Genomic DNA, 48,383 nt, shown 5'->3' on the forward strand with positions numbered 1-48,383 from the left:
AATGGCAGGGGCGGCTGGATTCGAACCAACGCATGACGGGATCAAAACCCGCTGCCTTACCGCTTGGCTACGCCCCTACTAAAACTTGTGTGCAACCACTTAAGAGTGGTGCGGAAGGAGAGACTCGAACTCTCACGCCTCGCGGCGCTGGAACCTAAATCCAGTGCGTCTACCAATTTCGCCACTTCCGCATGCAAGGTAAGGTTAGTTAAGTGGTGGCTACAGCGGGAATCGAACCTGCGACCCCAGCATTATGAGTGCTGTGCTCTAACCAGCTGAGCTATGTAGCCACTAACTACTTGACCTAAGCAAGTGGCGCGTATTATCCAGAACTGACCCCATAGCGTCAACCGTTTTTTTGCATTAAAAAACTAACTTTGGTTCGTTTGCCGCTTTTATATGCAAAATGCTGGTTTAGCAGACAATAAAAAAGCCGTTATTAGTAAATAACGGCTTTTTTGGCAGAGCAATAATTTAAACGTTAAAGCGGAAATGCATTACGTCGCCATCTTTTACAATATAATCTTTACCTTCTAAGCGCCACTTACCTGCTTCTTTGGCACCGGCTTCACCGTTGTACTGCACAAAGTCATCATAACCAACGACTTCTGCACGAATAAAACCTTTTTCAAAGTCGGTATGAATAACGCCAGCAGCTTGTGGTGCCGTAGCACCAATAGCCACAGTCCAAGCCCGCACTTCTTTCACGCCAGCGGTAAAATAGGTATGTAAACTTAATAATGAGTAACCACCGCGGATAACGCGGTTTAAACCTGGCTCTTCTAAGCCCATGTCGGCCATAAACTCGGCACGCTCATCGTCATCTAATTCCGCAATTTCTGACTCAATAGCCGCGCATACCGGCACAACAATAGCGCCTTCTTTGTCTGCAATAGCCTGCACAATATCTAAATAAGGGTTATTTTCAAAACCATCTTCGGCTACGTTAGCGATATACATCGTAGGCTTGATGGTTAGGAAGTTCATATAGGCAATTAACGCCAGTTCATCTTTGTCTAATTCAAGCTGACGTAAGGTTTCGCCTTTTTCTAAATGCGCTTTTACTTTCTCTAATACCAAGGTTTCAGCTTTAGCGTCTTTATCACCGCCTTTGGCTTTTTTACTCACGCGAAAAATAGCGCGTTCAGCACTGTCCATATCAGACAATACCAGTTCCATATTGATGGTATCTATATCGTCAGCTGGATCAATTTTATTGGCAACGTGAATAATATTATCGTCATCAAAACAACGTACTACATGGCCAATAGCATCAGTTTCGCGAATGTTAGCTAAAAACTTATTACCTAAACCTTCACCACGAGATGCGCCTTTAACTAAACCCGCAATATCAACAAACTCCATGGTTGTTGGTAGTACGCGTTGTGGTTTAACTATTTCAGCTAATTTATCTAAACGCAGATCTGGCACCGGCACCACACCGGTATTAGGTTCAATAGTACAGAACGGGAAGTTTGCAGCTTCAATGCCGGCCTTAGTTAAGGCATTAAACAGGGTAGATTTGCCTACGTTAGGTAAGCCGACGATGCCACATTTGAAACCCATAATTAGTATCCTTTACGTGCTGTAAATAACTGCGCCGAGCTATTTAGCTGGCTTTGAAACTGTGTAGTCGGTTTTGTGCTTTGATTAAGCCATCTTTAGCTAAGATATCAAAGCAAGATACCGCCTCTACAATAGTTTGTTCAATCAATTGTTGTTCACTGGCAGGGGCTTTGCCCAAAACATAGCCGGTAACTTTATCTTTATGACCAGGATGACCAATACCTAAACGCAAGCGATAAAAATTTTGATTATTACCTAGTCGAGAAATAATATCGCGTAAGCCGTTATGGCCTGCGTGTCCGCCGCCTAGTTTAAATTTAGCTATACCTGGGTCTAACGCCATTTCGTCATGGGCAACCAAAACTTGCTCAGGTGTCAGCTTATAAAACTGTGCCATTGCCAACACGGCTTTGCCGCTTAGATTCATAAAGGTTGAGGGAATAAGTAATTTGAATTCTTGTCCGGCACAAATGAACTTGCCGGTATAACCAAAAAATTTTGGTTCGTTTTTCAGGCTAGCATTAAAGGTATGGGCCAGCTGTTGAACAAACCAGACGCCGGCATTGTGCCGAGTCTGGCTGTATTCAGGGCCAGGATTACCTAGCCCTACAATCAACTGCACTGTTGACTGAGTTTTGTCAGACATTACTCAGCAGTTTCAGCATCTTCTTCAGCAACAGCTTTACCACCTGGCTTGTTCACAGAAACAACAGCAAGGTCATGACCTTCGCCTTTTGCTAACTGTGTAAAAGTAACACCTTTAGGTGCTTTTAAGTCAGATAAGTGAACAGTAGTACCAATAGCTATTTCGCTTACATCAACTTCGATAGCATCTGGTAAATCTTTAGGTAAGCAAGAAATTTCGATTTCGTTAGCGGCACGAACAACTACACCACCTTTCTTCACTGCTAAATCTTCATTGATTAAATGAACAGGAATAATCGATTTTAATTCATGGCCAGCTTCAACGCGTTGAAAGTCAACGTGCATGATTTTCGGCTTGAATGGGTGACGCTGCATAGCTTTAACAATAGCTTTAACACTTTCTTTGCCCACTTTAATGGTCAAAATGTGCGTGTAGAAAGCTTCGTCGCTTTGCGCTTTTAACAGCTTAGAGTGCTCTAAAGTGATAGAAACTGGTGCTTTGCTGCCACCGTAGATGATAGCTGGAACTTTGTCTTCGTGACGTAGGCGGCGGCTCGCACCTTTCCCCGCGTCAGTACGGACTTCTGCATTTAAGGTTAAATCAGACATGGTGTACTCCAAAAATTAGTGTGTCCCAAGACTTGCGACCAGTCTCAGGTTGAGTGCCCTATTTCAAGGGCGCAACATATTACCACCAGCCTAACATTGCTGCAAATGAAATAGCCGCCGACGTTAATAGCTCGTCGGAACTTATTGCAAAGTTGTAGGTAATATTTACTCTCGGTGTAGGTTGAATAGCTGAATGTTGCGGATGAATTATATTTATCTTGTTGATTGTATTTAACTTTTATTGATTGGTATAGGTCTTGCTGCTTATAGGTTGACCTGCAATGCTGGGATTTAATTTAGCATTGTATTTTCTAACTATTCTGAATTGGAGATATTTTATGAATAGCGATATTGCAGAAGGTAAGTGGAAACAAATGACGGGCTCTATTAAAGAAAAGTGGGGCAAACTAACCGACGACGACTTGCAAGAAGTAAGTGGCAGAGCTGAGAAGTTCTGCGGAAAAATGCAAGAGCGTTACGGTATGTCACGCGAGCAAGCAGAACAAGAGTTTAACCGCTTTAAAGGCTAGTTGTGCTTGGCAAAAAGCCCTCAGTTGAGGGCTTTTTTAATTTACAAAATAATTACTATCTAAATAGCCATTATTTTTGTTGTTTACGACGGCGTAAACCTAGGCCGAGTAAACCTAAACTGATTAAGGCAAAAGAAGCCGGAGCTGGCACCGTTTCTGGTGGCAAGCTACCAATGTCGACTAAACCATATTTAATTTGGCCGCCTATAACGAGATATTCACCTGAGCCATTACCCCAGAATTGTACTTTAGAGAACGATGCTGAGTCGTCAAACGCTGCAACAAAGATTTCGAATACGTCATAACCATTGGCACCTGGGAACATACCGTCGCTTTCTTGACCGGCTGATGCAACTAAGATCGGCGCGCCGTCATCAAACGAGATGTATAAGTCAGTCGTTGGACCAAAGCAACAGGTCGCCCAGTCGCCAACTTCAAAGCCAAAAGAGTTGATGGCCTCGTCAAACAAAAAGGTTACACCGCTAACAATAGTACCCGTAGAGCCATTACCATTATAATCTGGGCTAATATCAATAGTCTGTCCTGACATGCTGCCGTAACTGTTACCATAAATATAACCACCATTATTACGGGTGACGGTATAGCCAGGGCGTACTAAGGTAGTGCCGCTTGATATTGAAGTCCAAACGTCAGTGTACAGATCACCACCGGCTGCTTGCACAGTGTTATCAAACGATGCGCTGCCTGACGGGATGCTGTCAAACACGGTAATAATAGTCGCGTTAACGCTTGTGGTTAACAGTAAGCCAGCAGCTGCGGCTAATATTGCTAATTTCATAACTGAACTTTCCTTTTCATAGTTGTTTTTAACTGCAACGAAATAGCAAATGTCATGCCAAGCATGTAAGGCCTTTGTAAACAACTAGTTAGCTTGTATGTAATGCTGAAGAGGTGGGATGTTGTAATAAATGTTGACGGTGTGTGTTTTTTGTTTTTATTAGGTTTTTTAAATGCAAAAAGCGCCGTAAGGCGCCTTTTTGAAAATCAGTGTAATTTAATCAAACATCGATGAAATAGACTCTTCGTTGCTAATACGACGAATACACTCCGCCAGCATTTCGCTTAGCGTTAACTGGCGTACTTTGGGTATGGCTTTCATTTCTGCAGTTAACGGAATGGTGTCAGTAACAATGAGCTCATCGATTACGGAGTTCATAATGTTCTGCGCTGCATTACCTGAAAATACCGGGTGTGTAGCATAAGCAAATACGCGTTTTGCGCCTTGCTCTTTTAATGCTTCAGCCGCTTTACATAAGGTGCCGCCGGTATCGATCATGTCATCAACAATAATGCAATCGCGGTCTCTAACATCACCAATTATATGCATAACTTGGGCAATATTAGCTTTAGGACGGCGCTTATCAATGATGGCTAAATCAGCGTCGTTTAATAACTTAGCAATAGCACGGGCGCGCACTACACCGCCAATATCCGGTGATACTACTACAGGTGAAACAAAGCTTTTTTTGCGCATGTCATCTAATAATACTGGGCTGGCAAATACGTTATCAACCGGCACATCAAAGAAACCTTGAATTTGTTCTGCATGAAGGTCAACCGTTAATACACGGTCAACACCAACGCTAGATAAAAAATCAGCAACGACTTTGGCGGTAATAGGCACACGGGCAGAACGTACTCGACGGTCTTGACGGGCATAACCAAAATACGGCATTACGGCGGTAATACGGCCAGCTGAAGCGCGGCGAAGGGCGTCAACCATAACGATTAATTCCATTAGGTTGTCATTGGTTGGTGCGCAGGTAGATTGAATAATAAATACATCAGAACCACGTACATTTTCATTAATTTGTACGCTAACTTCGCCATCACTGAAACGGCCGACTTCGGCATCTCCAAGTTTAATGTACAAACGGCTGGCTATTTTACTTGCGAGTTCTGGTATTGCGTTACCAGCGAAAACCTTCATGTCAGGCACGGTGTGATCCTCAGGGCAGTGTTGAGTCCGGTTTATTCATAAACAGCAATATATTACTGCTGCAGTTACTTATTCGGTATCTGCCAACGCAGCCCACACAGGCGACTGGTTGACGCCCTTGGCAATAAAACCGCGGCATGAGGGCGGTAATTGCTTAAGGGCATGTTGAGCACTGGTCTGGTCCGGGAATGCGGCGAACACACTAGCGCCAGTACCCGTCATTTGACACGTTGCGTATTCTACCAACCACTGTAAGGTTATTGCAACAATCGGATACAGACGTTCGACCAAGGGTTGGCAGTCATTATGCCAGTTAGTCGTTAACACCTGCTGATAATTTATTTTTGTTGTATCTCTTATTAAATCAGGGTGTTGGAATATTTCTTGTGTGCTTATATGGCAGTCTGGTGTAACAATTAAGTAGGTTTTTTGCTCTAGTTCTATTGGCCGTAACTTTTCACCAACACCTTCGGCAAAAGCAGTATAACCCCTAACAAACAAGGGGATATCGGCACCTAAGCTAAGACCCAGCTCGGCTAAGGTATCTATTGATAAATTAAGTTGCCATAATTTATTTAGCCCCAACAGAGTAGTCGCAGCGTCAGACGAGCCGCCACCTAAACCACCACCCATCGGCAATTGCTTATCTAAATAAATATCACAGCCTTGTAAGCAGTTGCTGTGGGCTTGAAGTAAACGTGCGGCCCGTAATACTAAATTCTGTTCGTTCACTAAGTCGGGGTTATTACAGGCTAAGTGAATTTGCTTGTCGTCACGTAAACGAAAACTAAGTGTATCGCCGGTATCCAGTAGCTGAAATAGCGTTTGTAAATTGTGATAACCGTCAGGCCGTCGGCCAGTAATATGTAAAAATAAATTTAATTTCGCTACGGCTGGTAAAATCAGTGTTGTCATTGCCAGTTCCTGATCACAATTTTAATTTGGTTATCGCTGCTGGTTAATATCAAACGTTTGGGCAGTGATAGGCTATCAGGAAAAAAACTCTGGTATTCTAACTGCCAGACAATGCCTGTGCTGTCAGTTAACGAGAATGAGGTTGTTCGGCCAAATTGGTCTTTGGTAATATTCGTGCTGTTGTTACCTGGTAAACCTCGCAGCCACAGCGGCATATCATATAACGGCATCGACCAACCAGATAGTTGTAGTAGCAGACTACTGGTATCAACGGCGTGATAGGTTTCGCCTTTTAATTGAATTTCACTACCCGTTTCGCTTTGACTGAGTTCAAATAGGCTGATGCCTAAAAAATTACTTAACCTCGCCTGAAAGTGACGATTATTATATTGTTGCCAACGCAAGTTAGCGCTTGTTGAATCGGTTGGCGTTTTTATGCCAACGCTGGCTTGTAGTGTAAACTGCTGCATAGCCATGAGCTGTTGCTCGCGCAGGTTAGTATTAAGTGGCCGTTCGCTTGGCGTTTGCTGTGATAATATACTGCAAGCGCTTAACCAAATAACAAAGAAATGAACAAACATTAAGCGTAAAATGGAATAGACCACACTAAAGTCCTTTACTGTGCTTTTCTTAGTTAGGGCTTTTTCGTACAATTCGCCCCTGATAATTTTGATCATACAGGTGATAGCCATTTTCGCACTAGGCATTAATCATAAAACGGCACCGGTTGCCCTGCGCGAACAAGTTGCGTTCTCGCCTGAACAGTTGCCTGAAGCCCTGCGCGAACTGACAACGTTAACCAGTATCTCAGATGCCGTTATCTTATCTACTTGTAATCGTACCGAGTTGTATTTTAGCGGTAGTACTGCGCAAGCGGAACAAGTAATTGCTTGGTTGGCGCAATTTCATAATGTTAATGGCAACGAGCTGCAACCTCACCTGTATTTGCATCAAGACAATGCCGCCGCCGAGCATTTAATGCAAGTGGCAGCCGGCCTTGATTCATTAGTACTGGGCGAGCCGCAAATTTTTGGTCAAGTTAAGCAAGCTTATAGCCAAGCGCGTAATGCAGGCACAGTTAACCCGCTGTTTGAGCGTTTATTTCAAAAAACCTTTGCGGTAGCAAAACAAGTCCGCACCGATACTGAAATTGGTGCCAATGCGGTTTCTGTCGCCTTTGCTGCGGTCAGTTTAGCTAAGCAAATATTTGGTAACCTAAGCAAAGTGCGCGTGCTGCTAATTGGCGCCGGTGAAACCATTGAGCTAGTTGCCAAACACTTGCAAGAGCAAGGTGCCGGTAGCTTAGTGGTGGCCAATCGCACTTATGAGCGGGCGGTGCTGTTAGCACAGCAGTTTAATGCTGCAGCTATTACCTTAGCTCAGGTGCCCTTTCAGCTGGCTGAAGCCGATATTGTTATTAGTTCAACCGCCAGCACCTTGCCGATAGTGGGCAAGGGTATGGTAGAGCAGGCATTAAAGCAGCGTAAGCATAAGCCGATGTTTTTAGTCGATTTAGCCGTACCACGCGATATTGAACAGCAGGTTGCAGAGTTAGAAGATGCTTATTTATATACGGTAGATGATTTGCAATCTATTGTTGAACAAAATATGAGTAATCGCCAGCAAGCGGCGGAGCAAGCCCGTTCAATAATAACGGTAGGCGTCGCTGAATTTTCTCAATGGTTAACGTTACAAGGCAGTGTCGATTGGGTACGCGATTATCGTCAGCGCTGTGAACAGGTGCGGGCAGAACTGCTAGCTAAAGCGTTAAACCAGTTATCAGCAGGGCAAGATGCAGAAAAAGTACTAACCGAATTGTCGACCAAACTAAGTAATCGGTTAATACACAGCCCAACTAAAGCCATCCGGCAGTTATGTCAGGATGATGAACTAAGTAAACCAACCATGATCGACACTTTGTTAGATCTGTAATTGAGCACATAAAACACCATGAAAGAATCGGTATACAGCAAGCTCGAAGGATTATCTGAACGTTACGAAGAGGTGCAGGCGTTATTAAGTGACTCTGGCGTAATTAGTGATCAAAATCGATTTCGTGAACTGTCCAAAGAATACAGTCAACTAGAAGATATTAGTAAGTCATTCGCCGACTATCAGCAAGCAGAGAGAGATTTAAAATCTGCTGAAGACATGCAAAAAGACACTGATCCTGAAATGCGTGAAATGGCGCAAGAAGAGTACAAAGCTGCTAAAGAGCGCATTGAACAACTGGATCAAGAACTACAAATTTTGTTATTGCCAAAAGATCCCAATGACAATAACAGCTGCTTTTTAGAAATTCGCGCCGGTGCCGGTGGTGATGAAGCTGCTATTTTTGCTGGCGACGTGTTTCGTATGTATAGCCGTTTCGCCGAAAAAAATCGCTGGAAGCTAGAAGTAGTTAGCGCTAACGAGGGTGAACACGGCGGCTATAAAGAAATTATTGCCAGCGTACAAGGCGAAGGCGCTTACGGTACATTAAAGTTTGAATCAGGTGGGCATCGGGTACAGCGCGTGCCGGCTACTGAATCTCAAGGCAGAGTGCACACTTCAGCTTGTACTGTGGCGATTATGCCAGAAATACCAGAAAACGAAGCGATAGAAATTAACCCCGCCGATTTAAAAGTGGATACCTATCGTGCCTCTGGTGCCGGTGGTCAGCACGTTAACCGAACCGATTCAGCCATTCGTATTACTCACTTACCAACCGGTATCGTTGTTGAATGTCAGGACGAACGGTCGCAACATAAAAACCGTGCTCGGGCCATGAGTGTCTTGCAGTCCCGTATTCAAGCGGCTGAAGATGAAAAACGCCGTTTGGTTGAAGAGTCAACCCGTCGCTCATTAGTTGGTAGTGGCGATCGCTCTGAGCGTATTCGTACTTATAACTTCCCACAAGGCCGGTTAACTGATCACCGAATTAACCTGACTATTTACCGCTTAAATGACGTAATGGAAGGGGATTTAGATCAGGTACTCGAGCCGTTAAAACATGAGCACCAAGCGGACTTATTAGCTGCACTGGCAGACGAAAACCGCTAGTGTCAGCAACGCCACAACAACCATTAGCATTAGCGCAATGGCTTAGGCAACAGCAACACGCCCTAAGCCATGTTAGCCCAACGCCTGACATTGAAGCACGGTTATGCCTTTGTCACGTGCTGGGCGTAACCAATAGCTATTTATATAGCCATCCAGAACAAATGCTAACTGCGGCACAAAGTGCACAGCTAAATGCGCTGCTTGATAAGCGCTTATTGGGAGAGCCGCTGGCCTATATATTGGGCTACTGGCACTTCTATGATCTGCGCTTAGAGGTTGCAGCTGCAACGTTAATTCCACGGCCTGATACCGAAATTTTAGTTGAACAAGCGCTAGCTCTTGGCTTACCAGAGCAGGCATGCGTGCTCGATTTGGGAACTGGTACGGGTGCCATTGCGTTAGCGTTGGCACATAATCGGCCCCAATGGCAGCTTACCGCTGTCGACTATGTTGCAGCAGCTGTTACGTTAGCCAAGCGTAATAAAAAAGCGCTTAACATTAATAATTGCACTGTTATGCAAAGTGACTGGTTTAGTGATCTTGGCAACCAACAGTTTGATTTAATTGTTAGTAACCCACCTTATATTGAACCGCAAGATCCGCATTTAATCGCGTTGAAGTTTGAGCCATTAACCGCACTAATATCTGCAGATAACGGTATGGCTGATATTACAAAAATTGTTGCTCAAGCTAGCCGCTATCTTAATAGCGGTGGCTGGTTATGGTTAGAACATGGCTATGATCAAGCCTTGGCGGTGCAAGCATTATTCGTGCAAGCGGGCTTTCAGCAAGTTGAATCAAAACGAGACTATGGCGATAACTGGCGAATTACCGGTGGCAAAAAAGCTGATTAATTTCAGCTTTTTAGCAGTTTTCTTTGACCAAATTGTCGAACCAGCATATAACTTAACTATTACCTTAAAGCCCAACATGTATTAAGGAAAATAGATGAGTGATGATTTTTTATTTGCTGACGAGTCTGATTACGTTGAACCTCTGGTGCATGGTAGCTGGAAAATTCTGATTGTTGATGATGAACCAGAGGTGCATGCCGTTACTAAGCTCGCGTTAAATGATTTTATCTTTCAAGGTAAAAATCTTGAGTTTTATAGTGCTTATTCTGGCGCAGAAGCAAAAACCTTAATCCAACAACACCCCGATGCCGCTGTTATCCTACTAGATGTAGTAATGGAAACCGATGATGCCGGTTTACTGGTCGCCAGTTATATTCGCGAACAACTGCGTAACGAGCGGGTAAGAATTATTTTACGCACTGGACAACCTGGCCAAGCCCCCGAACGCCAAGTGATCATTAACTACGATATTAACGATTATAAATCTAAAACTGAGTTAACCGCACAGAAACTCTTTACCGTTATTATGTCTAGTTTACGCTCGTACCGCGATATTTTATCACTCGAGCAAAGTCGGCAGGGGTTAGAAAAAATTATTACCGCCTCAACCGACTTATTTACTGCGCATTCAATGGAGCAGTTTATTGATGGTGTGTTGCAGCAACTTACTTCAATATTAGGCTGTGATGAAAACGCGTTATTGGTTAGCTCATCATTAGTTGCCGGTAATATTGCCGGCGATGCGGCCGATCCGCGTAAACTTATCGTGTTTGCTGGGCAAGGCGAGTTTGAAAGTAAAGAAGGTCAACCGGTACAAGACGTATTAGCGCCAGAGTTGATGGAGGCCTTTGATAAGGCCTTACATTCAAAAGGTATTGTCTACCGTGATAACTATTTAGTTGCTTATTGCACCAGTAAGTTTACCCACGGCTCGCTGCTTTATATCTCGGGCTTGCCCGGTGTTGTTGGCGAAAACCAAAAGCGATTAATCGAGCTATTTTCACAAAACGTGCAAATAGCTTATGAAAATGTGCAGTTGCAGCACGAAATTGAAGATACACAACACGAAATTGTTTACCGTTTAAGCGAAGCGGTTGAGCATCGCTCAACTGAAACCGGGAATCATGTTAAACGGGTATCCTATATCTGTTATGATCTGGCCAAAGCCTATGGCTTAGCGGAAGACGAGGCTGAAAAACTGATGTTTGCCGCTCCGTTACATGATGTCGGTAAAGTGGGTATACCAGACCATATTTTAAATAAGCCGGCTAAGTTACAGGCTGACGAGTGGGAAGTAATGAAATCCCATGCCAATATCGGCTACGATATTTTAAAAGGGTCAAAACGCAGTATTATTCAGGCTGGCGCCATTATTGCGCGCGACCACCATGAAAAATGGGATGGTAGCGGGTACCCAGCGGGTAAAAAAGGCACAGATATTCATTTGTATGGCCGTATTGTGGCCTTAGCCGACGTTTACGATGCACTGCGGCATCGGCGTTGTTATAAAACCGCATGGCCATTAGCGCAAGTGTTAGCACTTATTGACTCAGAATCCGGTAAGCAATTTGAACCGAAACTGGTTGAAATATTTAAGCAACGAGTCGATAAGCTTGAGGCAATATTGCAAAAATACCCTGATACACAAAAGTAGTTTATTGCCAGCCTATGCTGGCTATTTTTATAATAAGGATAAAGTTGATGTACATGGCATTTAAACATTTTCATTTACTGATTGTAGCGATTAGTGTCAGTTTTTTATTATTACGTTTTGTTTTAAATTTAAAGCCCGCGGCTATTTTACAAACTAAGTTTTTTAAAATAGCCCCGCACGTTATAGATACAATTTTATTGTTAAGTGCCGTAATGTTGATGGTAACCCTGCAGCAGTATCCGTTTGTTACGCCTTGGTTAACAGAAAAGCTGCTAGCAGTATTAGCCTATATTGCCTTAGGTGTTATGGCGTTTAAAGGCCGAACTAAAGCTATTCGCTGGTTATGTTTTTTTGGCGCCTTAGGCTGGTTAGCCTTAGCTATACGAGTAGCAATAACCAAGCAGCCGGTATTTTTATCTGCTCTGTAATGAGATAATAAGTTAAACGCTTGCAACGGATTAGAGATAAGTTATGACTGTACAAAGTATTCAAGTTGGCGCTATTAATGTGGGTAACCATTTACCCTTTGTGTTGTTTGGTGGCATGAATGTGCTTGAATCCCGCGATCTGGCAATGCGCATTGCTGAACACTATGTTGAAGTAACCACTAAGCTGGGTATTCCTTATATTTTTAAGGCCTCTTTTGATAAGGCTAATCGCTCTTCTGTGCACTCTTATCGTGGCCCAGGTTTAGATGAAGGCTTAAAGATTTTTGAAGAAATAAAACGCACCTTTAATGTACCGCTAATTACTGACGTGCATGAGCCATATCAAGCCGCGCCAGTAGCTGAGGTAGTTGATGTTATTCAATTACCGGCGTTTTTAGCCCGGCAAACCGATTTAGTGGTGGCGATGGCAAAAACCGGTGCGGTAATTAACGTTAAAAAACCACAGTTTTTAGCAGCACATGAAATGCGCCATATTATTACTAAATTTAAAGAAGCGGGTAATGATAAGGTTATTTTGTGTGAGCGCGGTAGCAGCTTTGGCTATAACAATTTAGTGGTAGACATGCTGGGCATGGACGAAATGAAAAACTATGCGCCGGTGATCTTTGATGCGACTCACGCGCTACAAAAACCCGGTGGCCGTGAAAGCTCAGCTGATGGGCGTCGCGCCCAAGTGGCTCAGTTGTCACGCTCAGGCATGGCGCTGGGCTTAGCCGGTTTGTTTCTTGAAGCGCACCCAGAGCCAAACTTAGCAAAATGCGATGGCCCTTGTGCACTACCGCTGGCTAAGCTAGAACAGTATTTAATGCAAATGAAAGCCGTAGACGATTTAGTAAAGAGCTTTGCACCGTTAGATACGGCGGCAAACTAGGCTTTAGGTTTTGGCTAAACTAATCTTCTATTAAATTAAGGTGCGGCTTACCGACAATATAAGCGCGCCTAAACTCATTAAAGTACTGCTGTAATGCCGCTGCGGCGGCATTATCTTCAGCTAATGTTAATATTGCTATTGCCACTTCTGCGGTACACAACTGATGCAAGTGCGCGGCCTCGCGTAACTGATAAGTTGAGGCCTGCTCAGGCTGAATGCCTAACACCGGTAACTTAGCCAAATAGGCACTTTTAAACATCTTTTTCGCCTCGCGCCAGGTGCCATCAAGCATAACAAATAGCGGTGTTTTTCCGTCTCTAATGCTGTCTAATTCAAGCGGCGAGTTTATACAGCGCTCAGCGTCTGCATATTGCTGTGGAAATACCACAATTGGTGCATAGCGGCTATCGTTTAACAGCGCCAACATTGCGGCATTGGGGCAGGTTCTGTCCCAAACAAAGGCATGGTTGTCAGGTATAACATCGGCAATAATGCGGCCGGTATTGCTGGGTTTATAGCATTCGCCGGTGTACATAATAAAACAAAAGGCACTGTCACTTTTTACCTGTGGCTTGGCGGCACAAATGCAGTCGGTTAATGGTAATAAACATAATTCACAGCGTTTAACCTTACTACCACGAGCGTTAAATACGCGAGTGGCTTTGGCCAGCTGCTCTGAGCGTAAAGCTAAAACCGAATTAACGTGTAACATGCAATCTCCAAGCGCTGGCGCAACTGCAGCTACAACTAAGCTACCGCCTTTTATGGGCGGCTATTGTAACGACTTTTATGCTACACTGCGCGGCAATTTTATGATGGAAACCTACTGTGTCTATAGCGACAAACGCCTCAGAAATTACCCTGCCCGCGGTAAATAACGGTTGGCATAGCGTACTGCAGTTTCTGTGTAGCCAGTTTCCTTATATACCAGAGGCAGTTTGGCGAGCGCGCATAAACAGCGGCAAGGTGCATTGGTTTAATGGCGAGGCCATTACTGAGCACACGCCTTTTACGCCTAGCAAACGGTTATGTTACTACCGAGAAGTAATTACCGAACCGGTTATTCCGTTTGCGCATCATATTCTGTATCAAGATCAGCATATTTTAATTGTCGATAAACCGCACTTTTTGCCCGTTACCCCAGGTGGCGACTATGTTAATGAGTGCTTGCTTGCCAGGTTGCAACAGCAGTTGGGCTTAGCTGATCTGGTACCAGCGCATCGTTTAGACCGCGAAACCGCAGGCTTAGTCTTATTTTCGCTTAACATGGAAAGCCGAGCGGCTTACTGCCAGCTATTTAGTAACGGCCAAATATATAAGCAGTATCAGGCTACAGCCGCGCTAACTACACTAGCGCAACAAGCAGAGTTGCCGCTTAACTGGCATATTGAAAATCGTATTGAAAAAAGCCAACCGCGCTTTATTAATGCGATAGTACCAGGCAAGGTAAATGCGGTATCTGATATAGAGCTAATGGTTAAAAAGGGCGAGCTAGGTTTATTTCAACTTAACCCGCACACCGGTAAAACCCATCAATTACGTTTGCATATGCAAAGCCTTGGCATGCCCATTTTGTATGATAAATATTACCCAGTGCTGCAGCCTAAAACCGAATTGCAATTTGACCAGCCACTGCAGCTATTGGCAAAAACACTGAGTTTTATTGACCCAATATCAAATGCAAAGCAAAGCTTTAGCAGTAAGCAAGTGCTTACCTCTTGGTGTAGCTAGCCGGGCTTGTGTTGTTGCAGTAATTTATCTAATTGATTAGCAAAAGCTTGCCGATCGCTTTGGTTTAATGGCGGTGGCCCGCCGGTGTGTATGCCGCTGCCGCGCAGGGTGTCCATAAAGTCGCGCATGGTTAATTTTTGTTTAATGGTCTCAGTGCTGTATAGCTCGCCGCGCGGGTTTAACGCATGGCCACCTTTGGCGAGTACATCAGCGGCTAGTGGAATATCGGCGGTAATAACTAAGTCACCTACCTCACAGCGGCGAACAATTTCGTTATCGGCCTCATCAAAGCCATGTGATACTTGTAGCGCAGAAATAAAGCGCGAAGGTGGCACTTTAATAAGCTGATTAGCCACTAAAATGGTTTGAATTTGTTTGCGCTCGGCGGCACGAAACATAATGTCTTTAATTACGACAGGGCAAGCATCCGCATCGACGTAAATTTTCATAGTTAACCTTGTGTTTCGTTGTAATGATGATAAAAGCGGATCTTGTCGGGATAAGGAAAAATGTCTTCTACCACACCGCTGCGAATATTGTGTTGTTTTTCGCGCCAATAAGCCGCGTCTAATAGCTCTGGGTGCTTGCTAAACAGCAACTGTTTAATTTGTGGTTGTGGCGTCACAAAGGTGGCCATTTGCTCTGGAAATACATCACCCGGTGCCGCGCAAATAATGCCTTCGGCAAATAGTGCATCTTCATAGTTATCGGTTTTGGGAAAGCGTCTGAAGTTTACATCTAGCATATATTGTACTTCGTCGTAGTCATAAAATACCACGCGCTTATGCCGCGTTACGCCAAAGTTTTTTAATAGCATGTCACCGGGAAATATATTGGCGCCTATCATCTCTTTAATCGCTTTGCCGTAGTCGTCCATAATGTGGGTTTTTTCTTCTAAAGATGCCTGTTCTAGGTATAAGTTAAGCGGGATCATCCGCCGCTCTATGTATAGGTGTTTAATAATAACTAAGTCGTCTTCTATGCACATTGATTCGGCAATAGTCTGCTGTAGTTCCGCTAATAGCTCTGGCGAAAAACGGTTTTTCGGTAGGGCGACATAAGAGTATTCCAGGGTGTCGGCCATACGGCCAACCCGGTCATGTTTTTTCACTAACAAATAACGGGCTTTTACCGTTTCGCGACCAAATTCTTTACTGGGTGCAAACTTGTCGCGAATAACCTTAAATACATACGGAAATGAGGGCAGGGTAAACACCATCATTACCATGCCGCGCACGCCAGGTGCAGCCAAAAACTGATCATTACTGCTATGTAAATGGCTAAGCAGCTCACGATAGAACTCAGTTTTACCTTGTTTATGTAAACCGATAGAAGCGTAAAGCTCGGCTAAGGTTTTATGTGGTAGCAGCTCGCGTAAAAAATGCACTAATGCTGATGGCACCTGTGTTGCTACCATAAAGTACGCGCGTGAAAAACCAAATATAATGGTCATCTGCTTAGCATCGGTTACTAAGGTATCAATAAATAAGCCTGCACCTTCGCGGTGTAGTACCGGGATAATAAAGGGTTGTTGGCCATTAGGTGTTACGGCACGGCCAACAATATAAGCGGCTTTATTGCGATAAAACACCGATTTTAAAATATCAAAACGAATTTGATATACCGGCTGCTCGCCATGTGCTGACTGCGTAACAAAGCTTTTCACTATTAAGCGGATATCTCGGTCAAGGTTAATAAAGGGCGTAATAAAACCAAAGCTAGCAACGATATTGCGCAGCGTTTGTTTTAAGCCATCTTGTGATGGGAAATAACTGTCGTATACCGATGCTATCGGTGCCGGTAAATGTTGCTTGCTGAGGGTGGACTCAACAAAAATGTTTTGATTATGAAAGTACTTGCGTTCAAACAGCTGACAAAAAACCGAGTTATAAAAGGTTTCAGCTAATTCCGCTTGCGGATGAAAGGCTAAAAACTCGATGTAATGCTGCTTAACTTGCTGCCATAGCGTTTCATTTAAACATTGTGAGGGTAATGCTGTAGCAAGCTGAGCAATGGCTTCAATAACGCGTTGATCGTAAAACGAGATCCGCTCGGAACTGTCTTGCTGAAATGCGCGCCAGTCGGCCAGCTCAAACCGCTGTTTAGCTTTAGCGGTTATGGCTTGAAATAAATTAAAATGCCGACGAAAGCCTTTAAGAATAATTTCAGCTATTTGTTTTGCTTGGCTCATTCCGTCTAGACATCCTGTGTGTTTCTACTCGTTAACAGACTGCAGCTATAGTAGAGTTTTAGCTTCGGTAAAACCTAATTATTTTGGTTAAACCTGTAAGTAATCTAAGATCCCCTCTGCGGCTTTACGTCCTTGGGCAATAGCAGTAACCACTAAATCAGAACCTAATACCATGTCCCCACCAGCGAAAATTTTCTGCTGGTTGGTTTGCATCGCATAGGTGCTTTTTTCGTTAGCGATAACGCAGCCTTTGCTATCTAGCTCAACACCTAAATCAATTAACCACTGCGGTGGGCTAGGCGCAAAGCCAAACGCAATAATTACTGCATCAGCAGCGAGTATTTGTTCTGAACCAGTCACTGGTTGTGGGCTGCGTCTACCTTTACTATCTGCTTTACCCAATGCGGTGGTTATTACTTTTACGCCGCATACTTGGCCGTGGTCATTAAGCTCTATGCCTAAGGGTTGTAAATTAAATAAAAACGTTACGCCTTCTTCGCGGGCATTTTGTACTTCTTTACGTGAACCTGGCATATTGGCTTCGTCACGCCGATAAGCACAACTAACTTGTTTTGCCCCTTGCCGAATGGCGGTGCGCACACAGTCCATTGCGGTATCACCGCCACCGAGCACGACGACGGTTTTGTTAGCTAAATTAATATAGTCATGCCCAGTTTGCCAACCCATTAGCTGGTTAATATTGCCAATTAAAAATGGTAAAGCTTCATATACGCCGTTGGCTTGCTCATTGATCAGGGCGCCTCGCATTGGTGTATAGGTGCCCAAAGCTAAAAATACCGCATCGTATTCAGCTAGTAAACTATCGAAGTTTACATCAATACCAACGTGGGTATTTAAGCGAAACTCTATGCCCATTTCGCTAAAAATACTGCGGCGTAATGTTAGTACTTGTTTTTCTAACTTAAATGGCGGTATACCAAAAGTAAGTAAGCCGCCTATTTCTGGATAGCGGTCAAATACCACGGGCGTTACGCCATTGCGAATTAACACGTCGGCACAGGCTAAGCCGGCAGGGCCCGCACCAATTACCGCAACGCGGTGCTGCGTTTTAATTACGGCAGATAAATCTGGTCGCCAGCCCATTTCAAAGGCCTTGTCGGTAATGTATTTTTCGATACTGCCTATAGTTACAGCGCCAAAACCTTCATCTAGGGTACAAGCACCTTCGCATAGGCGATCTTGTGGGCAAACTCTGCCACATACCTCTGGTAAGCTATTGGTTTTATGTGCTAGTTCGGCGGCTTCAATAATCTTGCCTTCGTTAGCCAGCTTTAGCCATTGAGGAATATAATTGTGTACTGGGCATTTCCATTCGCAATATGGGTTACCACAATCTAGGCAGCGATCGGCTTGGCCTGCTACCTGAGTGCTGGTCATGGGTTGGTAAATTTCGACGAACTCAATAGTGCGTTCGCTGTGTGAGCGTTTTGGCGGATCAATCCGTTTTACGTCGATAAACTGGTATACATTTTGTGCCATTACGCCTCCCTACATTGCTTGTACGCGCAGCTCAGCGGATGAGCGCGCGCGGTGTCCTAGCAAGGTATTTACATCGCTAGTTTTAGGTTTTATCAGCTTAAATTGACTTAAATAGTGGTTAAAGTCGTTTAAGATTTTGCGCGCTTTCTCGCTATTTGTTTGCTCTACATGTTGGTGCAGTAAGCTGCGTAAGTGCTCTTGTAATATCGGCATGCTTACGTCTAGCGCTTCAACTAATTCAGGGTTTAAACGCAGTGCTAAATCTTGCTGTTCATCTAATAAATAGGCAAAACCACCTGTCATGCCTGCGCCAAAATTAACACCGGTCCCGCCAAGTACTACTACTACACCGCCGGTCATGTACTCGCAGCAGTTATCGCCAGTGCCTTCAACTACCGCTAAAGCGCCAGAATTACGCACGGCAAAACGTTCGCCTACTTGTCCAGCTGCGTATAAACGGCCACCGGTAGCGCCGTATAAGCAGGTGTTGCCGGCAATGGTAAAGCCGTTTTTGGCAAATGGGCTGCCCTTATCTGGATAAATAGCAAGTTGGCCGCCGGTCATACCTTTACCCACGTAGTCGTTGGCATCGCCTTGCAACGACATATGCAAACCGCCGGCATTCCATACCCCAAAGCTTTGGCCTGCTGTGCCGGTAAAATGTACTCGAATAGGATCGGTTGCCATGCCTTGATTTCCGTGTTGGCGGGCAATAAAGCCAGAGAGAGTTGCGCCTACCGAGCGGTCAGTATTGCGAATGCTGAGGTTAAGTGTGCCACCGGTTTTATGCAGTACCATTTGTTGGCAATGCGCTAGTAGCTGCTGATTTAACGCGCCTTGGTCAAATGGCGCGTTGTTTTGCACACAGTACAAAGGCTTATCAGATTGCACCGCGCTGGCTTGCAGTATTGGTGTAAGATTAAGTTTTGCCTGCTTTGGTGTTTGGCTGGCTTTAATCCGGAGTAAATCGGTACGGCCAATTAGTTGGGTAAGCTCAGTTACGCCCAGTTCTGCCATTAAGTTACGCACGTCAAACGCTAAAAATTTAAAGTAGTTCATCACCATTTCGGGCAAGCCATTGAAATGGTCACGACGCAACGTTTCATCTTGAGTCGCTACGCCGGTAGCACAGTTGTTTAAATGACAAATACGCAAGAATTTACAGCCCAGCGCGACCATTGGGCCAGTGCCAAAGCCAAAACTTTCAGCACCTAAAATGGCTGCTTTGACTACGTCTAACCCCGTTTTTAGACCACCATCAACTTGTAAGCGCACTCGATGGCGCAAGCCGTTTTCGACTAAGGCTTGATGCACTTCAGCTAAGCCCAGCTCCCATGGGCTTCCCGCATATTTTACCGACGACAGAGGGCTGGCGCCGGTGCCGCCATCGTAACCGGATACCGTGATTAAGTCGGCATACGCCTTAGCCACACCCGCGGCTATGGTGCCAATGCCAGGTTCAGACACCAGTTTTACCGAAATAAGTGCCTGCGGGTTAACCTGTTTTAAATCGAAAATAAGCTGAGCTAAATCTTCAATAGAATAAATATCGTGGTGTGGCGGTGGTGAAATAAGTGTGACACCTAGTACTGAATAGCGTAAACGGGCTATTTCAGCAGTCACTTTTTCACCGGGTAATTGGCCGCCTTCACCCGGTTTTGCTCCTTGTGCCACCTTAATTTGTATTACCTCTGCATTAACTAAGTAATGCGGAGTTACCCCAAAACGGCCTGAGGCGACTTGCTTTATTTTAGAGTTTTTTTCGGTGCCAAACCGGCGCGGATCTTCACCACCCTCACCAGAATTAGAACGGCCCCCTAAACGATTCATGGCAATAGCAAGCGCCTCATGTGCTTCAGGGCTTAATGCGCCAATAGACATTGCAGCGCTATCAAAGCGAGCATAAAGCTGTTGCTCAGTTTCTACTTGCTCCAGAGGTACTGAGGTTTTGCTGTGAAGCTTAAATAGGTCTCGCAAATGCGTGATCGGTCGCTCGTTTACCGTTTTACTGTATTCTAAATAGTGTTCATAGTTACCCGAACGCACGGCTTTTTGTAGTGTTTGCACTACATCGGGGTTATAGGCATGGTACTCACCGTCGTGTACATATTTTAGTAAACCGCCATGGTTTAATGGCTTGCGCTTTAACCAAGCTATATTGGCTAGTTGTTGGCTGTCTTGCTGAAAATCAGTAAAATCTGCGCCTTCAATCCGAGAGGGAATATCGGTAAAGCACAGCTGCATTACCGTTTTGGCTATACCTACAGCCTCAAATAAATTAGAGCAACGATAGCTAGCAACCGTCGAAATGCCCATCTTCGACATGATTTTGTATAAACCTTTATTTATACCTTTGCGGTAATTTAGTACGGCTTGCCGGGCGGTTAAGTTAATCACGTTTTTTTCTACTAATTGTTCTACTGTTTCATAAGCCATAAACGGATAAATGCCGGTGGCGCCCAAACCAATTAACACGGCAAAATGGTGCGGGTCGCGGGCTGATGCGGTTTCAATAATAATATTTGAATCGCAGCGTAGTTGAGCAGCAACTAGCGCATGTTGTACCGCACCTACTGCCATAGCTGCCGGAATAGGTAATAAATGCGGCTTAATTTGCCGGTCTGTTAGAATAACTAGCACCACATTGTTATGGCGCACTGCGTCAATGACATCGGCACATAACTGTTGTATCGCTTGTTGTAACTGTTGCTGCGCTGGGTCGAAATTTAGCGAAAAAATGTGATGTTTGTAGTGTATGGCATCAGCCTGCTTTAACTGCTTAAGATCGGAATACATCATCACTGGCGATTCAAACTGAATGCGGCGTGCATACCCTGCAGTTTCTTTAAACACATTATGTTCATGGCCAATACTTGTGGCTAACGACATCACGTGCGCTTCACGCAATGGGTCAATTGGCGGATTGGTTACTTGGGCAAACTGTTGGCGAAAATAATCGTATAACGTGCGCGGCTTACGCGAAAGTACGGCCATTGGCGTGTCGTCGCCCATGGAACCAACGGCTTCTTGGCCATCTTTGGCAAGCACAGTAATGATTTGATCTATTTCTTCATAACTGTAGTTAAACAGTTTGTGATACACCAGCATGTCATCGTCAGTAAAAACACGTTTACCAATTAGGTCGGTTTCATAGTGCTCGTAAGGTATTAAACGTTGTACGTTACTATCTAACCAATCGCGATAGGGATGCCTTGCCATTAAATTATGATCAATTTGTTCTGAGCGCCAAATTTTGCCTGTAGTCGTATCTACCGCTAGCATTTCGCCTGGGCCAACGCGGCCTTTTTCTACTACTTCATCCGGCGAGTAATCCCAAATGCCGACTTCAGAAGCAAGGGTAATTAACTTGTCGCGAGTAATAACAAAGCGGGCCGGGCGCAAACCGTTGCGGTCGAGATTACACGCAACATGCTGGCCATTGGTCATAACAATACCGGCTGGGCCGTCCCAGGGTTCCATGTGCATGGCGTTAAATTCGTAAAACGCTTTTAAATTATCATCCATTACGCGGTTAGCTTGCCAAGCTGGAGGCATTAATAAACGCATCGCACGAAATAAGTCCATCCCGCCGGCTAAGAGCAGCTCTAGCATGTTATCTAGTGAACTTGAGTCAGAGCCCGTTTGACTAACAAAGGGCGCGGCATCTTGTAAGTCAGGTAGCAACGGCGAGGCAAATTTATATTGGCGCGCGCGTGCCCATTGCCGATTACCGGTAATAGTATTAATTTCGCCATTATGTGCCAAAAAGCGAAATGGCTGTGCTAACTGCCAGCGTGGCATAGTGTTGGTAGAAAATCGCTGGTGAAACACGCAAATAGCGGTTTCCATTCGAATGTCGGCTAAATCGAGAAAATAACGTGGTAAATCGGCTGGCATCATTAAGCCTTTAAATACCGTTACCAGTGATGAGAAGCTGGGAATATAAAAGTCGCTATCGTCAGACAATTGTTTTTCAATACGCCGCCGCGCCATAAATAATCGGCGCTCTAAATCGTGATCTGTCCAACCATGTGGCGCATTTACAATAATCTGCTGCATGTTAGGCATAGAGCTAAGCGCTAGAGGGCCAAGCACCGTGCTGTCTATTGGCAAGCTACGCCATGCGACCAAGCTTAGGGTTTCACTGACAACTTCTTGTTCAATAATGTTTTTTGCTAGTGCGGCTTTTACTGGGTCTTGGCTAAAAAAAATCATGCCAACACCGTATTTTTCGGCAAGATGCCAGCCTTGCTCTTGAGCAATAGCGCGAAAAAAACTGTCGGGCTTTTGCATTAATAAACCGCAGCCATCGCCAGTTTTTCCATCGGCAGAGATACCACCACGGTGCTGCATGCGATCAAGGCCGCTAATTGCCGTTCTTACTATGCGGTGGCTTACGGCGCCTTCTAAGTGTGCAATTAAACCAAAACCACAATTTTCTCGTGCTTGGTTGTGTTGGTACAACGCCATAAAGTATCCCTCTTGAAACTTCTAGTATAAATATGCAGTTAAAATGGTTTTTTATTCGTTATGGCGATTTTGCTTTGGGTTGAAATAAAATAACGAAATATTATTTTTCAAGCCGATTGCACAGTATAGAAATACTAAATACTTTTAGCCGTCTAAACGTAAGTAATCTATGTTTATCTGCATTTAAATGATAAGTCAAGCATAGTAGCCAACAGATGTTAGTACTTTTTTATGAAGCTTAAATTATTAAAAAATGAAAATTAATTACATGAATTGACAATATTCTTGCTATTTATACCTAGTTTATCGCGATGAGAATTGATGGTTTTTAATTCAATTCTATCTCTATGTTTTTTCTGTATTTGTATTTTTATGCACTTTTGCTGTTGTCGCCGTGCGTAAATGAGTAGATAACTTAGCGTGTGGGAATAATTAGAATTTAAACAGTGGATATAACCGCGTAAACCTGCGGTTAAAATGAATAAAATATAGCTTATCGGCTAGGTATAATTGGCAAATAAGTCAATACAGGATAATCTATGCACAGTTAAATTTATGCTTGCTATCTTGTTTATTGGTAGTAAAGCGCATTAGCGCTAAATATAAGAAAGAAAACAATGAAAATACTTGGCTTGTATATATCTGCAGCTCTACTTGCTTGCACCGCGTCTGCAGCAAATGTAAAAGACACGAAAAAATCTCCTGACTACACTATGGTTTTAGTTGGCGGAGGACTGAATGTTTGCAGCTCTATGCATCCACGTAATTGTGCTGAGGCTGATACTTTTACTACAGCAGCTAAATCTGCAGATATGTTTGCGGTATTGCCAGAGCAGCTAACTAGTATTGCTAATAATGCAATCTGGGGTGAAGAGCGGGTGATTGAACAGCAACAAACATTGGCGGTGCTTGAATTTGTGCGCAGCAAAGTAAATGGTGATCGTTTAACTGAACGTGATTTACTAAGGCTGTGGCGTTCAGCCGAAATTGAAATAGACGGTATCTGGGTGTCAGGTCGAGTTAACTATAGTGCTTTAACCGATCGTGAGCGCAATTTTGTTCTCGACCAACTGCAGGTGATATCAACTGTTGAAAATAGTTCGCGGCGCAACAGTGCTAATGCACGACAAAAAGAATATGCAAATTTAGCAAAAACCAAAGATGCGTTTACCGTCGAAATTTACCATAAAATTATTGAACTGGCACAGCAAGTTGCGGGTACACAGCGTAAACCGCGCATTCTAGTGATTACTGCAGCAGAGCGAGATCCCTTTGCCTCGGTAGATTTTTATACTAATTTATTTGAAGAAGCGGGGGCCGAAGTGAGCTGGTTTCCGTTAAATGCGGCATATCAGGCCGCACAGCATATCGAAGTTGACAACAAAGCCAGTTGTGATCAATTACCGCAATACTTAGCGGCTTATCATGGTACATATCAGCGCAGTCGAGTTTACCCAGATTTAGCAAAAGAATTAGAGGCTTTCTGCAAAAAAGGTAGCCAAGCTGCAGTAGAACAAATTCGTCGTTCTGACGCGATTTTTATTAGCGATGGTGATCAAAGTTTAGCATTACAAGCGTTTCGTCAACCCGATGGCACAGCGACCACTGAACTAAAACAAATTGAAGCTATGTTGGCTGGCGGCAATATTATTGTTGCAACAAGCAATGCTGGTACTGCACTGATGGCTGGGGGCAGGTATCAGGGCCATAGAACACCAATGATAACTAACGGCGATAGCTATAATGCGATGCAGTTTGGGGCTTTTGACTTGGCGGCGCCACAAAGTGGTTGTGATAAAGATCAAAGCTGTGCCAATGGTTTATCGGAGAACCACCTTACTTACTCCGCTGAGGGTGGCTTAGGTTTGTTTCCTTGGGGCGTGCTTGATACGCAATTTTCTGAGCGCAGCCGTCAAGGGCGATTAATTAGGTTACAAAATGATAGCCAAACCCGTTTTGGCTTTGGTATTGATGAAACAACTGCACTATTAGTGTCGCTTGGTCAGAGCGATACTGCAGCAGAAGTAACAATGGAAGTAATAGGTGCTGGCGGTGTTTATATTGTCGATAACGAGAAAACGCTTAGCTCTGGCGAAGGCGCGGCAATTAACCTTAGTAAGATTAATACCCATTACTTAACTCGCGACGATAAGCTGGAAATAAAAGATGGGATTTTACGTACCCGTTTTGCTGAGTGGAAGTTTGCACCTAATAATAACCAAACACCGTTACTGTACTCTGGCGACCTGTTTGAACGCGATAACTACCGGCAGCTAGCTAATCTGCTTTGCGTCACGCAAAGCCAACAGGCAACAGCAAAGACGGTACGTGTTGGCCAGGGCTATACCGCACGTTTATATAAAGACTCGTCGTCATATGCTCGCCAAGGTGCATTTCGTCTAAATGGTACTGAGCTGCAATATTGCTCATACCGCAACATGATATTGGATATACAACCTGCGAACTAAAAATTTACGTCATAAGGTGAACCCCTAATGCAAGGCCCAGTTCATCCCCAAATTAAAACCTTCGCAAGTTGGATTAAACACTTGGGTAAATTAAAGCTGGCATTACTATGTCAGCTTTTGTTTTTGTTATTGGCGGTGTTTGTCAGCGCAGTGCTGGGCATAGTTATTAGCAATCATGTTGATTGGAGCTATGTTAAAGGCGCTGTCGCAGTTACAGCAGTGTTTGGCCCCATTTTTATCGCGTTTTTATTTTATTTAGTACTTCATCTTGATGCAGCACTGTTTTATTTGGAAGATTCTGCTCGTCAAGAACGTTTATTAAATGAAGGCATGCAGGATAATATTCGCCAATTAAACTTTGAAATAGAAGAACGTAAAAAGGCGTTTCAGGCAAAGCGGCGCGCGATTGATGAATTACGTAAAGAAATCTCTGAGCGAAAAAGAGCACAAATAGAATTAGAAGAGCAAAGTTTACTTATTCGCTCAATTGTTGATAGTTCACCAGACTTATTTTACTACCGAGATGAAACCGGGCGTATTGTTAGCTGTAATAAAATGTTTGAAGTTATTATGGGTAAGTCGGCAGCAGAGTTAATTGGTTATTATCCGGCCGAGCTTTACACTGAAGACAGTGCGCAGTCGGCTATTTTAACCGAGCACGAAGTTAATATGCAGCTGTCTGAACTGACGTTAGATGTGGAGTTTGTTAAAGACGATGGCGAAATAATCTGGTTTGAAATGCGCAAAGTGCCATTTTATGACCGGCATAACCGTTATATTGGCTTACTTGGTTTTGGTCGCGACATTACGTCACGTAAGCTAGCCGAGCAAGCATTAGAAACTGCTTACCAAGATAAGGGTAAGTTTATTGCTACGCTAAGCCACGAGCTTAGAACGCCGCTGAATGGCATTGTTGGTTTAAGCCGGCGTTTGTTAGAAAGTAAATTAACTCTGCAGCAAAATGGCTGGGCTAACACTATCTTTAGTAGTGCTGAAACCTTAGGTAATATTTTCAACGATATTATCGACTTAGATAAAATTGACCGCCAAGATCTTGATATTGTTTACCAAACTATTTCCTTTGAGCAATTTATTAATGATATCGCTAACTTTGCTGAGTTGCTTTGCCAGCAAAAAGGTTTGCAGTTCAATTTAAGCTGTAAAGGGCCACTACATGTGTATTTATGGTTAGACCCAACGCGCTTACGCCAAGTATTGTGGAACCTAATAAATAATGCCGTTAAGTTTACCGCGGCGGGTAGTGTGAGCTTATGTTGTCAGCTAGATACGGCGGGTAATAAATTACAGTTCTCGGTGCGAGACACTGGCATTGGTATCGCAGCAACTGAGCAAACACATATTTTTGATATGTATTACAAAGCCTCTGATGGCAGGCGTTTAAGCATGATGGGCTCGGGTATTGGTTTATCGGTGTCAAGAGCACTGATGGAAGCGATGCAAGGCAGCATCCGTGTCAGCAGTGAATTAGGAGCGGGGAGTTGTTTTAGTATTGAACTGCCAACTGAGATCAAGCAGCCAGAGCAACAGCAGCAGATAGAATGCCCAGCGCTGACTATTTTATTGATTGAAGATGTGCCATTAAATGCTGAAATAGCCATAGCTTTATTAGAGCAGCGCGGGCACACGGTAATTCATGCTGAAACTGGAGAAGATGCAATAGCACTGCTAGAAACCGAAGACGATCTAGATTTAGTCTTACTAGATATGCAGTTACCCGATATGAATGGTGATCAAATAGCGAGCTACATACGGCAGGAGCCTCATTTGGCGGCACTACCTATAGTGGTATTAAGTGCAAATGTGCGTAAAGCTGAGCAGCAACTGCAAAATATCCATATTGATGATGCGCTAGCAAAGCCGATTAATACTGAAAAATTGGATGCTATGTTAGCGCGGTTGTTTTCACCTAGCGCGGTAAGGTTGCAGAAAATTAATGTTGTGTCGGCAGATACTAGTGAACAAGTATTGGATTTGGTGATACTTAACGATTACCTAAACTCTTTGGGCAAGGATGCTATGCGCCGTAGCGTGCAGTTATTTTCGCAGTTATTGCCTGGGTATATAAATAGACTAATGGAAACGGCTGTACAGCGGCAACAGCATGATTTTCAAGAGGCAGCACATAAGCTTAAAGGCGCAGCAGCTTCAGTTGGATTATTGTGGGTGCAGCAACAAGCAAAAACATTTGAGCAAGAGACGATAAATTGGCAGGGTGTAGAGGGGCAACTGGTCGATTTTCACTTAAAAACAGAGCAGCATGTCGCTGCTCTATCTGAGTATATAAACCAAGCGTAAAGGTTTACTTTTCTAACTTACCAACAAAACGATAGCCTTCGCCGTGAATGGTGCTAATTAACTCTGGGCTTTCAACATCAGACTCGAAATGCTTACGGATACGGCGGATAGTAACGTCAACCGTACGGTCATTTGGGCGTAAATCACGGCCAGTCATATGACGAATTAATTGCTCACGCGTAAAGATTTTACCCGGTGTGTCGAGCATTAAACGCAAGGCGCGATATTCACCTTTAGGCAAACGACGAGCGACGCCTTTAGGTGAGGTTAAATTGCGGCTATTTTCATCCAGCGTCCAACCGTTAAACTTAACTATACTCTTGTGATCTTCCACCACAGGCTGTGCCACAGTGCGGCTTAACAGGTTGCGGGCACGAATAGTTAATTCACGTGGGTTAAATGGTTTGGTTAGATAATCATCTGCGCCAATTTCTAAACCTAAAATGCGATCTACTTCACTGTCGCGACCCGTCAGGAAAATTAAAGCAATGTTTTCTTTTTGGCGTAACTCCCTCGCCAAAATTAAACCATTTTTGCCTGGCAGGTTAATATCCATCACGACCAGATTTACCTTGTTTTCGGTAAGTTTTTGATTCATTTCTTCGCCATTTACAGCTTCAATGACATCGTAGCCTTCGCCTTGAAATAAGCTGACAAGGTTTAAACGGGTCACTTCTTCGTCTTCAACGATAAGAATCACAGGTGTTTGCATTGGAGTTAAACCTTACGTTAATTTTGTTAATAAAATAACATATTGCTGTTTTATAGATGACGTCGAATTGTCAAATAATAAGTGATTATAACCATAGCGCCAAATGTTAACAAGTTTTTTGTTAACATTTGGCGTTTTATAATACTAAAGTTTGAGTTTCATTAAAAATTTATTTGGTTAGTACGCTGATTTATAACGTTTATTTTGTTTTAACAACCACCGGAAAGTCAATTTGAATTCTAATTCCATGGCCTAAAGTACTTTCAATATTAACTTTACCGTTGAGTGCTTGCGTTACGAGGTTGTACACTAAATGTAGACCTAAGCCACTGCCGCCTTCCCCGCGTTTAGTGGTAACGAATGGATCGAATATACGTTTCTTAATAGATTCTGGCACACCTACGCCATTGTCAGAATACACCAGCTGGCAGTTGTTGTTAGTAACTGTTATATCAATAGTTATTTCACCTTGCTCAATATTGTCAAAAGCATGAATCAGGCTGTTCATTATTAGGTTTATAAGAATTTGATTAATAGGCCCTGGCTTACTGTCTATTACCAGCTCTGCTGCACAGTTAACCACAACCTGATGCTGAGTTTTTTTCAGGTTAGGCTTAAGTGAAAGTAGCACTTCGTTAATTAATTGCAGCATATTAAACTGGCGTCGGTTTTGGTTAGATTGATCGACAGCAACCTGTTTAAAGCTGGAAATTAAGCTAGCCGCACGCTCTAAGTTGCGATAAATAATGGCTAAATTTTCTTTACTATCTGCTAAAAATTTAGCTAATTGCGATGACGTGAGCTTTTTGTCTTCAAACGCTGTTTGAACATCGGTTAGTTTGTCTTGCAGCAAGGTTGATGCGGTAACCCCTAGACCAATCGGCGTGTTTACTTCGTGTGCGACGCCAGCGACCATCTGACCTAAGCTGGCCATTTTTTCAGTTTCGACAATCTGGCTTTGATACTGATGTAAGGTGGCTAGTGTATTAAGCAACTCTTGGTTTGATGTTTTAAGTGCGTCGGTACGTAAGGTAATTTTTTGCTCTAAGCTTTGGGTTAATTGCTTATTTTCTTGCTCTGCTTGTTGTAGTTTACTAATTTGTTGTTCAAAGCGGTCTAACATGATGTTAAATGCGCGGCTAAGTAAATTATATTCATAAATAAAGACTTTGGGCGCGCGCATTTGATAGTCTTTTTCTTTAGATACCTTTTGCATTACCCGCAGTAAGGTTTCGATCGGCTTGGTGAAGCGACGCTGTAACCGAGAACTGATAAAAAAAGCACTAATAAGCGCGCAAAGCGCAATCAGTATATCCAGTAAAACGCGAGTTTGAATATATTCGTTTAACTCATCCTGGCTGGCTCTGATGTAGACATAGCCAATAATTTTATCGTCATTTATAACGGCTTTGCTTAGTTCTACGTAGTTGTTACTGATAGAGGGCGTGAGAAATTGTTGTACTTTAGTAAATTGAACCGGAAACGGGCCCACGCCATCTCGATTATAACTAGCAAAAAACTGTAATTGGTCTGACTCTAAATCTTTACTATAAATATGAATGTTGTGCAGAATATCTACTGCTTTGAATGACTTAAGTCGATTGTCCTCTGTATCTGTATCAGCTCGTAAAATACTATTTCGGGTGTTAAAAGCAATAATGCTGATATAACCTTGCAGCTGTGCCACTAATCTTTTGCGTTGTAACTTAACATCTTGTGTTGTGGATATGATCATTGCTAAACATAAGGTTAGGCTGCAGATAAGCATAATTACCCAGATCAGTGCACTTTTAATTGAAGTGGTTTTATCTATTGCAATCATTCGCTTATCTCAGTCAATTTTACTAGCATTTGATGCTAGCGATTAATACTGATGTTATGCACATTAATGAAATTTAGCAAACGGCACTGGAAAAATTAGTAAAGCGGTTTATAGTTGAAACACTTGTTAGTACTAGGACCAATTATGAGTCTGTGGGAACATTATAAAACGAGTGTTTTTCTTTGCCATCAAACGCTAAGTTGTAACATTGATTTTGCGATTATTAGCGCGCAAAACCCCGGTGGAATTACTGAGCATCCTTATTTAAATTTACGTCGAGATAAAGAACTTGAGGCCTGCCTTAACCAGCAGAGGTTACCTTATCGTTCTGTTATTGGCAGTGCACCCGATTTTAGTTTTAAAGAGAAAAGCTGGATTGTGCTGTGTGACAAAGCTATGGCAATTAAACTAGGTAAGCAGTTTGAACAAAATGCTATTTACTGGGTTGAGCAAGGGGAGTTGTTTTTGGTGCCAATATTACTGACGCAGCAAATTGAGAGTTTGGGGAGTTTTAGTGCGCGTTTGGTATTGTTAGCGGATTAATTGCGCCGCTGTAAGATATTCAACACTGGCTCAAGCTTATTGCCATAAACAACCTGCATCTGCCGTTTGTTCATATTTAAACGCATTTGTTCTTGCTCAGTTTTCGGTATAATCAGCAGTTCGTTAAAATCGCTAACGCATATACATATTACTGCTGGTTTGGGCATGTCGGGCAGTTGCGCCAACCGATATACCAAGTGCGGACACGCTTTTACGCGCTTAGGATTTTGTACACAAACTAAACTATCAGCCGCGTTTGCTGAGCTTAAAAAACACACTAACAACACGGCTGCAAGTTTATACACGTTACTTCCTTAGCTTTTCTGACTAGCCTGATAAATAGTAAAGCCGTTGGCTTTTGCTTTAACCACTACTTGTTTAAATGATTGTTGTAGCAATTCCATATAGGCCAAATGATTATTAGCCACCAGTGTAAGACTGCCATTACCGCTTAAACGTGCTGCACTTTGCGCTATAAAGGTTTCTACAATACTGTAGTCGGTTTTAATGCCAGTGTGAAACGGCGGATTACTCACAATGTAGTCAAACTGCTTGGGTATGGCAGGTAAACCATCGGCTGCGGTAACTGTACCGGTTAAATTATTGGCCGCTAGGGTTAACTCGGTGGCTTTAACTGCCAAGGTACTGATATCAGAGCAAAACAACTCAATTTGTGGATGCTTACGCTTTAACATGGCACCCACTACGCCACAGCCACAGGCGAAGTCAAGTACCTTGCCGCTGGTCATTTTAGGTAGGTTATCGAGTAATAAGGCCGTGCCTATATCTAATTTGCCATGGTTAAATACGCCCGGTAATGAGTGTATTACTAACTGTTCACCTGCGGCGGCAACTTTAAAGCTTATTGCGTTAGTCGTGGTTACTTGCTGAAAGTTACCACTTAAGGAAAACCATAAGCAGTGTTTTGCGTTATCAAGTTTGTTGGCATTTAGCCCTAGTTTTTCTGCATGGCTGCTTAGGCTTTTAATGCCGCCTTTATTGTCACCGGTAACAAAAACTTCGGTTTTGCCAGTAATTGCCGCTTTTAACTGAGCAAGCGTATAGGCTAGTTGCTCTTTACTTTTGGGATAAAACAGCACTATAGAGTCAAAAGTAGTATTAAACTCAGGGCTTACTTCGGTATACAAACTAACCTCTGGATGAGCCCAGCAAGTTGCTACTGCCGCATCGGTGCTATAGCAGCTGAGGGTTAGCGTATCTGACTTATGCAGTAATTCAGTGGCCAAATTATCTGCCATAGGCTCAACGAGTAACACCTTACCGCTTAAATCATTTATATTGCGTAAAACCAGCTGGCTGGCGGTGGTTAGCATCTAGCTTTCCTTCTTAAACATCAAATCCCACACACCATGACCAAGACGCTGACCACGTTGCTCAAATTTTGTTAGTGGCCGATGTTCCGGCCGTGCTACATAGGTATTATCGTTAGATAAATTGCTGAAGCCTTCAGCAGTCCGCATTACTTCAAGCATGTGTTCAGCATAGTTTTGCCAATCTGTGGCCATATGAAAAACACCGTTTGGTTTTAGCTTTTTACGCAATAATTGTACAAATTCACTTTGCACAATACGTCTTTTATGATGACGCTTTTTGTGCCAAGGATCTGGAAAAAACAGTTGCACGGTATCTAGGCTATTGTCGGCAATAGTGTTAGCTATAACTTCAACCGCATCGTGTTCAAATACTTTTAGGTTTTTTACCTGCTCGTTTACCGCCTCTGATAAACAAGCACCTACGCCTGGGCGGTGTACTTCAATACCAATAAAATCTTTTTCTGGTGCGGCTTTAGCCATTTGCACTAAAGACTTACCCATACCAAAGCCAATTTCTAGCACCTTTTCACTACTGCGACCAAACACGTCGTCTAGTGCTAACGCTTGTGGTTGATAAGCTAAACCGTAATCTGCCCAGTAGGTATCCAGCGCATGTTGTTGGCCCTTAGTTAAGCGGCCTTCGCGCAATACAAAAGAGCGGATCTTTCGCATATAGGTATTGCTGTCCGCCTTTTCGTCTTGCTGCTGGGTACTATCTGTCATGTGTTGCTCCGCATAATCATCAATGGCCGGCATTATCCTTGTATTGCGAGCTTTGCTCAACTGCGATTATGGTTGGCAAGCAATTCTATGCTGCTTATACTGCGCGCAATGTTCAATAATAGGCTAATTACGTTGCAGCAACAGGACTCAGTTTGGTTTTCAAATCAGTTGGTTAGCTGGTATCAGCAGCATGGACGTAAAACTTTGCCATGGCAGTTAGATAAAAGCCCTTATAAAACCTGGTTAAGTGAAGTGATGTTGCAACAAACACAAGTTGCCACCGTTATTCCTTACTTTGAGCGCTTTATCAGTCAGTTTCCTGATGTTCGTACCTTAGCCGCAGCACCGTTAGATGACGTATTACACTTGTGGACTGGCCTTGGTTATTACGCTAGAGCGCGAAATTTACATAAGGCCGCCCAACAAATTGTTACTGATTATCAGGGCGAATTCCCGACAGATTTTACTCAGGTTTTGGCCCTGCCGGGTATTGGACGATCAACTGCAGGCGCTATATTGTCGTTAGCACTTGGTCAGCATTTTGCTATCTTAGATGGCAACTGTAAGCGCGTATTGGCGCGGTTTTCAGCTGTAGCGGGTTGGCCTGGGCAAAAAGCGGTAGAGCAACAACTGTGGCAATTGGCTGAACAAGTTACACCACAGCAAAATGTGACTGAGTTTAATCAAGCGATGATGGATTTAGGCGCTAGCCTATGTAGCCGCAGTAAGCCAAACTGTGCGGCGTGCCCGCTGAAGTTGCGCTGCGCTGCAGCATTAACTGGTGAACAAACACAATATCCAGGTAAAAAAGCCAAAAAAACGCTACCAGAAAAACAGAGTTTTTGGTTATTAGTGCAACATGATAATAGCGTTCAATTACTGCAACGTGCAGCATCTGGCCTGTGGGGAGGTTTATTTGGCTTTCTTGAATTTAGCTCAGGTGCTGAACGTGCGCACTTTATATTGCAACAAGGCTTACAATTAGAACATAGCCACGAGTTAGCAGGTTTTCGCCATACGTTTAGTCATTTTCATCTGTGGATCCAGCCGTTACTGATAAAACTGAGTAGTAAGCCCACTGCAGTACAGGAGCAATCGGCGCCAACTTGGTTTACAATAGATGCCATTCCTGAGGTTGGTTTGTCGGCACCGGCAAAGCAGCTGTTTCAACAATTGATAGCGTTAAACTCGCAGCAAAAGGATAATTAACTATGAGCCGTACCGTATTTTGTGAATATTTAAAAAAAGACGCGTCAGGATTAGATTTTCAGTTATATCCCGGTGATCTTGGCAAGAAAATTTTCAACTCTATTAGCAAGGAGGCTTTTGCACTTTGGCAAGCAAAGCAAATAATGCTGATTAATGAAAAAAAACTAAACATGATGAACCCAGAGCATCGCCAATTTTTAGAAAGCCAAATGGAAGCTTTTCTATTTAAAGGCGAAGAGGTTGAAATTGAAGGTTATAAGCCAGTAGAAAAGTAGTAGCAGCTTAATACTATGCTGGCTAACTGCTAATGTCAGTCTATAGTTCAGATTAGAAAATTTAATAACTAATGAGATGTTATGGCACGTCGTCTGCCCCCGCTTAATGCATTAAAAGCGTTTGAAACTGCCGCGCGGCATTTAAGTTTTACTAAAGCTGCTGAAGAAATGTATGTTACGCAAGCTGCTATTAGTCATCAAATTAAAGCGCTGGAAGATCATCTCGGCCTGAAACTTTTTATGCGAAAAAATCGCTCATTATTATTAACCGAAGAAGGCCAAAGCTACTTTCTTGATATTAAAGAAATATTTTTACAGCTACATGAATCAACTGAAAAGTTACTTGCTCGTGGTGCAAAAGGCTCTTTAACCGTAAGTTTACAACCGAGTTTTGCTATTCAGTGGCTAGTGCCACGGCTTAATCTATTTAGCGAGCAACATCCTGATATCGACGTGCGAATTAAGGCGGTTGATCTTGACGAAGGTTCGCTGACCGATGATGTTGACGTGGCAATTTATTACGGCCGCGGAACATGGCGTAATTTACATGCCGATAAACTGCATACAGAGTACTTGTTGCCAGTATGTTCGCCATTGCTGTTAAATAGCAGTAAACCGCTGTCTGAGCCAACTGACTTGCAGCATCATAATTTATTACATGATGGCTCGCGCCGAGCTTGGAAGGCGTGGTTTACAACGCAAAACTATAAGCATTTTAACGTTAACCAAGGGCCTATTTTTAGCCACTCGTCTATGGTGTTGCAAGCGGCTATTCATGGCCAAGGCGTAGCACTGGCGCATAACGTATTAGCTAGGCCAGATATTAATTCTGGCCGATTAATTGTGCCGTTTAACCATGTGTTAATTTCAAAAGATGCCTATTATCTTGTTTGCCGAGAAAGCCAAACCGAACTGGGTAAAATTACCGCATTTCGTCAATGGATGGTTGCTATGGTAGAAGCAGAGCAAGCGGAATTTGCTGAGCATCAGTTCACTAATGCGGTAGTGCTTGACTGAGATAATGGTAAACAACGCAGTGCAGCCTAAAGCGCGTTTATTGTTAGCGCACGGCGCTGGCGCTGGCGCAAATAGCGATTTTATGCAGCTACTGGCTGAACAGTTGGCATTACGGGGTATTGAAGTTTGGCGTTTTAATTTTGCCTATATGCAGCGCATGCTTGATAGTGGTAAACGTAGTTTGCCAGAAAAGTTACCTGCATTGCAGCAGCAGTATGTTGCACAACTAGCGAAGGTTAATAATGATTTACCACTGTTTATTGGCGGTAAATCGATGGGCGGTCGGGTGGCTAGTATGCTAACGGCGCAAGCGAAAGTGCAGGGCGTATTTGCCTTTGGTTATCCGTTTCATGCGCCTAAAAAAGACAGCTGGCGCACAGAGCACTTTGCCAGATTAGGCTGCCCATTATTTATTGCCCAAGGCGAGCGCGATGTGTTTGGCAGTGCATGCGAATTGCTTGATAAACACTGGGACTATGTTCAGATCTATTGGTTAACTGATGGCGACCATGATTTAAAACCTAGAGTAAAAAGCGGTACCACCCACATGCAGTTAATTATTCAAGCCGCGCAATTTTGTAGCAGGAAAATTGATGAAGTACTTTTGGCAAATAAATAATAGTGTAACTGCGCTTTATGGTGCGTCTGTTGTTGGTTTAAGTGCCTTGTTAATGCATTTGTGGCAGGCCAGTTTAACCGAGCAAAGTGCGGCGCGTGTTGTTAGCGCGCTAGCATTACTCGCATTTCATACCCTAGCGTTGTTGGTGTTAGCCCAGCAACGTAGTGAAGCTAAGCTAACCAAACTGGTGGCGCTTTTATGGCACCTAGGTTTGTGGTGTTTTGTTTGGACTATACTGGCAGGGGTATTTGCCTTGCCGTTTTATTATTCGCAGCTGGCGCCTATAGGCGGCCAGTTACTTATAGCTGCCTGGCTGCTACTTGCGGTAACGGCTTGGCGGCGGAGTTAATATGAGACAACTGTTACTATATTGTCGCGCCGGTTTTGAAAAAGAGTGTGCAGCGGAAATTCAAGACAAGGCCGGTTTACACAATGTTTTTGGTTACTGCAAGCTAACCAGCGATAGTGCTTTTGTTATTTTTGAAGCTTATGACGCTAACAGCCTGGCTGAGTTTTATCGTGATTATGACTTCGAGCAATTTATTTTTATTCGCCAATGGAGCTTACTGCAGGCTGAGCTATTAGAGCTACCTGCTGCAGATCGTATTGCTCCGATACTTGAAGCCGTGCTCGCCGCCGAGCTGAGTGGTTGTGGTGAAATAAGGGTAGAGTATCCAGAGACCAACGACGGGAAAACCCTTTCTACATTAGCGCGTAAATTAACGGTACCTCTGCGCCAAGCACTGCGAAAAGCGGGTGTTTTGTTACCTAAAGAGCAAAAGCGTGCGCCTGTGTTACATGTGTTTTTATTAACAGGGCAGCAAGGTTATGTGGCGTTATCGTACTCTGAAAATAATAGCCCATTAGAAAATGGCATTATGCGGCTTAAATTTCCAAATGAAGCACCTAGCCGCAGCACATTAAAATTAGAAGAAGCTTTCTTACAGTTTATACCTAAGCAAGAGTGGGATCAGCGCCTTTCCGGCGGTATGCGCGCGGTAGATTTAGGGGCAAGCCCAGGCGGTTGGACTTACCAGCTAGTAAAACGCAGCATGATGGTAACAGCGATAGATAACGGCCCTATGGCAGAATCGCTAATGGAAACCGGTCAGGTGCGGCATTTAATGGTTGATGGTTTTAAATTTGAACCACACAAAAATAATGTTTATTGGTTAGTCTGCGACATGATAGAGCAGCCACAACGCGTAGCTGAACGCATTGGTGATTGGTTAGTTAATGGCTGGTGCCAAGAAACTATTTTCAACCTTAAATTACCAATGAAAAAACGCTATGAAACCGTAAGCGAAATACTACAGCAGTTGGAGCAGCGTTTGATTGATGCTGGTATTAAATATCGTTTACAAGCTAAGCATTTGTACCATGACCGTGAAGAGGTTACCGTACATATTCAGAACTTAACTAAACGTTTTTAATTATCTAGTTAACAGGCTTAAGCGCTGATTACTCAGCGCTAAGTTCTAACTTTACCCATACCAAACGATGATCTGAACTCGCGCCACGAGATCCTACCAACGGATATAAAGCATCTGCTTTTTCTGGCCAAAATACACCGCTTTGTTTTAAGACAAAACCCGCTTTAGACGGTAATACGTAATCAGCCCGCATGCGCCAATCAGCAGTATGAAATGCTGCCTTGGCGTTATTCGGCGTATGCTCTGCGCCGCCTTTACTTTGCGGTGGCAGCTGATTATTCACTCTGGCATGGTTATACAATGCACTAATACCACTATTTAACGCATCACCTTCACCATCAGCTGATGAATTTTGATCGCCCAACAGCACAAAACTAGCCGTATTGGCTAAGCCACCTTTGTTGCCGTTATCATCATAAATATAATTGTTTTCGCCCGCAGTTAGGTAATCTGCCCAAAAACGCACTTCATCATGGTTACGAATACCGTTACGGTTTTCTTTGCCATCAAATACTGGCGGTGTAGGGTGACTGGCTAATACATGCACTGTTTTACCATTGATGTTTAGCGGAATATCCCAGTGGCTTTTAGAGGAAAGCGGAAACTCATGCCATGCTTCTTCACTATACCAAGGGCTACCATCCGCTTTTTTAGTTGGCATAAAGTTGGGCATATCCCGCCATTTAAAATGCTGAAACGTACGCACGTTATTGACGTCAATCGGAAATTTAGACAGTAACACCATGCCATACTGCCCAGGATAAAAACCATAGCCCCAGGCATCAGCGCCTGTGCCGGTAGCTTTACCATCGTTATCCAAATCATAAGGGCTAGGTTGACCAGTGTTAACCGTATTGTAATAAAAATAAGGGTAGTTAATAGCTTTAGCATTGCCCTGATCTTTATTTAAGTAGTTAGTAATAAAAGCTTTTATGCCTTTATCGCTATCAGCAATATAGTCAAACTCATTAAGCAGCAGCACATCTGGCCGCACTATTTGAATAATCTGGGCAATATTGCGGATCTGGGGTTGCTCGTCGGTTTGTAGTAATTGTTCCAATACCGCAGCACTGCCGTTTTCGCCTCTTGGCAGGTAATTTTGTGCTTCCATGCTAACGTTGAAAGTGGCAAAGGTAACTTCACTGGCACTCATATTTAACGAGGCTCCAAGGCTAATTAATGCACTTAGGTAAAAGGTAATAGAGGTTTTTTTCATTAGAGCAACTTAGTAAATAAAACACCGTAATAGCATAAGGGGCTTAAGCAATAAAAACCAGTAAAGGCTTGAAAACATTGAGGCTGTAGTTTTTTTCAGCGTTTTTCACCTGAACAGTGCGCAACTCTGACCAGCTATGTTACAATTATAATACTAACGCATTAGACAAGAGCGAAGGCAAAAAGTTCTGTTAAATCAAACTAATGTAATAAAAATGTAATATGTTTTTAGTATTATTAATTACTAAATTGAAAACAGTATTTGTCTACAAATAAATTGATTTAAAACCGACAACTATCAGGTGAAAAACGATATGAAAGTTAAGCATTTAGCATTCGCAGTTGCAGTTGCCCTTGGCGCAAGTAATATGGCCATAGCACAAGAAACTACGTCATCCATTCGGGGTAATCTAACCAGTACTTCTGGTCAGGTTGTTGCAAACGCAAAAGTTGAAGTTTTACACGTGCCAACAGGTACTCGTTCTTTAGCAACAACTAACGAATCTGGTGTTTTTTCTAGTACTGGTCTGCGGGTTGGCGGTCCATACACTATTACTATTACCAGTGAGCAAGGTACTAAGGTTTACCAAAACGTTTTTCTGAATTTGGGTGAACCACTGCGCTTGAATGCCCAACTAGAGTCAAATGTTGAGCGTATTGCAGTTACCGGCTCAGCTGTGGTGTATGCAAATAACACGGGTTCAAGTAGCTTCTTTGGTAGCGACCAAATTGAAAATGCCCCTTCATTTAATCGCGATATTAAAGATATTATTCGTAACAACCCGCTAGTAAACATTAGTGGTGCTGACGGCACTATTTCTGTTGCTGGTACTAATCCTCGATTTAACAGCATTGCAATTGACGGCATAGGTTTAAATGATGATTTTGGTTTAAATGCGACGGGTTATCCGACAACGCGCTCACCAATTTCTCTTGATTCAATTGAGCAATTGATCGTTGATACATCACCGTTTAATGCTAAAGACTCAGGTTTTCAAGGTGCAAAAATCAATGCGGTAACTAAGTCAGGCAGCAATACCACGTCGGGCTCATTTTTCTTTGAAAAGCAAAATGACTCAATGGCAGGTAAGTATAAAGCTCCTGGTTCTACGAAAAAAACATCGTTAGATTTTGACGAAGAGACATGGGGTGGCACTTTAGGTGGTGCTGTTGTTCAAGATAAATTATTCTTTTTTGCTTCATACGAAAATTATAGTTCACCAAAAGCTTCAGGTTGGGGCCCCGCTGGAGCAGCCGGTGTTGCTAACCCTACCAATGCGACACTAGAAGATTTAGCGCAAATTACAGAAATCGCAAAGCGTGTGTATGGTGTAGAGGTAGGTGGTTGGGACGTAAATCCAGAAACTAAAGAAGAGAAAATTTTATTAAAACTAGATTGGAATATTAATGATTCTCAGCGCGCAGCGTTAACTTATCAACGCAGTGAAGGTAATCAAATTAATAACTTTACTGATTCGTCTAGCTCATTAAAGCTGTCTTCGCAGTGGTATAGCAAAACAGAAGAAATGGATAGCTATGCATTTAAGTTGTTTTCTGACTGGACGCCAGATTTTTCTACTGAGTTCTATTTGACATATCAAGATCGTTCAACTGCACAGGAATCGTTAAGCGAATTACCGCAAGTATTTATTAACGTGGGTGGTGATTCTAACCGTCGAGTTGCCTTTGGTTCAGACCATAGTCGTCATGCAAACGAGTTAGCTAATGAAACATTTATTATTGGTATGGATGGCACTTACCTTCTGGACGACCATAAACTGACTTTTGGTTACCAGTATAAAAAAATTGATGCTAATAACCTGTTCGTACAATATGCCCGTGGTAGCTATACGTTTAATAGCATAGAAGATTTTGAAAATCGTTCGGCGTTAGATTTACGTTATGCCAACTCTCCGTCACTGGATCCAAATGACGCAGCGGTTGCTTTTACTCGTGGTGAGCATGCTATTTATGTTCAAGATGAATTTGAATTAACATCTGATTTATTAATTAGCTTAGGCTTACGCTATGAGCGCATGGCAACTGATGACGTACCAGTATTTAACGAAGGTTTTTTCAATAGTACGGGCTATCGCAACACTGAGAACTTAGATGGGTTAGATATTTTCTTGCCACGTTTTAGTTTCCGTTGGGATGCCGCTGACGAACTAGTTATTCGTGGTGGTATCGGTCGTTTCTCGGGTGGTCAGCCAACAGTATGGGCAGGTAACGCATACGGTAAAAATGGCCTGAGCATTGTAGATACCGGTGCTATCACTCAAACTAGGGGTGGCACTGCAGAAATGCGCGACGATTTACAAAACGTTGATATTACTTCGGTACCAGAATCATTTTTAAATTATATTCGTAATGGTGCGCAGTCAGAGATTAACTTTAACGACCCTAACTTTGAAATACCTTCTGATTGGCGCTTCCAATTAGCGGCTGACTATCAGTTCAATATTGGTGATTTTGTCGAAGACGTATTGTGGACTACTGAATATACCTATGTAAAACCTGAAAACTCAGCTTACTGGAAAAACGTAAACGCTGGCGACGTGTTTTACACCACGACTGATGGTAGAAAGTTGTATAAAAATAGCACAAAAGAAGCCATTGTGTTAACAAATGCGGATGAAGAAGGCCGTTCACATTTAATCACTACGTTGTTAGCGAAAAAATGGCAGTCAGGTGTTTCTTTGAACGCGTCTTATACTTACCAGGATATTACTAACGCTACTGTTGGCTCTGCCAGCACAGCAAATGGTAACTTTGGTAACAATATTGCGATTAACCGTAATGAAACGTTGGTTGGCACATCGCCGTATGAAACTAAACACCGTTTCGTGGTGAATTTGTCATACAGAACTGAGTTTTTCGATGGTTATACTACTTCATTTGATACCTTCTTCGAGCGTAAATCTGGTAAAGCATTATCTTATTTAGCTAACGTTAGTGGTACAGCGACTCGAAACGCGCTGGGTTACGACTATGGTGGTGGTATGTTGGCGTATATTCCTGAAATGGATGATACGCAATATAAATTTGCTAGCGAGGCGAAGAAAACCGAGTTTTACAACACGGTTGCGGCTATGGGCTTGAGTGACTATATAGGCAGTTATTTACCTAAAAGTGGTTTTAACTCTCCTTGGGTAACGACGTGGGATATTAGTATACGTCAACAAATTCCAGGTTTCGTTGCTTCGCATAAGGGCGAATTATACTTTACGATAGATAACTTCTTAAACTTTATTGATCACTCTAAAGGCATTGTTCGCGATACTCAGTATGGTTCGATAAATCTGTATGCATTTAATGCTGTGGATCAAAATACTGGGCAATTAACAATTAACCCATTTACACCACGCGGTGGCAGTAACTGGGAACGTTTTAACCAAGATGAGTCTACATGGCGTTTAAAAGTTGGTGTTAAATACCGCTTCTAAATTAACCCTATAGTTACAATTGAAAATGCCCGTATTATGCGGGCATTTTTTTATTCCTTAATCGCCGGTAATTAGCGATAATCACCAGCTAATTTCTGCAAAAGTGAATGTTTCTGTGGGTAAAAATACTATTATAGCTATTGCTGGTGCTTCGGCGTCTGGCAAAAGCCTTTTTGCTTCAACCGTGTATCAAGAATTGGTGGCCGAACTTGGCGACGAACGTATTGCTATTTTGTCTGAAGATGCGTATTACCGCGATCAAAGTCACTTATCGTTTGAGCAGCGCATACTTACCAACTATGATCACCCCGCCGCCTTTGAACATCAGCTACTAACGTCACACTTGCACGCGTTGCGCAGTGGCGAAGCCATTAAAATGCCGCAGTACAGTTATAAAACACATACCCGTACTGAAGAGACCATAACGGTACAACCTGCTAAGGTGGTGTTAGTTGAAGGTATATTGCTATTAACCGATGCTAGGTTACGTTCGCAGTTTGATATTACCGTTTTTATGGATACCCCTTTAGATATCTGTTTGTTGCGGCGTATTAAGCGAGATCTAGAAGATAGAGGCCGTAGTTTAAGCTCTGTAACAGAGCAATATGAAACGACAGTGCGACCGGCCTTTTTTGAATTTATAGCACCATCGAAGCAATATGCAGACTTGGTAGTAACACGTGGCGGAAAAAATCAAATTGCCGTTGATATCATTAAAACAAAAATACGCCAGCTGTTGGCAGAAAAATAATAATTAGGAAACACCAATTATGATGGGATTAGTGGGCATAGTTGTCCTTCTGCTAGTAGCTTATATTGCTTCTGCGCACCGTAGCCGTATTAACTGGCGCACAGTAGGTGGTGCTTTTGCTATTCAGTTAGCTATTGGTGCGTTTGTACTGTATGTGCCCTTTGGTCAAGACGTGTTGTTAAGTATTTCAAATTTTGTCGCTAACATTATTAGTTATGCCACGGCGGGTATTGAGTTCTTATTTGGCGATATTGGTCGTAAATCGCAGGGCTTTATTTTTGCGGTTCATGTATTAACTATTATTATTTTCTTCTCATCGCTTATTGCTGTGTTGTATCACATTGGCGTAATGACATGGGTTATTCGCATTATTGGTGGTGGGTTACAAAAGCTATTAGGTACTAGTCGGCCTGAATCTATGTCGGCTGCAGCCAATATTTTTGTTGGGCAAACCGAAGCGCCATTAATCGTACGGCCTTTTATTCCAACCATGACCCGTTCAGAGTTATTTGCTGTAATGGTAGGTGGCTTAGCCTCTGTTGCAGGCTCGGTGCTGGCGGGTTATGCCGGTTTAGGTATTGAGCTTAAATACCTTATTGCCGCAAGCTTTATGGCCGCGCCAGGTGGGTTTTTAATGGCGAAAATGATTTTGCCAGAAACCGAGCAACCAAAAAATGAGCTAGATGAAATCGGCACTGATACTCAACATACTAATTTAATTGATGCCGCCGCAGCCGGTGCGTCAAGCGGTATGCAGTTAGCACTAAACGTTGGTGCAATGTTGTTAGCTTTTATCGGTTTAATTGCTTTAGTTAATGGTGCTATTGGTGGTATCGCTGGCTGGTTTGGTGTTGAAGGTTTAACTCTGCAAGTTATTTTTGGTTACGTATTTCAGCCCTTAGCATTTATTTTGGGTGTGTCGTGGGAAGAAGCCCGTATGGCGGGTAGCTTTATTGGTCAAAAATTGGTTATTAATGAATTTGTCGCATACCTCGACTTTGTGCAAGTGAAAGAGCAGCTAAGCGCACATACACAAGTTATTGTTACTATTGCTTTATGTGGTTTTGCTAACTTCTCTTCAATTGCTATTTTATTAGGCGGCTTGGGTGGTATGGCGCCAAGTCGTCGAGCTGATATTGCCGCACTAGGGCTAAAGGCCTTACTTGCAGCAACCTTAGCTAACTTAATGAGCGCTGCTATGGCAGGGTTCTTTTTTTACTTAGGCTAAAAACAGGTCTTTTATATGACACAGCAAGTACCTACGTTAGATATAAGACGGTTTGCCACCGACAAAGATAACTTTGTTGCCGAAATTGGCAAAGCCTACACTGAATTTGGATTTTGTGGCATTAGTGGTCACGGTATTCCAGATGCTGTGGTAGAGAATACATATCAAGCAATTAAACAGTTTTTTGCTTTACCAACTGATGTTAAAGCTAAATACCATACCCCTGGGCAGGGCGGCGCGCGCGGTTATACTGCAGTGGGTGTAGAGAAGGCTAAGGACAGCAAGCATCCGGATTTAAAAGAGTTTTGGCATGTTGGTCGAGAGCTATCCGGTCCAGCACCCCATCCGAGTTTATATCCTAATGTGTGGCCAACTGAGGTTGCTGGTTTTAAAGCGGCGACTTATGCACTTTACACGGCACTTGAGCAGTTAGGTAATACGGTGCTTGAAGCTTTAGCTTTGTATTTAGGGCAACAGCAAAACTACTTTGCTGATAAGGTGCATTATGGCAATTCTATTTTACGCGCGATCCACTATCCGCCAATTAAAGACACTTCAACTCAGTCTATTCGTGCCGGACAACATGAAGACATAAACCTAATCACGCTATTGGTTGGTTCAAACGAAGCAGGTTTAGAAATACTGCGTCGAGATGGTAGCTGGTTACCGGTTACTACTATAGAGGGCACCATAGTGGTCAACATAGGTGATATGTTGCAGAGGTTAACTAATCATCTATTACCATCGACTACACATCGGGTCGTGAATCCTGCAGGCATAGCTGCGAGTGAACCTCGTTATTCTATTCCGTTTTTTATGCATCCAAATCCAGATTACGTTATCGACACATTAAAAACCTGTATTAACGAACAGCAACCTAATCGCTATCCACAAGCGATTAATTCAAATGATTACTTAATGCAGCGTTTGGAGGAAATAGGCTTGATAAAAAAGCCGTAATATTTTAATACTTGTTTATTGACGCGATGCTATTTATCGCTATACTGCACGCCATGTTAAACGCACTCGCGTGAAACATAACGCAGATGTGGTGGAATTGGTAGACACGCAAGCTTCAGGTGTTTGTGCCCAAAAGCGTGAGAGTTCGAGTCTCTCCATCTGCACCAAATTAACCGGCTTACGCCGGTTTTTTTGTGCCTAAAATTGGCTGAGGTTGACGGTTAACGTTTTAATTCTATTCGACGAATAAAATCACTAACGATCAGATCATATAGTTTGTTGCCTAAATGCAAATCTTCTACGCCATCGTCAATGTTGGGGTTATCGTTTACTTCAATCACGTAAACTTTATCGCCATCTTGTTTCACGTCAACGCCATATAAGCTATCACCAATTGGCGCACAGGCTTGCAATGCCGCTTGCACAACATGACTTGGTACGTCGGCCACTGCGCAAGTACTAAAGCCGCCACTTTCTGTTTTTGCCGTACCATGTTTGTATATCTGCCAGTGGTTACGTGCCATAAAATATTTACAAGCAAAAATAGCTTGGCCGTTAAGTACGCCAATACGCCAATCATATTCGGTAAAGGTATAACGTTGTGCCAGAATAATTGCGCTTTGCTCAAACAACGCACACAATTGTGTTTTTAGTTCGCTTAAGGTTTTTACTTTAACGACACCGCGCGAAAAGCTGCCATCGGGTATTTTTAATACTAAGGGTAAGCCCAAAGTGTCTGCTGCTTTTACCAGGCTGTCATCATCCTGTTTAAACAGCATAACGCCATCTGGCATTGGCACCTTGTGCTGCTCGAATAGGGTATGTAAATACACTTTATTACCACAGCGCAAAATAGAGTTCGGGTCGTCAATCACGGCTAAGCCTTCGCGCTCGGCTTTTAATGCCATATGAAAGGTGTGATGGTTAACTGCGGTAGTTTCACGAATAAATAAGCCATCAAATTCAGCCAAACGATGTATATCTTTGGCACCTATATGTTCTACATCCATAGCTGCACGCTTAGCAGCCTTAACAAATAGCTCTAGTGCTTTAGGCGTGCAGGGTGGGAATTTCTCCTTAGCATCAATCAGTACCGCTAAATCATACTTAAACTTTTTATTGGCCGGCTCTACCCGCCAAATTTTATGACTGTAGCGCTCTAATATATTACCGAACAAGCCTTGCTCTGATTCTGACAGTTTATGCACACTGCCAATTTTTAAGGTTTTTACATGCCAGGTTTTTTTCTTTTGTAGCTCGACTCTTAATATAGGCACAGGAAAAGCTTCAAATAAATAGGTAGCTACCTTTTTTAATGCTTTAAGCTCGGTTTCACCAAAATAAATATTAAACGTTAGTTGAGTGCTGGTTTCATCAATTAATGCTTTATTTAGCTGATTAAGTAGCGTTATCGGCACATCATCAGCAATGTCGGCAATTTCATGGCGGTTAAACTTATTAAAAGCACGTACTGATGGCATTACGTTATGGCCTCGCGCTTCAGCTAATAATGAGCAGTAGTAGGCAGTGCCTAAATATTGAGCTTGTCGGCATAAGTTAATCACACGAGTACGTTGTTTATTGGTTGCCGACCATTTTAAATAATTTGGTAACGTCATTACGCCATCGTATTGATAAAACGGTGCCCAATCTTGAGCTTTATCAACAACGATTATTAGTTTAGCCATTATTACTCCCAGTACTTTGTTAAAGCATGTCGTGTTAGTCTAAAACTGTACAGTGAAGAAACCTGTACTACAAAAGTTAAATTTTTTGTTGGCTTTTCATTTCTTAAGCTGTTGTTATCCTAAACGTAGTTAAAAATCAGCCAAAGGCAATAACGGAAGCAATAATGGCATTAAACGACAAATCGACCGACTTAGATATCAGAAGTGCTGAACTTGAAGACGTGCCAGCTTTATTGGCGTTAGAGCAAAGTTGCTTCGACACTGACCGTGTGAGTGTTCGTAGTTTTCGGCGTTTTATTAAAGATAAACGAAGTGACTTATTTCTAGCTGAACAAGATGGCCACCTTGCCGGCTATTTTTTACTGATCTACCGCAGAGGCACCAGTTTAGCGCGGTTGTATTCTCTGGCAGTAGATGCCCGTTTTCGCAAGCAAGGCATTGCTGAGTTTTTAATGCAACATGCCGAACGTGTTGCTGCTGAACGGAACTGCGTATTACTGCGTCTTGAGGTGCGCTACGATAATGCTGCCGCGATTAAGCTATATCACAAACTACACTATCATGAGTTTGCGCTAAAGCATGACTTTTACGAAGATCACTCAGATGCTATCTGTATGCAAAAACAGATCATCCAGTTTGATACCGACTCAGTAAAGCGCCAAGTACCTTATATAGCGCAAACCACCCCTTTTACTTGTGGCCCAGCTTGCTTACTTATGGTGTTTAACTATTTTCAGCCGAACCAATACGCGCCGGCGTCTTTAGAAATTGATATCTGGCGCGAAGCGACCACTATTTTTATGACATCAGGTCATGGTGGTTGTGGCCCTCGCGGTTTAGCTCTTGCTGCTTATCATCGTGGCTTTGATGTAGAAATCTTTCTTAATAAAGAAGGAGTGCTTTTTACCGACACGGTTCGTAGTGAGGTCAAAAAAAATATTTTACAACGCGTACACGATTCTTATTGTGAGAAGGTCGCACAAAGCAATATTGCGGTGCATAGCGCAGACCTTAACATCAGTAAGATAAAACAATTGTTGCAGAACGATGCGCTGCTGGTGGTACTTATAAGTACCTGGCAGTTTGATAAAAGCAAAGCGCCGCATTGGGTCGTCGTTTGTGCGGTTGACGAACATTTTGTTTATATTAATGATCCAGACACTGAAGATATTCCATGGTTATCGGCGTCTGAGCGCCAATATATTCCGATAGCGCATAGCGTGTTTATTAAAGCTTTTAGTTATGGCAAAAATCGACTTAAAGCGGCAGTGATGGTTAAAGAGAGAAAAAGCAGCAGTTCTAGTACGCTTTTATAGCGTATTGTTTGTTTTTTATGCGAACGATTCATAAAGTGTAATATTTCTGAAATAACCGCTTGCACGACAATTAAAACGCCCTATAATGCGCGCCATGCCACGGGGTAGAGCGCTAGCGCAGTCTCCGAGGGGTTTTAGAAAGTGAGTCAAAAATCTTTTAAAAAGACGCTTGACACCACAACTTAAATCTCTAAAATGGCGCCCTCGCTTCACGGTGGTAAGTGACGCAGTGAAACGAGAAAACAAGTTAAGCCTGACGAGTGTTTTTGATAAAGAATCATCGTCACGCTTGACTTAAAAACTGGGAAGTGTAACATACGC

At 43.1% G+C, this 48,383-nt stretch carries 41 protein-coding genes and 4 tRNA genes; 23 read left to right on the forward strand and 22 right to left on the reverse strand.

Annotated elements, in window-relative coordinates; translation table 11 throughout:
• Nucleotides 1–2: 2 nt before the first annotated feature.
• The 6 genes from MN199_RS11635 to MN199_RS11660 all read right to left on the reverse strand — a co-directional run bounded on the left by MN199_RS11635 (nucleotide 3) and on the right by MN199_RS11660 (nucleotide 2,820).
• Nucleotides 3–77: transfer RNA gene (locus MN199_RS11635), tRNA-Gln, on the reverse strand.
• Nucleotides 78–106: 29 nt separating this feature from the next.
• A tRNA-Leu gene (locus tag MN199_RS11640) sits at nucleotides 107–191 on the reverse strand.
• Between the two features lie 22 nt (nucleotides 192–213).
• A tRNA-Met gene (locus MN199_RS11645) sits at nucleotides 214–290 on the reverse strand.
• A 184-nt stretch (nucleotides 291–474) separates the two neighbouring features.
• Nucleotides 475–1,566 (reverse strand): redox-regulated ATPase YchF, encoded by a 1,092-nt coding sequence (gene ychF / locus MN199_RS11650; RefSeq protein WP_132584664.1) that lies wholly within the window; start codon nucleotides 1,564–1,566, stop codon nucleotides 475–477.
• Nucleotides 1,567–1,609: 43 nt separating this feature from the next.
• Nucleotides 1,610–2,212 (reverse strand): aminoacyl-tRNA hydrolase, encoded by a 603-nt coding sequence (pth, locus tag MN199_RS11655; RefSeq protein WP_335739520.1) that lies wholly within the window; start codon nucleotides 2,210–2,212, stop codon nucleotides 1,610–1,612.
• Complete coding sequence (locus MN199_RS11660) at nucleotides 2,212–2,820, reverse strand: 50S ribosomal protein L25/general stress protein Ctc (protein ID WP_132584660.1); 609 nt, start codon at nucleotides 2,818–2,820, stop codon at nucleotides 2,212–2,214. Before MN199_RS11660 ends, pth begins: the two co-directional genes overlap by 1 nt.
• A gap of 338 nt (nucleotides 2,821–3,158) precedes the next feature.
• On the opposite strand from MN199_RS11660, the gene MN199_RS11665 reads away from it, so the two are divergent.
• On the forward strand, nucleotides 3,159–3,350 hold the full coding sequence (locus MN199_RS11665; protein ID WP_132584658.1) for a CsbD family protein: 192 nt from the start codon (nucleotides 3,159–3,161) through the stop codon (nucleotides 3,348–3,350).
• A 70-nt stretch (nucleotides 3,351–3,420) separates the two neighbouring features.
• Here MN199_RS11665 and MN199_RS11670 read toward each other — a convergent pair whose 3' ends face one another.
• The 4 genes from MN199_RS11670 to lolB form a co-directional block, all read right to left on the reverse strand.
• Nucleotides 3,421–4,149, reverse strand: a complete 729-nt coding sequence (locus MN199_RS11670) for a PEP-CTERM sorting domain-containing protein (protein ID WP_335739521.1) — start codon at nucleotides 4,147–4,149, stop codon at nucleotides 3,421–3,423.
• A 216-nt stretch (nucleotides 4,150–4,365) separates the two neighbouring features.
• Nucleotides 4,366–5,301 carry a ribose-phosphate pyrophosphokinase gene (locus MN199_RS11675; protein WP_243695605.1) on the reverse strand — a complete coding sequence of 312 codons (936 nt, stop codon included), beginning with the start codon at nucleotides 5,299–5,301 and terminating at the stop codon, nucleotides 4,366–4,368.
• Nucleotides 5,302–5,379: 78 nt separating this feature from the next.
• The gene (gene ispE / locus MN199_RS11680) at nucleotides 5,380–6,225 is read right to left on the reverse strand and encodes a 4-(cytidine 5'-diphospho)-2-C-methyl-D-erythritol kinase (protein WP_335739522.1); all 846 of its coding nucleotides are present in this window, start codon (nucleotides 6,223–6,225) and stop codon (nucleotides 5,380–5,382) included.
• On the reverse strand, nucleotides 6,222–6,902 hold the full coding sequence (gene lolB / locus MN199_RS11685) for a lipoprotein insertase outer membrane protein LolB (RefSeq protein WP_335739523.1): 681 nt from the start codon (nucleotides 6,900–6,902) through the stop codon (nucleotides 6,222–6,224). Before lolB ends, ispE begins: the two co-directional genes overlap by 4 nt.
• Before the next feature lie 4 nt (nucleotides 6,903–6,906).
• Between lolB and hemA the strand changes: the two genes are divergently transcribed.
• The 6 genes from hemA to kdsA all read left to right on the forward strand — a co-directional run bounded on the left by hemA (nucleotide 6,907) and on the right by kdsA (nucleotide 13,095).
• Complete coding sequence (gene hemA / locus MN199_RS11690; RefSeq protein WP_335739524.1) at nucleotides 6,907–8,157, forward strand: glutamyl-tRNA reductase; 1,251 nt, start codon at nucleotides 6,907–6,909, stop codon at nucleotides 8,155–8,157.
• An 18-nt stretch (nucleotides 8,158–8,175) separates the two neighbouring features.
• On the forward strand, nucleotides 8,176–9,267 hold the full coding sequence (gene prfA, locus MN199_RS11695) for a peptide chain release factor 1 (protein WP_335739525.1): 1,092 nt from the start codon (nucleotides 8,176–8,178) through the stop codon (nucleotides 9,265–9,267).
• Nucleotides 9,267–10,121, forward strand: coding sequence for a peptide chain release factor N(5)-glutamine methyltransferase (gene prmC / locus MN199_RS11700; RefSeq protein WP_335739526.1), 855 nt, complete (start codon nucleotides 9,267–9,269; stop codon nucleotides 10,119–10,121). Before prfA ends, prmC begins: the two co-directional genes overlap by 1 nt.
• Before the next feature lie 94 nt (nucleotides 10,122–10,215).
• Nucleotides 10,216–11,775, forward strand: coding sequence for a response regulator (locus MN199_RS11705; RefSeq protein ID WP_132584646.1), 1,560 nt, complete (start codon nucleotides 10,216–10,218; stop codon nucleotides 11,773–11,775).
• Between the two features lie 47 nt (nucleotides 11,776–11,822).
• Nucleotides 11,823–12,203: a SirB2 family protein gene (locus MN199_RS11710; protein WP_132584644.1), complete on the forward strand. Its 381-nt coding sequence runs from the start codon at nucleotides 11,823–11,825 to the stop codon at nucleotides 12,201–12,203.
• Between the two features lie 43 nt (nucleotides 12,204–12,246).
• Nucleotides 12,247–13,095, forward strand: coding sequence for a 3-deoxy-8-phosphooctulonate synthase (kdsA, locus tag MN199_RS11715; RefSeq protein WP_335739527.1), 849 nt, complete (start codon nucleotides 12,247–12,249; stop codon nucleotides 13,093–13,095).
• Between the two features lie 19 nt (nucleotides 13,096–13,114).
• On the opposite strand, the gene MN199_RS11720 is transcribed toward kdsA, so the two are convergent.
• Entirely contained in the window at nucleotides 13,115–13,807 is a 693-nt protein-coding gene (locus MN199_RS11720; protein ID WP_132584640.1) for a tRNA-uridine aminocarboxypropyltransferase, read from the reverse strand.
• A gap of 116 nt (nucleotides 13,808–13,923) precedes the next feature.
• Between MN199_RS11720 and MN199_RS11725 the strand changes: the two genes are divergently transcribed.
• Nucleotides 13,924–14,826 carry a pseudouridine synthase gene (locus MN199_RS11725; RefSeq protein WP_335739528.1) on the forward strand — a complete coding sequence of 301 codons (903 nt, stop codon included), beginning with the start codon at nucleotides 13,924–13,926 and terminating at the stop codon, nucleotides 14,824–14,826.
• On the opposite strand, the gene MN199_RS11730 is transcribed toward MN199_RS11725, so the two are convergent.
• The 4 genes from MN199_RS11730 to gltB all read right to left on the reverse strand — a co-directional run bounded on the left by MN199_RS11730 (nucleotide 14,823) and on the right by gltB (nucleotide 22,987).
• On the reverse strand, nucleotides 14,823–15,275 hold the full coding sequence (locus MN199_RS11730) for a YaiI/YqxD family protein (protein ID WP_132584636.1): 453 nt from the start codon (nucleotides 15,273–15,275) through the stop codon (nucleotides 14,823–14,825). The genes MN199_RS11725 and MN199_RS11730 overlap by 4 nt on opposite strands.
• A gap of 2 nt (nucleotides 15,276–15,277) precedes the next feature.
• Nucleotides 15,278–17,017, reverse strand: a complete 1,740-nt coding sequence (gene aceK / locus MN199_RS11735; protein ID WP_335739529.1) for a bifunctional isocitrate dehydrogenase kinase/phosphatase — start codon at nucleotides 17,015–17,017, stop codon at nucleotides 15,278–15,280.
• 87 nt (nucleotides 17,018–17,104) lie between these two features.
• The gene (locus MN199_RS11740; RefSeq protein ID WP_335739530.1) at nucleotides 17,105–18,517 is read right to left on the reverse strand and encodes an FAD-dependent oxidoreductase; all 1,413 of its coding nucleotides are present in this window, start codon (nucleotides 18,515–18,517) and stop codon (nucleotides 17,105–17,107) included.
• A gap of 9 nt (nucleotides 18,518–18,526) precedes the next feature.
• Nucleotides 18,527–22,987 (reverse strand): glutamate synthase large subunit, encoded by a 4,461-nt coding sequence (gene gltB, locus MN199_RS11745; protein ID WP_335739531.1) that lies wholly within the window; start codon nucleotides 22,985–22,987, stop codon nucleotides 18,527–18,529.
• Between the two features lie 617 nt (nucleotides 22,988–23,604).
• Here gltB and MN199_RS11750 point away from each other — a divergent pair.
• Together MN199_RS11750 and MN199_RS11755 are read left to right on the forward strand one after the other, a co-directional pair.
• Complete coding sequence (locus tag MN199_RS11750; protein WP_335739532.1) at nucleotides 23,605–25,455, forward strand: cyanophycinase; 1,851 nt, start codon at nucleotides 23,605–23,607, stop codon at nucleotides 25,453–25,455.
• Between the two features lie 27 nt (nucleotides 25,456–25,482).
• Nucleotides 25,483–27,771 (forward strand): ATP-binding protein, encoded by a 2,289-nt coding sequence (locus MN199_RS11755; RefSeq protein WP_335739533.1) that lies wholly within the window; start codon nucleotides 25,483–25,485, stop codon nucleotides 27,769–27,771.
• A 4-nt stretch (nucleotides 27,772–27,775) separates the two neighbouring features.
• Here the strand turns inward: MN199_RS11755 and arcA are convergent, their stop codons facing one another.
• Nucleotides 27,776–28,483: a two-component system response regulator ArcA gene (arcA, locus tag MN199_RS11760; protein ID WP_132584626.1), complete on the reverse strand. Its 708-nt coding sequence runs from the start codon at nucleotides 28,481–28,483 to the stop codon at nucleotides 27,776–27,778.
• A gap of 199 nt (nucleotides 28,484–28,682) precedes the next feature.
• Nucleotides 28,683–30,305, reverse strand: a complete 1,623-nt coding sequence (locus MN199_RS11765) for a sensor histidine kinase (protein ID WP_335739534.1) — start codon at nucleotides 30,303–30,305, stop codon at nucleotides 28,683–28,685.
• Nucleotides 30,306–30,449: 144 nt separating this feature from the next.
• On the opposite strand from MN199_RS11765, the gene MN199_RS11770 reads away from it, so the two are divergent.
• Nucleotides 30,450–30,848 (forward strand): DUF3293 domain-containing protein, encoded by a 399-nt coding sequence (locus tag MN199_RS11770; RefSeq protein WP_132584622.1) that lies wholly within the window; start codon nucleotides 30,450–30,452, stop codon nucleotides 30,846–30,848.
• On the opposite strand, the gene MN199_RS11775 is transcribed toward MN199_RS11770, so the two are convergent.
• Genes MN199_RS11775 through trmB form a run of 3 tightly spaced genes read right to left on the reverse strand, consistent with a single transcriptional unit; the run spans nucleotide 30,845 to nucleotide 32,905 of the window.
• Nucleotides 30,845–31,153 (reverse strand): hypothetical protein, encoded by a 309-nt coding sequence (locus MN199_RS11775; RefSeq protein WP_132584620.1) that lies wholly within the window; start codon nucleotides 31,151–31,153, stop codon nucleotides 30,845–30,847. The genes MN199_RS11770 and MN199_RS11775 overlap by 4 nt on opposite strands.
• Nucleotides 31,154–31,162: 9 nt before the next feature.
• Nucleotides 31,163–32,182 (reverse strand): class I SAM-dependent methyltransferase, encoded by a 1,020-nt coding sequence (locus MN199_RS11780; protein WP_335739535.1) that lies wholly within the window; start codon nucleotides 32,180–32,182, stop codon nucleotides 31,163–31,165.
• Nucleotides 32,183–32,905 (reverse strand): tRNA (guanosine(46)-N7)-methyltransferase TrmB, encoded by a 723-nt coding sequence (gene trmB / locus MN199_RS11785; protein ID WP_335739536.1) that lies wholly within the window; start codon nucleotides 32,903–32,905, stop codon nucleotides 32,183–32,185.
• Between the two features lie 87 nt (nucleotides 32,906–32,992).
• Between trmB and mutY the strand changes: the two genes are divergently transcribed.
• The 6 genes from mutY (at nucleotide 32,993) to rlmM (ending at nucleotide 37,458) form a co-directional block, all read left to right on the forward strand.
• Entirely contained in the window at nucleotides 32,993–34,114 is a 1,122-nt protein-coding gene (gene mutY / locus MN199_RS11790) for an A/G-specific adenine glycosylase (RefSeq protein ID WP_335739537.1), read from the forward strand.
• 2 nt (nucleotides 34,115–34,116) lie between these two features.
• Complete coding sequence (locus MN199_RS11795) at nucleotides 34,117–34,389, forward strand: oxidative damage protection protein (RefSeq protein WP_132584615.1); 273 nt, start codon at nucleotides 34,117–34,119, stop codon at nucleotides 34,387–34,389.
• Between the two features lie 81 nt (nucleotides 34,390–34,470).
• A complete protein-coding gene (locus MN199_RS11800) occupies nucleotides 34,471–35,406 on the forward strand; it encodes a transcriptional regulator GcvA (RefSeq protein ID WP_335739538.1) in 936 nt (311 codons plus the stop codon).
• Between the two features lie 4 nt (nucleotides 35,407–35,410).
• A complete protein-coding gene (locus MN199_RS11805; protein ID WP_335739539.1) occupies nucleotides 35,411–36,025 on the forward strand; it encodes an alpha/beta family hydrolase in 615 nt (204 codons plus the stop codon).
• Complete coding sequence (locus MN199_RS11810) at nucleotides 36,000–36,374, forward strand: DUF423 domain-containing protein (protein ID WP_132584611.1); 375 nt, start codon at nucleotides 36,000–36,002, stop codon at nucleotides 36,372–36,374. Before MN199_RS11805 ends, MN199_RS11810 begins: the two co-directional genes overlap by 26 nt.
• A gap of 1 nt (nucleotide 36,375) precedes the next feature.
• Nucleotides 36,376–37,458 carry a 23S rRNA (cytidine(2498)-2'-O)-methyltransferase RlmM gene (rlmM, locus tag MN199_RS11815; RefSeq protein WP_132584609.1) on the forward strand — a complete coding sequence of 361 codons (1,083 nt, stop codon included), beginning with the start codon at nucleotides 36,376–36,378 and terminating at the stop codon, nucleotides 37,456–37,458.
• A 28-nt stretch (nucleotides 37,459–37,486) separates the two neighbouring features.
• Here the strand turns inward: rlmM and MN199_RS11820 are convergent, their stop codons facing one another.
• Entirely contained in the window at nucleotides 37,487–38,674 is a 1,188-nt protein-coding gene (locus MN199_RS11820) for an endonuclease/exonuclease/phosphatase family protein (protein WP_335739540.1), read from the reverse strand.
• A gap of 313 nt (nucleotides 38,675–38,987) precedes the next feature.
• Here MN199_RS11820 and MN199_RS11825 point away from each other — a divergent pair, with 313 nt between their 5' ends.
• The 5 genes from MN199_RS11825 to MN199_RS11845 all read left to right on the forward strand — a co-directional run bounded on the left by MN199_RS11825 (nucleotide 38,988) and on the right by MN199_RS11845 (nucleotide 45,225).
• Nucleotides 38,988–42,119 carry a TonB-dependent receptor gene (locus MN199_RS11825; RefSeq protein ID WP_335739541.1) on the forward strand — a complete coding sequence of 1,044 codons (3,132 nt, stop codon included), beginning with the start codon at nucleotides 38,988–38,990 and terminating at the stop codon, nucleotides 42,117–42,119.
• 115 nt (nucleotides 42,120–42,234) lie between these two features.
• A complete protein-coding gene (gene udk, locus MN199_RS11830; protein ID WP_132584605.1) occupies nucleotides 42,235–42,870 on the forward strand; it encodes a uridine kinase in 636 nt (211 codons plus the stop codon).
• Between the two features lie 19 nt (nucleotides 42,871–42,889).
• Nucleotides 42,890–44,098 carry a NupC/NupG family nucleoside CNT transporter gene (locus tag MN199_RS11835; RefSeq protein ID WP_335739542.1) on the forward strand — a complete coding sequence of 403 codons (1,209 nt, stop codon included), beginning with the start codon at nucleotides 42,890–42,892 and terminating at the stop codon, nucleotides 44,096–44,098.
• A 15-nt stretch (nucleotides 44,099–44,113) separates the two neighbouring features.
• Nucleotides 44,114–45,058: an isopenicillin N synthase family dioxygenase gene (locus tag MN199_RS11840; RefSeq protein WP_335739543.1), complete on the forward strand. Its 945-nt coding sequence runs from the start codon at nucleotides 44,114–44,116 to the stop codon at nucleotides 45,056–45,058.
• Between the two features lie 82 nt (nucleotides 45,059–45,140).
• A tRNA-Leu gene (locus MN199_RS11845) sits at nucleotides 45,141–45,225 on the forward strand.
• A 54-nt stretch (nucleotides 45,226–45,279) separates the two neighbouring features.
• Here the strand turns inward: MN199_RS11845 and MN199_RS11850 are convergent.
• Nucleotides 45,280–46,746, reverse strand: a complete 1,467-nt coding sequence (locus MN199_RS11850) for a RimK family protein (protein ID WP_335739544.1) — start codon at nucleotides 46,744–46,746, stop codon at nucleotides 45,280–45,282.
• A gap of 164 nt (nucleotides 46,747–46,910) precedes the next feature.
• On the opposite strand from MN199_RS11850, the gene MN199_RS11855 reads away from it, so the two are divergent.
• Nucleotides 46,911–48,062, forward strand: coding sequence for a peptidase C39 family protein (locus MN199_RS11855; RefSeq protein ID WP_335739545.1), 1,152 nt, complete (start codon nucleotides 46,911–46,913; stop codon nucleotides 48,060–48,062).
• Nucleotides 48,063–48,383: the final 321 nt, after the last annotated feature.

Source organism: Rheinheimera metallidurans, assembly GCF_036983985.1.
In the GTDB taxonomy this organism is placed as follows: Bacteria; Pseudomonadota; Gammaproteobacteria; order Enterobacterales; family Alteromonadaceae; genus Alishewanella; species Alishewanella metallidurans.

Excerpts from the sequence above, each read along its gene's own strand:
- ychF (WP_132584664.1), bottom strand. The coding sequence starts at position 1,566 with ATGGGTTTCAAATGTGGCATCGTCGGCTTACCTAACGTAGGCAAATCT.
- pth (WP_335739520.1), bottom strand. The coding sequence starts at position 2,212 with ATGTCTGACAAAACTCAGTCAACAGTGCAGTTGATTGTAGGGCTAGGT.
- MN199_RS11660 (WP_132584660.1), bottom strand. The coding sequence starts at position 2,820 with ATGTCTGATTTAACCTTAAATGCAGAAGTCCGTACTGACGCGGGGAAA.
- MN199_RS11665 (WP_132584658.1), top strand. The coding sequence starts at position 3,159 with ATGAATAGCGATATTGCAGAAGGTAAGTGGAAACAAATGACGGGCTCT.
- MN199_RS11670 (WP_335739521.1), bottom strand. The coding sequence starts at position 4,149 with ATGAAATTAGCAATATTAGCCGCAGCTGCTGGCTTACTGTTAACCACA.
- MN199_RS11675 (WP_243695605.1), bottom strand. The coding sequence starts at position 5,301 with ATGAAGGTTTTCGCTGGTAACGCAATACCAGAACTCGCAAGTAAAATA.
- ispE (WP_335739522.1), bottom strand. The coding sequence starts at position 6,225 with ATGACAACACTGATTTTACCAGCCGTAGCGAAATTAAATTTATTTTTA.
- lolB (WP_335739523.1), bottom strand. The coding sequence starts at position 6,902 with ATGATCAAAATTATCAGGGGCGAATTGTACGAAAAAGCCCTAACTAAG.
- prfA (WP_335739525.1), top strand. The coding sequence starts at position 8,176 with ATGAAAGAATCGGTATACAGCAAGCTCGAAGGATTATCTGAACGTTAC.
- MN199_RS11705 (WP_132584646.1), top strand. The coding sequence starts at position 10,216 with ATGAGTGATGATTTTTTATTTGCTGACGAGTCTGATTACGTTGAACCT.
- MN199_RS11710 (WP_132584644.1), top strand. The coding sequence starts at position 11,823 with ATGTACATGGCATTTAAACATTTTCATTTACTGATTGTAGCGATTAGT.
- kdsA (WP_335739527.1), top strand. The coding sequence starts at position 12,247 with ATGACTGTACAAAGTATTCAAGTTGGCGCTATTAATGTGGGTAACCAT.
- MN199_RS11720 (WP_132584640.1), bottom strand. The coding sequence starts at position 13,807 with ATGTTACACGTTAATTCGGTTTTAGCTTTACGCTCAGAGCAGCTGGCC.
- MN199_RS11730 (WP_132584636.1), bottom strand. The coding sequence starts at position 15,275 with ATGAAAATTTACGTCGATGCGGATGCTTGCCCTGTCGTAATTAAAGAC.
- aceK (WP_335739529.1), bottom strand. The coding sequence starts at position 17,017 with ATGAGCCAAGCAAAACAAATAGCTGAAATTATTCTTAAAGGCTTTCGT.
- MN199_RS11740 (WP_335739530.1), bottom strand. The coding sequence starts at position 18,517 with ATGGCACAAAATGTATACCAGTTTATCGACGTAAAACGGATTGATCCG.
- gltB (WP_335739531.1), bottom strand. The coding sequence starts at position 22,987 with ATGGCGTTGTACCAACACAACCAAGCACGAGAAAATTGTGGTTTTGGT.
- MN199_RS11750 (WP_335739532.1), top strand. The coding sequence starts at position 23,605 with ATGAAAATACTTGGCTTGTATATATCTGCAGCTCTACTTGCTTGCACC.
- MN199_RS11755 (WP_335739533.1), top strand. The coding sequence starts at position 25,483 with ATGCAAGGCCCAGTTCATCCCCAAATTAAAACCTTCGCAAGTTGGATT.
- arcA (WP_132584626.1), bottom strand. The coding sequence starts at position 28,483 with ATGCAAACACCTGTGATTCTTATCGTTGAAGACGAAGAAGTGACCCGT.
- MN199_RS11765 (WP_335739534.1), bottom strand. The coding sequence starts at position 30,305 with ATGATTGCAATAGATAAAACCACTTCAATTAAAAGTGCACTGATCTGG.
- MN199_RS11770 (WP_132584622.1), top strand. The coding sequence starts at position 30,450 with ATGAGTCTGTGGGAACATTATAAAACGAGTGTTTTTCTTTGCCATCAA.
- MN199_RS11780 (WP_335739535.1), bottom strand. The coding sequence starts at position 32,182 with ATGCTAACCACCGCCAGCCAGCTGGTTTTACGCAATATAAATGATTTA.
- trmB (WP_335739536.1), bottom strand. The coding sequence starts at position 32,905 with ATGACAGATAGTACCCAGCAGCAAGACGAAAAGGCGGACAGCAATACC.
- mutY (WP_335739537.1), top strand. The coding sequence starts at position 32,993 with ATGCTGCTTATACTGCGCGCAATGTTCAATAATAGGCTAATTACGTTG.
- MN199_RS11795 (WP_132584615.1), top strand. The coding sequence starts at position 34,117 with ATGAGCCGTACCGTATTTTGTGAATATTTAAAAAAAGACGCGTCAGGA.
- MN199_RS11800 (WP_335739538.1), top strand. The coding sequence starts at position 34,471 with ATGGCACGTCGTCTGCCCCCGCTTAATGCATTAAAAGCGTTTGAAACT.
- MN199_RS11805 (WP_335739539.1), top strand. The coding sequence starts at position 35,411 with ATGGTAAACAACGCAGTGCAGCCTAAAGCGCGTTTATTGTTAGCGCAC.
- MN199_RS11810 (WP_132584611.1), top strand. The coding sequence starts at position 36,000 with ATGAAGTACTTTTGGCAAATAAATAATAGTGTAACTGCGCTTTATGGT.
- rlmM (WP_132584609.1), top strand. The coding sequence starts at position 36,376 with ATGAGACAACTGTTACTATATTGTCGCGCCGGTTTTGAAAAAGAGTGT.
- MN199_RS11820 (WP_335739540.1), bottom strand. The coding sequence starts at position 38,674 with ATGAAAAAAACCTCTATTACCTTTTACCTAAGTGCATTAATTAGCCTT.
- MN199_RS11825 (WP_335739541.1), top strand. The coding sequence starts at position 38,988 with ATGAAAGTTAAGCATTTAGCATTCGCAGTTGCAGTTGCCCTTGGCGCA.
- MN199_RS11835 (WP_335739542.1), top strand. The coding sequence starts at position 42,890 with ATGATGGGATTAGTGGGCATAGTTGTCCTTCTGCTAGTAGCTTATATT.
- MN199_RS11840 (WP_335739543.1), top strand. The coding sequence starts at position 44,114 with ATGACACAGCAAGTACCTACGTTAGATATAAGACGGTTTGCCACCGAC.
- MN199_RS11850 (WP_335739544.1), bottom strand. The coding sequence starts at position 46,746 with ATGGCTAAACTAATAATCGTTGTTGATAAAGCTCAAGATTGGGCACCG.
- MN199_RS11855 (WP_335739545.1), top strand. The coding sequence starts at position 46,911 with ATGGCATTAAACGACAAATCGACCGACTTAGATATCAGAAGTGCTGAA.